Below are 56,307 nucleotides of genomic sequence, written 5' to 3' on the forward strand. Positions count from 1 at the left end.
GACAGTTGCTTGCCGATGCTCATAACGCAGCCAACAACATCCGGGACCCGGAAGTGCTGTCGGATCAGCGCCTCTATATTCATGGCTATATGGAGCTTGAGGAGTACCAAAGCTATCTGTTCAGTAAATATAGCAAGGGGTAGATCTCGCTAAATCAGGCACGCAAGTATTTGATTTGTAAGCGAGGATAAAATGACCCGGGCATCATGCCCTTGCTCTTAGGGTGGCCATTAGCCGTCCCATCGGCTTTCTGCCTCTTCGTCGCGCGTTTGTCTTTGCGGGCTGATTTTTGCCAGGATGACAACAGATCAGCATCTCCCTGGCAGGGCTGAAAATGAGATTGATGTTGTAAGCTCTGTCACAGAGTCGGGATATGCGCCCGGCTAGATTGCCTCCTGTTCAATTTATTTGCAGGAGCCCTATATGAAACTTTTTCCATGGTTCTACAGCGCGGCAGCGGTCATGCTGTTAAGCGCATGCAGCAATGCGAGTGATACCGGTATGTTGTCTCCCGAAGCCGCTGCAGCTGAAAAGGTGGCTGCCATTCAGCAGGCAATGGATCAGGCGATCGGAGCCCAAAAAGCGGCAGAGGTTGCCGACAGCAACAGGCTGCAGGCCGAACAAAAAGCAGAGGTGAAGCGAGCTGCGGTTCAGGAAGCGATTGCACGCGCCGCCAAAGAGTCGGAGATGCTGAAAAAGAACGCCGAATCGAAGGCGCGCTGGGCTGCGATGACGCATGCTCATGAAACCGCAGCCAGAGAGGCGTTGTTGCAGGCGGCACTTGAGCAGGCCAATGCAGAGCGACTGGTTGCCGAAAAAGCGGAGGCGGTGAAGGCTGCCATGATTCAGGTGGAGATCCGTAAGGAGATCGCCAGAAAAGCGATGGAGGAAAATATTGAGGCATCGCGTCAGGCGGCGCATGTGATTGAGGCTGAGCGCCTGGCGTCGGCCTCCATCGGGCTGGCCTATGCTGCGACCTCAGCTGCAGAGGTTGCGGCTCCGTCAACGCCTGCTACTGTACGGGGAGTACCATCTCATGCCGGCTCATCAACAAGTCATGCCTCTGAAAAGAAGACGGTTGTCGCTACGGTGAAGCATGAGCCGGAAAAGCAGCAGATTGCTGCGGCTGAATCCCGCCCTGTCGCCAGGGGTGAGGCTGCCACCAGAAGTGAGGTGGCGGTCTCTTCACAGGCTGCAGCTGCTGCTCATCCGGTTGCGCTGCTTGCACAGGAAAGCAATGCCGAACGTGGTCATGACCTGGCCCGTAAATGTACGCTGTGCCATGCGCTGGATGCCGACAAGAAGTCAAAGTTCGGTCCGGGATTGTATGGGATCGTGGGGCAAAAAGCCGGCCGGACTGAGGGCTATCGCTATAGCGCTGCTTTGACGCAGGCCGATTTTACCTGGGATGCAGCGAAGCTCAGCGAGTGGGTTTGTAACTCCGAAAAAGCGGTGAAATCGCTGACAGGTGACAAGCAGGCGAGGACGAAAATGCCGGCACAGCATGCTTGCGGACAGGACGCTGCCGATATCGTGGCCTATTTATCCAGCCTGAAGCCCCAGTTGACTGTGACGGCGCGGGCTGACTGAAAAAAACACCGGACGGTTGTGATTGTATCACGCGCACGCACACCTTCAGCTATAATGGGCTCATATGATGTTGCAGGAGTCTGTCATGCGTGTGAAAGGGAACATACTGGTAGCAACCGATTTTTCCGAGCCCTCATCCGAAGCCTTGCGCCGGGCGGTAACATTGGCCCGACAATATGGGGCAGACGTGCATCTGTTGCATGTGATGGAGCCGGCGGTTTTCTTTGAGACGGACCTGCTGACGGTTCCGCCTCTGGGGGAGGTGACCGAGGCGATACGGCGCGGGGCGGAATCGCGATTGCATCAACAGGCGAAACTGGTTGATTTTGATGTGACAACCCATCTGCTGGAGTCGATGGGGGCGCCCGCCGGTACGATTTGTTCGTTTGCAGCAACGTTGCCGGCGGCACTGATTGTTGTGGGGCGCCAGGGTGTGCGTGGCGCGATCGAACAGCTGCTTATCGGCTCTACCGCCGAGCGGGTGGTGCGTCATGCGCCGTGTTCGGTCCTGGTGACGATGCCGCACGGCCTTTTTGGTGATGTCGCCTCATGACCCGGATGACCATGATCCGGTTTTGATTACGGCAGGTTGTTGTGAAGTGTCACCGCTATCATGGGCGGCAGGCCAGCCTGCCTGATCCGCAGCTGCCATGGCGCCAATATGCATCGTTATATCTTCGTGTTTTACTCATGCAGGCGGATCATGCGTTTTACCGTCTCTCCATACGCGGCAAAAATCATGCATTACACGACTTCCGGGTGGCCGTGCGGCAGCTGCATACCTGGTTTTCCATGCCCTCGTTTGTGGGCGAGCCGGATGCGAAGCTGCTGAAAAAACTGAAGGGGTGCCTGAAGCATACCAACCGGGCCCGCGATACCGTGGTGCACAATCGATGGTTGAAAAAACATGGTTATCATTATCGATTTCGCCATCATGGTGATATTGCTCCGGCTGGCTGGCCGAAGCTGAGGCGGCGGATCAGGAGTGCCATTGATGCGCTCGGGGCGGGCCATTCGGATGCCGACAGTTCATTCGCTACCTATGCCGCTATTGTCCGGCGATTATGGCTGCACTCATTCATCCTTCGCCTTGCGGCCGTGCACGGCGCTGATGATGCCGCGATTCACCGCTGCAGGATTCTGGCCAAACGTTTGCGCTATCTGCTGGAGCCACTGGCGCGATCGGATCGCCGCCTGGAGCAGCAGGTGTTGGCCCTGAAACGATTTCAGGATCATGCCGGTCAGCTTCATGACCTGGCTCAATTGCGGATGCGCCTGCCTTCATTGCCGGGCGTGGACGATGTGATCGGGCAGGAGACAGCCGCTCTCTTTGAGTCGTTTGAGCTGCGTTATCTGCAGGTGGCCGGGCGCCTGCCGGATGACGTGGCGTGGCTGTGAGTGCCGTGACCGTAGGCGGGGCGGCGGCGGTTATGCAGTATGTCTGTGGCGGCGAATTGCCATCGTCGGGCAGATTTCTATAGTCGGCACGATGATTATCGTGCTGTTTTTACTCTTCTCCATACCGATCGGCCTTTTTTCCGGCTGGTTTGCCTGGAAGGCGTTTCGGGTCGGCAAGCGGCGGGTTGGCTGGGGAATGTGCTGGCTCTCCCTGTTCAGCTTTGCATCTGCTCTGGTCGTGGCGCTGTGGGTTTATGCGGTTTCGGTGAGTTGATCCTGTATGGTGGTGCTGATTGACCGGTGCCATCACGGCGGAGAGATGCTGCTGATTTTCCACTGTGCATTGACCTTGCTGTGATGCGGGACATACTTACACCAAATCAGATGCGGAGGGAGCGGATAAGATGGGGCAGCACATTTGTATCATCGGCGGCAGCGGATTTGTAGGGCGGGCGATCGCCAGACAGGCGATTGCGGCAGGACATCGGGTGACTGTGGGGTGCCGCCATCCGGAGAGGGCGCGTGATATGCTGGTCGACGGAGTTCGGCTGGTGAAGATCGATGTCGTGGATGGACGCGGTATCGATGAGGCCATGAGCGGTTGCGATGCGGTAATCTATCTTGTCGGCCTGCTGTTTGAGCGGGGGCGCTACAGTTTTCAGGCAGCTCACGTGGATGGTGTCGAGCATGCGCTTGCCGCGGCCAAACGGACCGGTGTTGGCCAGTTTCTGCATATGAGTGCACTCGGCGCCGGTGATGTGGCTGATAGCCGTTACGCGACGACCAAGGGTGAGGCTGAAGGCCGCGTGCGCGCATCGGGGTTGAACTGGACGATCTTCCGTCCTTCCATTATTTATGGTGCAGGCGATTCTTTTTTCAATAAATTCAAGGCGATGAGTGCTTCGCTGCCGGTGTTGCCGGTGATCAGCGGAGAGACCCGTTTTCAGCCGGTATGGGTTGAGGATGTGGCGCGTGCTTTTGTCGCGGCGATTGGTAACCGTCATGTTTCAGGTCAGTGCTATGCGCTGGGAGGTCCTGCCACCTACAGTCTGCAGCAGTTGCTGCAGATGATGCTGGCCGAGCTGGGGCGCGAGCGCATGCTGCTGCCACTGCCGGGAGCAGCAGCCGGCTTGCTGGCCACGGTCGGCAGCTTTTTGCCAACACCGCCGCTGACCAGGGATCAGCTGGTGTTGCTGGGACATGATAATGTTGTGGCCGGCGAAGCCTTCCCGGCGTTGTTCGGTCAGGCCGCCCGGCTTGAAGATGTGTTGCCAACCTTCATCGGTGGTAATCAGGCCGATACTCTGCAGCAGCAGATGGATCTCTCCCGTCGTCGTTATCGCAAGGGTGGCATTTGAGTCTCGAATTTATCTGCGCTCTTTGCGCCGCCTATCTGCTTGGTGCCGTTCCCTTTGGTCTTGTGTTAACAAAAGCGCTGGCGAAACGGGATCCCCGTGAACATGGCAGCGGCAATATCGGGGCTACTAATGCCATGCGAACGGGGGGTAAGCTGGTGGGTGCCCTGACGCTGCTGGCTGATATTCTCAAGGGGTCGATTCCGGTGCTGCTGGCGATCTATGCGGGGCTGACGGAAAGCGCAATTGCAGCGATTGCTGCGGTGACGTTTCTGGGCCACATCTTTCCTGTCTATCTGCGCTTCAGGGGTGGCAAGGGTGTGGCCACGATGCTGGGTGTCATGTTGCCATGGCAGCCACTGGTGGCCGGTATCGGCGTGGTGATCTGGTTGCTGGCACTGAAAGTCAGTCGTTATGTCTCGTTGTCATCGATCCTGGCCGCTGTTTCGCTGCCATTGCTGATTGTCTGGAGTGGCGGTTCGATGCCGGCACTCGAAGTCGGCATACTTATTGCGTCACTTGTAACGCTCAAGCATGCCTCGAATATCAAACGATTGCTTAACGGTACCGAGCCTGCCACCGGCTCCGGCCGGCAAGCAAAGCAGTAACAGGCTTGAGCACATACAAAATGGCGGGCAGGGGACTCCCTGTTTTCGTTGCGGAGGTCATTGATGAGATTTAGGTGCCTGTCTCTGCTGTTGGGTTTTGTGGTGCTGTTGTCACTGGCACCTGTCGTGGTTGTACAGGCAGCAACGCCTGATGCAGTCGTGGCGGCCAGAAATGATTTGCCGCAGCCGTATATTGTTAAGAAAGGCGATACCTTGTGGGATATCGCCAATTATTTCTTTCGTGATCCGCATCAGTGGCTGAAAATATGGGAGAAAAACCTCTATATCACCAACCCGGACCTCATTTATCCCGGTAACAAAATCTGGTTCAATCCGCAGGCACGGACAGCCGGTGGTTTGACGACAGTCAGGCCGACACCGCAGGTCATCATCAAACCGGTGGAACGTCTTGAGAAACCTGTAGACTCGACCATGGCAGTGACCATTCTGGAACGTCAGGACTTTATTCTGCCGGGAGAGGAGCAGGGGATGGGGCATATTCTGGCCTCGCCCGATGAGCGGTTGAATTATGGCGTGCATGACCGGGTGTATCTGAAGCTTGATCAGCCGGTCAAGGCGGGAACGATGCTGGATGTGTTCCGTACTACCGATCGCGTGCGGGATCCTGCAAATGGTCAGTCGCTTGGTTTGCTGGTGCAGCATATGGGCCGGGTGGAGGTTCAGTCGGAGGAGAACGGCGTTTACCGTGCTGTGGTCGTCAGGGCCTTTGAAGAGATTTCACGTGGAGATCGCCTTAAGCTCGCGCACACGGTTGATGCGCAGCTGCACCTCATATCGCCTGAGTCGACATTGTCCGGCCGCGTGGTCTATGTGCGCAATGGCGGCCATGAGGCGGCCCAGAATCAGGTGATTGGTATTACCCTCGGTGAAGAGAGCGGTGTGAAAGCGGGTATGCAACTGCAGATTCGACGGGCCGGCCGGGTCATGATCGATCGCACCAGCGGGCAGCCGGTTGAACTGCCATCTGAAAAAATTGGCGATATTCTCGTCCTGTTGCCACAGGCACACGCCTCCATTGCACTGATTACCGCATCCACCGCTCCGATCAATGTCGGGGATACGGTGTTTGGTGAGCCCTCCCGCTAGCAAAACGCTGATTTTCCCGCTGCGACTGTACGGGCTATGGCTGTAATGGTTCAGTCCAGTGGTGCGGCCTTCTCATCGGCCAGAGCTGCCCGATGGTTAGAGCTGGCGCTGGTTCATGGCGTCGGGCCCATGCTCGGACGTCGACTGGTTGCTGCCTTTGGTGGGATTGAGCCTCTGTTGGCGGCTGCTGAGACCGGTTTGCCATCGGTGCCCGGTGTTGGTCCGCAACTGTCAGCAGCATTGGCGCATGGTCATAAAGATGAGGCGCTGGCTCTGTTGGCCCGGTGTGAGGCAGCAGGAATCGGTGTGATTTGTCCGGATGATGATCTGTGGCCGCCATCGTTCGAGCTGCTTGAAGATGCGCCGCTGTTACTTTTTGTTAAAGGCAACCCCTCCGTGCTGGGCGGCGAGCGCATGCTGGCCGTTGTCGGGGCGCGCAAAGCCAGTCGTGAAGGCGTGTTATTGACCCGCCGCTGGAGTCATTATCTGGCCAGCCACGGCGTATCGGTTGTCAGTGGTATGGCCGCAGGGATTGATGCCGCCGCTCACGGTGGTGCACTTGAGGCTGAAGGGATTACGGTGGCGGTGCTGGGTTGCGGATTGCTTGCCCTGAACGGGGAGCAGCCTCGTCAGGTGGAGGCGGTAGCCCGGCAGGGCTGTGTGGTTTCGGAGTTTTTTCCGGCGCAATCGGCCCGTCCTGAATACTTTCCCCGTCGCAACCGGATTATTGCCGGCCTGGCACAGGCAACCCTGGTGATGGAGGCGGATCTCCGTTCGGGGTCGCTGATCACTGCCCGTCTGGCCGCCGAATACGGACGGGAGGTATTTGCCGTGCCCGGCTCAGTGCTCGGCAGTGCCCATGCAGGTTGTCATCAGCTGATTCGTGATGGTGCAGTGCTGGTTGAGCAGGCCGATCAACTGCTGCAGCAGATGGGGTGGCAGGGGGCGGATTTGCCCTCCCGGAACAGAAAAATGGAGTACAATCCGGTCGATGCTCAGGAGGCTGCTGTGCTGGCCGCTCTTGCCGGTGGCGCGTTGCATCTTGATTCGATGGCGGAAACTTGCGGCTTGACCCTGCCGGAGCTTTCCCCCATCTTGCTGCGCCTTGAGTTGCAGGGGGTTGTTGAGCGCCTGCCTGGCAGCCGCTACCTGTTAGCCTCGGAGTTGTGCAAAACATGAGTGCAGTAGTCGTGGTGGAGTCTCCCGCCAAAGCTAAAACCATCGAAAAATACCTGGGTAAAGGCTATAAGGTCCTCGCCTCATACGGGCATGTGCGTGCGTTTCCCAAAAAAGATGGTTCGGTGGATCCCAATCAGGACTTTCTGATCAAATATGAAGTCATCGCGGATAAAAAGAAGCGTCTGGACGCAATAGACAAGGCGCTGGAGAAGGCGGATACGCTGATTCTGGCAAGCGATCTGGATCGCGAGGGTGAGGCGATTGCCTGGCATGTGGCTGAGGTACTGCGTGAGCGGGGCTCGCTGCAAGGCAAAACAATTCAGCGTATTACCTTTAATGAAATCACCAAGAAAGCGATTCAGGAGGCGGTTGCCAATCCCGGCACGATGGATATGCAGCTGGTTGATGCCCAGCAGGCACGCAGTGCGCTGGATTATCTGGTGGGCTTTACTCTGTCGCCGCTGCTGTGGCGCAAGATTCGCAGCGGGCTCTCTGCCGGCCGTGTGCAGTCGGTGGCGCTGAGGCTGATTTGTGAACGGGAACAGCATATTCGCGAGTTCAAGGCAAAAGAGTTCTGGACGATTGATGCAACCTGTCTGACGGCAGCAGGTGCCGTGCCGTTTGATGCGCAGTTGCATGCGGTGGATGGAGAAAAACTCGGCAAATTTGCCATTACCGATGGTGTGTCGGCCAAAACGATGGCCGGCCGGGTTGAACGCGGATCATTCCAGGTTGCATCCGTTGATAAAAAGCAGGTGCGCCAGCAGCCGTCCCCGCCATTTATTACGACCACATTGCAGATGGATGCATCGCGCAAGCTTGGCTTTACCGCCCGCAAAACCATGCAGGTTGCCCAGAAGCTGTATGAAGGAATCGAGGTGGATGGCGAACCGGTCGGTTTGATCACCTATATGCGTACCGACTCTCTCACCCTCTCCGAGGATGCGCTTGTCGAGATGCGCAGCCATATTCAGCAGACTTATGGTGATGCGTATCTGCCGGATAAACCGCGTCGCTTCAAGACCAACAGCAAAAATGCCCAGGAGGCGCATGAGGCGATTCGCCCGACGGCAATTTCCCGCACGCCTGAGGCGCTGAAGTCGGTCCTCGATGCCGATGAGTGGAAGCTTTACAAGCTGATCTGGAAGCGGGCACTTGCATCGCAGATGGAGGCGGCGGTGCTGGATCAGGTGCGGGCGGACCTGGAAAGCGGTGGTCTTTCGTTGCGCGCCAACGGATCGACGCTGGCTTTTCCCGGTTTTCGCACCCTTTATATTGAAGGTACCGACGAGCCGGCCAAGCAGGACGGAGAGCGCTTGCTGCCACCACTGGCAGTCGGCGATCAGATTGAGGTCAAACAGGCGGATGCCAGACAGCACTTTACCGAGCCCAAGCCCCGTTTCTCCGAGGCTACGCTGGTAAAAGAGCTTGAGGCCGATGGCATCGGGCGCCCGTCCACCTATGCCAATATTCTTAATGTACTCAGAGAGCGAAAGTATGTTGAGATGGAGAAAAAGCGTTTTGTACCGACCGATGTCGGCGAATGGGTGAACAAGTTCCTTGTCGGCTCCTTCAGCGACATTGTTGCCCCCAAATTTACCGCAGAAGTGGAAGACCGGCTGGATGCGGTGGCGCGCGGTGAAGAGGGGTGGAAGCCTGTGCTGCGCGAGTTCTGGGCTCCGTTCAAGGAGGCCGTGGACAAGGCGCTTGGTGCCGAGCGCCCGGCAGAAGAGACCGATGAGACCTGTCCTGAGTGCGGTAAGCCGATGGCGATCAAGCTCGGCCGATATGGCAAGTTCCTCGCCTGCACCGGTTATCCGGCCTGCAAGCATGCCCGGCCGATGAATGGCAGCAGTGAGCCGGAAGAGCCCGAGCTTTCTGATAAGCTATGCGACAAGTGTCAGTCGCCGATGGTGATCAAGCACGGACGCTTCGGAAAGTTTCTCGGCTGTTCGGCCTATCCGAAATGTAAAAATATTCAGCCAATGGAAAAACCCGAGGATACCGGTGTGCGTTGCCCGGAGTGCGGAGAAGGTACCTTTCTGGTCAAGAAGTCGCGTCGGGGCAAGGTGTTCTACTCCTGTTCCGCCTATCCGAAATGCAAGAATGCCTTGTGGAACAAGCCGATTGCCCAGCCTTGCCCGGCCTGTGGTGCCTCGTTTGTGACCGAGAAAATATCCAAGCGGAATGGCACAGAGCACCTTTGTGCCAGCGAAGGCTGTGGCTGGAAAGAGCAGGTGGCCGAGGCTGAGTAACAGGCGATCTGCAGCGTGCGATGACGATGCCTTTGTGCTGCGCGCTGGTTCAGCCGGGGATCTGCAGGCCGTTTATGCGCTGAATCGCAGTTGTTTTGAGGAGTACTGGTCCGTCGGATCGCTTGTCTCGGCGCTGGAGAGCGGCTACGACCTGCTGATCTGCGAGCAGGATGGGGAGCTGGCCGGTTACCTGTTAACCCTGACCGTGGTGGATGAGATTCAGGTGATGCAGATTGCAGTGGCTCCCTCGTTCCGGCGCCGGGGAGTGGCGCGCCTGTTGAGTGAGGCTCTGGTCGCCGGGGCCGATGGCATTGCTACGGTGACACTGGAGGTGCGTCTTTCCAATATTCCGGCGCGCAGGCTGTACGCCGCTCTCGGATTTGCCGAAACAGGTTATCGCAAGCAATATTACGCCCCCAATGCTGCCGGAATTTGCGAGGATGCCGTATTGATGGACCTGCAGCTGCCATCCTGATGGCGGGCGCCCGTGCCGGAAAAAGGGGCTGGGCGGGTGTATGCACGATGCCGGGACCGGCTTCATGCCAGTGGTCGGAAGTGTGAGATTTCCTTATTTTACCTAGGTTTTTTCATGCAGTAATCTTGACCCGTCAGGGTTCCGCGGGCAGCCTCGTGCTATCTTTTTGAATGAGAGTATGGATACGACCATGAAAATGTCCGGCGCTGAAATTCTTGTCGAATGTCTGAAACGCGAAGGTGTGGATACCCTGTTCGGGTACCCTGGTGGCGCCGTGCTGCAGATTTACGATGCCATCTTCAAGCAGAGTGACTTCAAACATTACCTGGTCCGCCATGAGCAGGCTGCACTGCATGCCGCCAGCGGCTATGCCCGTGTTTCCGGCAAGTGTGGTGTGGCGCTGGTGACCTCGGGGCCGGGTGCAACCAATGCGGTGACCGGTCTGGCTGATGCATATGCCGATTCCACCCCGATGGTCTGCTTTTCCGGTCAGGTGCCATCGGCTCTGATTGGTAATGATGCCTTTCAGGAAGCGGATGTCGTGGGTATTACCCGCTCTGCAACCAAACATAATTTTCTGGTCAAGCGTGTTGAGGATCTGGCCCTGATTATCCGTCAGGCGTTCCATATCGCCACTACCGGTCGCCCGGGTCCTGTACTTGTTGATATCCCCAAGGATGTCAGTATCAACTGCTGCGAGTTTGTCTGGCCGGAAAGTGTCAGCCTGCGCTCCTATCAGCCGGTGACCCAGGGCCATCCGGGACAGATCAAAAAAGCCGTCAAGGCGATGCTGGCCGCACAACGTCCGGTGATCTATTCCGGTGGCGGTATCATGAATTCGGTGGGCAGTGCAGCCCTGCTCAGAGAGCTGTCGCACGCACTCAATGCGCCGGTCACCAATACCCTGATGGGGCTTGGTGGTATCCCGTATGATGATTCACATTATCTCGGCATGCTTGGCATGCATGGTACCTATGAAGCGAATATGGCGGTTTCCCATTGTGATCTGCTGGTGGCCGTCGGCTCCCGCTTTGATGATCGTGTGACCGGTAAACTCGATGCGTTTGCACCGGATGCAAAGATCATCCACATCGATATTGACCCATCTTCCATTTCAAAAAATATTGTGGCTCACTTGCCGATTGTGGGTGATGTCGGTGTCGTGCTCAAGCAGATTCTGGAAGATATTGCCCGCCGTAACGGCGAGCCTGACCATGCGGCGCTTTCCCTCTGGTGGGAGCAGATTGCCGAATGGCGGGCGGTGGACTCATTGCATTTCGAGCAGGCGCCGGACGGTCCGATCAAGCCGCAGCGCGTGATTCGTGCCGTGCATGAAATCACGCACGGCAATGCCGTGGTGGTGACGGATGTGGGGCAGCATCAGATGTGGGCTGCCCAGCACTATGGCTTCCGCAAGCCGCATCGCTGGGTGACATCCGGTGGCCTTGGCACGATGGGCTATGGTTTGCCGGCCGGTATGGGGGCGCAGATTGCCGCTCCCGATGACCGCGTGGTTGTGTTTACCGGTGATGCCTCGATCCAGATGTGTATCCAGGAACTGGCAACGATGTACCAGTATCGCCTGCCGATCGTGATCGTTATTTTGAATAATGCCTATATGGGCATGGTACGTCAGTGGCAGGAGATGTTTTATGAGTCCCGCTACTCGCACTCCTATTTTGATTCACTGCCTGACTTTGTCATGCTGGCTGAGGCCTATGGTGGAACCGGCCTGAAAGTGGATGCGATTGATCAGCTCGACAAGGTGCTGGAGCAGGCGTTTGCCATTGATGGCGGCCGTTTTGTGCTGGTGGATGTGGCTGTGTCCAAAGAAGAAAATGTATTCCCGATGGTGCCGGCGGGTGCGGCGCTGAATGAGATGGTTCTGTCATGAAGCATACAATCACAATTCTGGTTGAGAACGAGTTCGGTGTTCTGACACGTGTGGCAGGGCTTTTTTCCGCCCGCGGCTATAACATCGAGAGCCTGAATGTGGCACCGATCATGGATGCTACGGTCAGCCGTATGACACTGGTGACACGGGGCGATGAGCGGGCGCTGGAGCAGATCAAAAAGCAGCTGAACAAGCTGATTCCGGTCATCAAGGTGGATGATATCTCTCATGCCATCCATCTGGAGCGGGAGATGCTGCTGGCCAAGGTTGTCGTCTCGGCTGAAAGTTATGATGCCTTGATTGATCTGACCGATCAGGCGGGCGCAATCATTGTTGATGATCATATCGACAGCCATATGATTGTCGAAATGACCGGCCGGGCCGAGCAGCTGGATCTGTTCCTGCAGCAGCTGGAGCCATTCGGTGTGGTTGAGATGACGCGGACCGGCCCTGTCGGCATGCGCCGTGAGGCCAAGGGTTTCAGCGTCACCGACTAAAGGCTGACACGCGGCTTCATTGTGTTTTAATTTTATTGGGCGTACGGTTTCACCCATGTTGACCATCAGAAAAATCCGGCCTGCTCTCTATCGCCTGATGGCGATGCTGTTTGCCATGCAGATGGTGGTCACCGGTTTTTGCGTGCTGGCACCGCAGGCCCATGCCATGCCGATGGTGGCCCATGCCATGATGCAGGCCGATATGGCGGGGGCTTGTGCAGATGTGGCATCCATGCACTCACACCCTGTCAAGCATGGCCATGCCTGTGCCCACTGTGATCAGACCGATACGCTGACACCTGTTCAGCTCGATCAGGATCATACCACGCCGCTTCTGGCTATGGTGGTCGAATATGGCCGCCCGGCTCTTTTCTCTCTCTCCGGCGTCACGGGACTCTCCAGTCTGAGCCGGGGGCCGCCACGCAGCGCCTCCCTTCTTTTTACCACGACACAACGCATCCGTATTTGATTATTGCTTTCTGCTGATACCACGGCTCATCCGGGCTGTGGTGCATGTCTTTGTGGCATGCGCATTTCTGGCAGGAGGCTTTTATGCGTTCTTTCACGCGCCTTTATCTTTACCGATGTGCTGCTTGGCTGCTTCCGGTGCTGGCAGCAGCAATCCAGCCGGCAGTTGCCGCCGAGCCGCTGACGCTTGCTGCGGCCGAGCAGCTGGCCCGCGATCATAATCCTTCACTCGCCGGTGCCGGTGTCGGAGTCAAAGCCATGCAGGCCATTCCCGCCCAGGCCGGTGCACTGCCTGATCCGGTGTTGCGGCTCGGGGCAATGAATTTACCGCTGAACAGTCTCTCGCTGTCGCAGGAGGCGATGACCCAGATGCAGGTCGGCCTGTCCCAGAAAATTCCCTTTCCCGGCAAGCTGGATTTGCAGCAGTCGATGGCTGCATACCGGGCTGATGTGGCCGGTTTTGAGTATGTGGAGGCCGGGCTGAAGCTGGTCCGGGATGTCCGTATGACCTGGTGGAATCTTTGTTATCTGGATCGGGCGCTTGATATTGTCCGCCATAATCAGGTGCTGTTGCGCCAGTTTGTCCGTATTGCCGAGGCCAAATACAAAACCGGCGAAGGATTGCAGCAGGATGTGTTGCTGGCCCAGGTGGAGCTGTCCAAGCTTCTCGATGTTGAAATTACCCTGACCGGAAGCCGTAAAAGTCAGGCGGCCTGGCTTAATGCCCAGTTGGGGCGTCGTGCCGATCATGCGCTGATTTTACCGGCCACGGTGAATGAATCGCTTGCGAAGGCGCCCGATGAGGCATGGCTGCTGCAGAAGGCAAAAGCCGCCCGACCTGCCCTGACGGCGAAGGCACGCGAAGTTAGTGCAGCGGCCGATCAGGTGGCTCTGGCCGAAAAAGATTATTACCCCGACTTTACGCTGGCCGGCGATTATGGTTTTCGTCAGGGCCGTGACCCCAACGGCAGGGTGCGCCCGGATATGGCAAGTATCCAGCTCAGTTTCACCCTGCCTGTCTACAGCAGTCACAAGCAGGCAAAAGAGGTGGATCAGCGCCTGGCCGAGAAGGCGAGGGCCGCCTTTGCCCTGGAGGATGCGACGCGAAGTGTTGAGGCTGAAGCCTTGATGGCACTGGCTGACTATCAGCGCTCTTCAGCTCAGGCGAGTCTGTTTAAGACGGGCATCATTCCGCAGGCATCGCAGACCGTGGCTTCCATGTTGAGCGGCTTTCAGGTGGGCAAGGTCGATTTTTTGAATCTCGTCGGTTCCCAGATCACCCTCTACAACTATGAGACCCAGTACTGGAAGGTGTTGGCAGAAGCCAATCAGGCATATGCCCGGCTGATTGCAGCCGCCGGCGGGGAGTTGCATCATGAATAAGCCAACGGTTGTGATCATGGTTGTGGTGTTGTTATCGGGGCTTGCCGGTGGCTATGGCTTCTCCTCGCTGCAGCAGCGGCAAGAAGTGCAGGCGACGGTGGTTGCACCTGTGCAGAAGAAGCCTGCCTATTATCGGAACCCGATGAATCCTGCGATTACCAGTGCGGTCCCGGCCAAGGATGAGATGGGTATGGATTACATTCCTGTTTATGCCGACGGGGAGGGGGATCGCAGCCAGGTTGCCGGTACGGTCGCCATTGATCCGGTGACGGTACAGAACATCGGTGTGCGTACCGTCCGGGTCACCGAGCAGGTGCTGGCCAAAACACTGCGCACAGTCGGCCGGATCACCTATGATGAGGAGCGCGTGGCCCGGCTGCACCCCAAGGTCGAAGGCTGGGTGGAAAAGATGTTTGTCGATAAAACCGGCGAACATGTGAAGAGCGGCGACATGTTGCTGGCCGTCTATTCTCCGCAACTGGTATCGAGTGCCGAGGAGTATGTGCTGGCACTCAACAGCTACGATACGCTGAAGAACAACCCCTTTCCCGATATCCGGGAGGGGGCAAAGCGACTGATGCAGAGCGCCCGGCAACGGCTGGAGCTGCTGGATCTGCCGGTACATCAGCTGCGGGATATCGAGCGAACCCGCAAGGTGGCGCGGGCGCTGCATATCCATACGCCGGTGGATGGTACGATTATGAATATCGGGGTGCGTGAGGGCAGTCGCATTACGCCGGATACCGAGCTCTATATGGTCGCCGATCTTTCCCGGATCTGGGTGCTGGTGGATATCTACGAGGATGATATTCCATGGGTGCGGGTCGGCGATATGGCCGAGATGAATGTGGCGGCCGTTGCAGGCAGGAGCTATCGCGGCCGGGTGAATTATATCTACCCCTATCTTGATGCCAGAACCCGTACCCTGAAGGTCAGGCTGGAGTTTGATAATGCCGATCTTGCCCTGAAGCCCGATATGTTTGCCAATATCACGTTGTATGCCGATCACAAGGAGCATGCGGTGGTGGTGCCGGCCGAGGCCATTGTCCGTACCGGCACTGGCAGCCAGGTCTTTCTGGTGCGTGCACCGGGCAAGTTTGAGCCGCGTGAGGTGACCACCGGCATCGCCTCCGGTGGCATGGTGCAGATACTCTCGGGACTGGAGCCGGGTGATGAGGTGGTGGCCAGCAGCCAGTTCCTGATTGATTCCGAATCAAAGCTGAAAGAGGCAACGGCCAAGATGCTTGAGCCTGTCGCGCCGGCGCCGGATGCAGGAATGGATATGGGCGATGTACAGCTGGATGATCCGGGCCATAGCGGTATGTCGATGGAGATGCCCGCAGGGCAGGAGCAGGCGCCAGCCTTGAAGCAGCACTCGATGGATAGTGATATGAATATGGATGGCATGCAGATGGGAGGCGGGAAGTGATCCGCAACCTGATCGATAGCTGTATCCGCAACCGTCTGCTGGTATTGATGGCGGCGATCATGGTCACGGCAGCCGGTATTCAGGCCATGCGTGCCATGCCGCTGGATGCAATTCCGGACCTGTCGGATGTGCAGGTGATTATCTTCACCGATTTTGCCGGTCAGGCACCGCAGGTGGTGGAGGATCAGGTCACCTATCCGCTGACGACGGCCATGCTCGCCGTTCCGCAAACCAAGGTCGTGCGCGGCTACTCGATGTTCGGCTTTTCCATGGTCTATGTCATTTTCAAGGATGGTACCGACATTTACTGGGCCCGCAGCCGGGTGCTGGAATATCTCAACTATGCTGCTGATCGTCTGCCGCGCGGCGTGGTGCCGCGCCTGGGGCCGGATGCCACCGGTGTCGGCTGGGTGTATGAGTATGCGCTGATCGACAAGTCCGGCAAGCATGATCTGGCCCAGCTGCGTTCGTTGCAGGACTGGTACCTGCGTTATCCGCTGCAGACGGTGAACGGTGTGGCCGAGGTCGCCTCGATCGGTGGTTTTGTGAAGCAGTATCAGGTTGAGGTCGATCCGGATGCGCTGCTGGCCTATAACATCCCGCTATCGCGTGTGCAGGAGGCGATCCGGCGCAGCAACAACGATGTCGGAGGCAGACTGGTGGAGATGGGCGAGACCGAATATATGGTGCGCGGTCTGGGCTATATCAAAAATTTGCACGATCTGGAGATGGTGCCGATCGGTGTGGGGCCGAATGGTACGCCGATCTACCTCAAACAGGTGGCGGATATTCATCTCGGGCCGGAGTTGCGCCGCGGATTGGCGGAGCTTGATGGCGAAGGGGAAGTGGCCGGTGGTGTGGTGGTGATGCGCTACGGCGAAAATGCACTGACCACGATCAAGGGGGTGCGGGCCAAACTGGCCGAGTTGGCCAAAGGGCTGCCGGAGGGCGTGGAGATTGTGCCTGTATATGATCGCGGCGGCCTGATTGAACGGGCGGTGAGCAATCTGCAGGAAAAGCTGATTGAGGAATCGATCGTGGTATCGCTGATCTGCCTGCTGTTTCTGATGCATGCCCGAAGCGCTCTGGTCGCCGTGATCAGCCTGCCGATTGGTATTCTGATTGCCTTTCTGATTATGTCGCTGCAGGGCATCACGGCCAACATCATGAGTCTTGGCGGCATTGCTATTGCCATCGGTGCGATGGTGGACGGGGCGATTGTGATGATTGAAAACGCCCATAAACACCTTGAGCGCCATGGCGGGAATATGACCCTGCCAGAACGCTGGCAGGCCGTCGCCACCGCCTCCAGGGAGGTGGGGCCGGCCCTCTTTTTCAGCCTGCTGATCATTACCGTCTCTTTTTTGCCGGTGTTTACCCTGGAGGCACAGGAGGGGCGGCTGTTTTCGCCACTGGCATTCACCAAAACATGGGCCATGGCGGCTTCGGCTCTGCTGGCGGTGACGTTGATTCCGGTGCTGATGGGACTGTTTATTCGCGGCCGTATTCCGGCTGAGTCGCGTAACCCGCTCAATGCCTGGCTGAAAAAACTGCATGCCCCGCTGCTGGCAGCGGCCGGACGGCTGCCCCTGCTGACTGTCGCGGTCGCCCTGCTGCTACTGGCGGCAACCGCTTACCCGGTGATGAAACTGGGCTCGGAGTTTATGCCGCCACTGGATGAGGGGGATATTCTTTATATGCCGACCACCTATCCGGGCATCTCGATCACCAAGGCGAAGGAGCTGTTGCAGCAGACGGACCGGATACTGAAACAGTTCCCCGAGGTGAAAAGTGTCTTTGGCAAGGTGGGACGAGCCGAGACCGCCACCGATTCGGCCCCGCTCTCGATGCTTGAAACTACCATCCGCCTCAAGCCGAGGGCGGAGTGGCCGGATCCGGCCAAAACAACGCGTCAGCTGATGGATGCGATGAATGCCGCGATCCGTTTCCCCGGCGTCGCCAACGCCTGGACCTATCCGATCAAGACCCGCATCGACATGTTGTCCACCGGTATCAAAACGCCGGTTGGTATCAAGGTGTCGGGGCCCGATCTGAAGGTGCTCGAACAGGTCGCCGGTGATATCGGCAAGGTGCTGACAACCTTGCCGGATACCCTGTCGGCCTTTGCCGACAAGTCGGCTGGCGGTTACTACCTCGATTTTGATATCAGGCGCGAGGAGGCGGCCCGTTACGGGCTTACGGTCGGCGATGTACAGGATGTCATTGCCACCGCCATCGGCGGCACGAATGTCACCAGTACGATCGAGGGGCTGGAGCGTTATCCGGTGAATGTCCGCTATCCGCGTGCATTGCGTGACAATATGCAGGCCCTCAAACGGGTACTGATTCCGACGCCGACAGGGGCGCAGATTCCCCTTTCGCTGGTGGCTGATCTGCAGCTTCGGCGCGGGCCGCCGGAGATCAAAACGGAGGATGCACGTCCCAATGCATGGGTCTATGTCGATATCAGAAGCGGGGATATCGGTGGTTATGTCGACAAGGCGAAGGCCGCGATTGAGGCACAGGTCAAGGTGCCGGCCGGCTATACGCTGAGCTGGTCAGGGCAGTTTGAGTATATGCAGCGGGCAAAAGCCAGGCTGAAGCTTGTGGTGCCGGCGACGTTGCTGATCATTTTTCTACTGCTTTACCTCAATTTCCGCAACGTGATGACCCCGCTGGTGGTGATGCTCTCCATTCCGTTTGCCCTGATCGGAGGTGTCTGGCTGGTCTGGTGGCTGGGCTACAACCTGTCCGTGGCGGTCGCGGTCGGCTTCATCGCACTGGCCGGCGTGGCGGCTGAGATAGGGGTGCTGGTGCTTACCTTTATCGATCAGGCGGTTGCCGCTGCCCGCAGGGATGGCTGTCAGCGTCTTTCTGCGGCCGTGCTGTGCTCGGCGGTAGAGAGAGGGGTGGCACAACGTGTCCGGCCGATTGCGATGACGGCAACCGCTGTGATTGCAGGCCTGTTGCCGATTATGTGGGGGCACGGCACAGGCTCGGATGTCATGCAGCGAATCGCTGCCCCGATGATAGGCGGTATGGTCACGACGACCATGCTCAGCCTGATTGTTTTGCCGGTGATCTACAGCCTTTTGCTGAACTGGCAGGAGCGCAGAAACAAAGAGCATACTGAAGGAGAAACAGCATGAAAAAACACGGTTTAATGTTGCTGGCGGCGATGCTGGCAAGCGCCAGTGTCTGGGCCCATGAAGGGCATGAGCAGGCTGTCGGGGAAGGCAGTCAGGCGATGGCGATGCCGCAGACGATGCCTGGCGCATTTCTGCAGAAAAAGGAAATTGATGGATATGAGGTCAGCTTTCATGTCATGAAGGCAAAAGAGGGGCATGCCATGGGGGGAGCCTATGATCTTATGATCAAGGTTGAGAAAGATGGCAAGCCAGCCCCGGTTGCAGCGGCCAACTCAAAGGTGATTTCTCCCACTGGCAAGCCGGTATCGAAGATGATGATGCGCATGGGCGACTGGTTTATGGCCGGATATGATCTCGGGCAAAGCGGGCAATATCAGTTGATGGTGCTGTTTAAGAGTGAAGATGGCCAGAAGCACTTTGGTGGCGTCTATTACCCTGCGGCGGCCCCATCCGGCAGTGAGCATGGCTCACATCATTGAGCTGCCTCTTCGTGCGCTGAAGGCCGCTCTGCTGCTGTGTGCAACAGGCTGGTTCGGCTGGGGGATCACGGTGCTCATGTTTGATCCGGCCGCTGAGGTGCAGGCAGCAGAGCAGCAACAGCACGCATCCATGCAGCCGGAGAGGGGCGTGGACGGGCGATGGTATAGTCACGGTCAGGTTGCATTGGGCCATGCTGTGTTCGAGAGTCACTGCGCCCGCTGTCATGGTGAGCGGGCCCAGGGGCTGGTCGCGAACTGGAGGCAGCGGTTGCCCGATGGCTCCTATCCGCCGCCACCGCTTGATGGCAGTGCCCATGCATGGCATCACGCATTGCCAATGTTGTTGCAGATCGTGCAGCAGGGTGGTGCACGCTATGATGGTAAAATGCCGGGTTTTGGCGATCAATTGAGCAAAGAGGAGCAACTGGCAGCGATCGCATGGTTCCAGAGTTTGTGGCCGGATGAGACCTACCGTCAGTGGGCTTCTCCCGCCGCATCATCAGATATGCCGTTTGCCCCCCCTCCGCAGCGGGTGAAGTGATAGCAGAAGAGTTGCACAGAACGAATGAAAGGATGAAAGATGCATACGCACAACCTTGAAAACTGGCGACACGGCCATGAATTTTCCGGCTCCCATCCGGCAGCGGAAAAACGTACCCGACAGGTGCTGGCCCTGACTGCTGTGATGATGGTGATGGAGGTGGTCGGCGGTACGATGCTGGGCTCCATGGCGCTGCTGGCGGATGGCTGGCATATGGGGACGCATGTCGCGGCATTTATGATTGCCCTGTTCGCCTACCGCTATGCGCGCAGGCATGCCAATAGCAGTGTACTTACCTTCGGCGCCGGCAAGGTCAGTGTGCTGGGCGGTTTTGCCAGTGCGGTTGCGCTGGCTGTAGTGGCACTGCTGATGTGTGTGGAGTCCATACAGCGGATGTTTGAGCCGCAAATGATCCATTTTAATGAGGCGATTGCAGTGGCGGTGCTGGGCTTGCTGGTCAACCTGCTCAGCGCCGTGTTGCTGAGTGATGGCCATGACCACCATCACCATGGTCATACCGATGGCGGGCATGATAACCATCCCCATCATGGCCATGCACATGACAGCCATGAAGATCATGAGCATTCACATGATGAGCACCACCACCATCATCACCACCACGACCATAATCTCAGGGCTGCCTATATGCATGTGCTGGCCGATGCACTGACATCGGTACTGGCGATTATCGCGTTGCTGGCCGGTAAATATTTCGGCTGGTACTGGCTCGATCCTGTGATGGGCATCGTGGGGGCCGTCATTATTACGCGCTGGTCCATCGGTCTGCTGCGTGAAACCGGTCCGATCCTGCTTGATACGAGTATTGCCCCTGCATATGCCGATGCGATCAGGGAAGCCATTGAGCGTGATGGTGACAACAGGGTATCCGACTTGCATGTCTGGAAGGTGGGATCCGCTCATTATGCGGCGATTATCGCGGTTGTAACGCATACGCCGAAGCCGGTTGAGCACTATAAATCGCTGTTGCATGAGTTTCACCAGCTGGTGCATATCACCATTGAGGTGAATGGTTGCGATGGTGGCAGCTGCCGGCCGCAACGCCAGCCGGGGAACGATTAGACCGGTCTGTCGATCGGGCATACAATGCCAGCCAGATGCTTTTGCGCTGGATGTACAGAAAGGAGCGTGTCTCATGCAAAGAACAAACAGTAAGCTGATAACGGTCATGGCCGGTGTGTTGATATCGGCTGCGGCGATGTTGTCGCCACTGCAGGCGATGGCGACCGAGGTGGTGATGTATAAGTCTCCCAATTGCGGCTGTTGTACCGACTGGGCGGACAGCTTGCGCAAGGAGGGCTTCACGGTGGTGGAAAACCAGCGTGAAGATATGGACCGGATCAAGGCCAGTTACGGTGTGCCCGAAAAGCTCTCCTCCTGCCATACGGCGACGGTGAATGGTTATGTGATCGAAGGCCATGTCCCTGCTGCGGATGTGAAGCGTCTGCTGGATGAGAAACCGGCGATTGTCGGTCTGACCGCGCCGGGGATGCCGATGAAATCTCCGGGCATGCAGCCGGCCGGTCTGCCACCGAAAAACTATGATGTGCTGGCCTTTGATAAAGATGGCAAAGCGGTTGTATTCAGCCACTACTAGTCGCAGTGCGGGGGCTCCCCGTGGCTGAGCTGCAGACGCACCGGCTTGCGCTGGACGGGTTGCGCTGTGCCGGCTGTGTCAGCCGGGTTGAGGCGGCCCTGAGTGGTGTGGATGGGGTAACGCAGGCCACGGTCAATCTGGTGGATCGCACGGCTACGATTCAGGCGCCTGCATCCGTATCAGCCGGTAGTCTGATCGCGGCTGTTCAGGCGGCCGGTTATGACGCCAGCCCCGTTCAGGGGCTGGAAAATATTGCTGAACAGCAGGCGGGTGAAGAGCGCCATATGCGGACGCTGCTCCGCCGTTTTGTGGTGGCAGCCTGTGCCGGTATACCGCTGCTGCTCAATATGTTTTTTGATTTTCTGCCCGCAGCTCAGGAGCAGGCGGCCATATGGTTGTTGATCGGTCTGCTGACCCTGGCGACCATGCTCTATTCGGGTCGCCACTTTTATATCGGGGCATGGCGTGGACTGCGCCACCATTCGGCAACCATGGATACGCTGATTGCAACGGGAACGGGAGCCGCCTGGCTCTACTCCATGGTCATTCTGCTATGGCCGGCCATCATTCCGGCATCGCTTGCCGGGATGGCAGGCCATACCTGGTTTGATGCGGCACTGGTGATTATTGCCCTGATCAATCTCGGGCAGGCCCTTGAGGTGCGGGCGCGCGGTAAAACCAGTGAGTCGATCAGGCGCCTGATCGGTCTGCAGGCGAGTACGGCACGGGTGCTGCGCGATCAGCAGGAGGTTGATATCCCGATGGCCGAGGTGGTGGTCGGTGACGTGATCCGGGTGCGTCCCGGTGAAAAGGTGCCGGTGGACGGTGAGCTGCTTGAGGGGAGCTCCACGGTGGATGAATCGATGCTGACCGGTGAACCGATGCCGGTGCGCAAGCAGGTCGGTGACCGGGTGGTTGGCAGTACCATCAATATCGCTGGCAGTTTTCTCTATACCGCCCGCCATGTCGGTGCGGATACCGTGCTGGCCCACATTATCGAGATGGTGAAAAACGCCCAGGCCTCCAAGCCGCGGATCGGGCGGATGGTCGACAGGGTCGCCGGTGTGTTTGTGCCGACGGTGCTGATCATTGCGGTGCTGACGGCGCTGATATGGCTGAATTTCGGCCCTGAGCCGAGGATCAGTTTTGCACTGGTGGCGGCGATGAGTGTGCTGATGATTGCCTGCCCGTGTGCGCTGGGGCTGGCCACACCGATTTCACTGGTTGTGGCTGTGGGCAAGGCGGCGGAGTTCGGGATTCTGATCCGTAAGGGTGAGGCACTGGAGCGGGCCTCAAAACTGACTACGGTTGTGCTGGATAAAACCGGTACCATCACAACAGGTAAACCGGTGGTCACCGATATTCTGGCGGACGACCCGGATCAACTGCTGCGCATGGCGGCAGCACTCGAATCGGGCAGTGAGCATCCGCTGGCTGCTGCCATCCTGGCCAGAGCGGGGGATCCTGCCCCGCTTGCCTGTGAATCATTTCAGGCCATCGCCGGGCAGGGGATTGGCGGTATTGTGGCCGGGCAGTCGCTGCTGCTGGGCAATATGGCGCTGATGATGGCGCATGGCATTGGCATGGATGATGGCTGGCGTGATCGCATGCAGGCACTGGCGGCCGAGGCGAAGACACCGATGCTGCTGGCCTGCGATGGCCGGATCATGGGCATCATTGCTGTGGCCGATCCGATCCGCGAGGGGGCGCAAGAGGCGATTGCCGGTTTGCAGGCACAGGGGCTGAAGGTCGTGATGCTGACCGGCGATATGCGCAAAACGGCTGAGGCGGTTGCCGCCCGGGTCGGTATTCGGGAGCTGTTTGCCGAGGTGATGCCGGAAGATAAGGATGCAACCATCGCATCCCTGCAGGCTGCCGGTGAGGTCGTGGGCATGGTCGGTGACGGCATCAATGATGCCCCGGCCCTCTCAAGGGCCGATGTCGGCTTTGCCATGGGAGCCGGTACCGATGTGGCGATTGCCTCTGCCGATATCACCCTGATGCGCCCATCCCTTGATGGCATTGTGGTGGCCATTGCACTGTCCCGGGCCACGCTGCGCAATATCAAGCAGAACCTGTTCGGTGCATTTATCTATAACAGTCTCGGTATTCCGGTGGCAGCCGGGTTGTTGTACCCGATTGCCGGTGTGATGCTCAATCCGATGCTTGCCGGTGCGGCGATGGCAATGTCATCGGTGACGGTGGTCTCCAATGCCAATCGCCTGCGCCTGTTCAGGCCGGAGGGGTGAAATGTTAGTGGTAAACCTGATCGGTATCGGGCTGATTGCACTGATTATCTGGTGGTTCTGGCTCTATCGGCCGGGTAACGGTGTGGCGGCGGCTCCCGGTCAGGTTATTGAGGTTCGGGTGCGCGATGGCGTCTATGAGCCATCCCTGATCGATGCGATAGCCGGCAAAGGCATCTCACTGAAGTTTACCCGTGAAGATGAAACAGCCTGTGCCGGGCAGGTGATTTTTCCCGAGCTCGGTATTCAGAAGGAGCTGCCGATCGGCCGCCCGGTGGTGATCCGGCTGGTACCGCCAGAGCCGGGCGAGTATGCATTTCACTGCCAGATGGGCATGTATCGGGGCATTCTGCGCGCGCATTCGGGCTGAGGGAGAAGGGCTGTGCAGCTGATTGACAGCCATTGTCATCTGGATGATCCCCGTTTCGATGCCGACCGTGCGGCCGTCATGGCGCGTGCGGCAGCTGTCGGTGTATCGCATCTGGTTGTGCCCGCGGTGGCCTTTGACGGCTGGCAGAAACTTCGTGCATTGGCGGCAGCGGATGGCCGCATCTCTCCCGCTTACGGGCTGCATCCCTGGTTCTGTGCGCAGCATGATCAGGCACACCTGGATGCTCTCCCTGCATTTCTCGCCGAGGCTGTTGCGGTGGGTGAGTGCGGTCTCGATGGCGGACGGGACTTGCAGGCAGAACAGCTGTACTGGTTTGCAGCCCAGCTGGATGTGGCCGTGGCGATGGATTTGCCGGTGATTGTGCATGCGCACAAGGCGCTGGATGAGGTCTGTCGTGAGATACGCAGACGCCCGGCGTTGCGCGGCGTGATCCATGGCTTTGCCGGTAGCCGCCAGCAGGCCGATCATCTGTTGGCACAGGGCTTTTATCTTGGCATCGGCAGTGCCGTAACCCGTCCGCAAAACCGGTGTTTGCATCAGATTGTGGCGGCCATACCGGCTGAGCGGCTGCTCATTGAAACCGATGCACCGGATCAGCCGCCAGCCGCCCATCGGGGCGCGCGCAATGAACCGGCATTTCTGCTCGAAATAGTTGAACAGATAGCTACGCTTCGCGGCGTTGATACGGCCGTGTTTGCCGATCGCTGCAATCGCAATGCCAGGGAGTTATTCAAGCTGTGAGCCATGCCCAGGAACGGACCCGAATTCTTGCCGGAGATAACGGCCTAAAACATCTGGCCTCCCGCCATGTGCTGGTGGTGGGGCTTGGCGGTGTTGGCGGCGCAGCCGCCGAAGCGGTTGGGCGGGCCGGTATTGGCGAGATGACTATTGTCGATCACGACAAGGTCGGTATCTCGAATATCAACCGGCAGCTGGTCAGTACACATAGTGCTGTGGGGCGGGACAAGGCCACCGTGATGGGGGAGCGGTTGCTGGATATCAACCCTGAGCTGAAGCTGCATGCCCATGTCGGCTTTCTTGATCCTGCCAATATGGAAGCCTTTCTGCTGGCCGGCAAGTTCGATTACGTCATTGATTGCATCGATTCGGTGGCCTGCAAGGCAGTGCTGGTCGCCACCTGTCAGCGCCTTGCGATCCCTGTTGCCTCAAGCCTGGGGGCCGGTGGCCGCCTTGATGTCACCAAAGCCGAGATCACCACGCTGGATAAAACCTATAACTGCGGGCTGGCGGTGAATCTGCGCCGCAAGTTGCGCCGCGCCGGTGCATCGCTCGATTATCCGGTGGTCTTTTCCGGCGAGTTTCCGATCAAGCCGCTACCACAGGCGCCGGTCAGCGATAATCCCGATCATCTGCCTCGCGCCGTTAACGGGACCATTTCCTATATGCCGAACCTCTTCGGTTTTATGCTGGCGGGGTTTGTGATCAAACAACTGCTCGACGCAGTGATGGAGGTTCAATCATGAGTTTCTGGAAGCGGAAGCGGGCTACTGCCAGTGCCCGTCATATTCTGGTCGCCGATCTGGCGACATGTGAAGCATTAAAGGCCGATATTGAGGCCGGTGCCGATTTTGCCGAGCTGGCAAAAGCGCATTCAACCTGCCCGTCCGGTAAAAAAGGGGGCGATCTGGGCGTCTTCCGGGAACGCCAGATGGTCAAGGAGTTCAACGATGTGGTCTTTAGCGGTGAGCTGCACAAGGTGCACGGGCCGGTGAAAACCCAGTTCGGCTATCACCTGATCGAAATCACCGACAGAAGTACAGCAAAATGAGCCGGCCTTCATCGCCCATGGCACGGATGCAGCGATGGCGCTGATCTGGTGCACCCGGCGTGGTGTCGGGCGCGGCTTTTCTAACGAGCTGGCGGCCTGTGTCGCCTGTGAATGCCGCCGGCGCAAACAGTGTGCGCCCTATGCTGCCCTGACGCTGGATCAGATTGCCGCCGCCAATAGTGAGGCGAAATCCAATGGTCATGCGGTGTATGAATCGATGCCGCTGTTTGAAGCGGCCTTTACAAGGCTGCAAGTAGCGCAGAGAGATGAATCATTGCGCCATGGGCCGGATGGAGAATAGCTGACTGCAGCTGCTCCGGCATCGGTAACAGCCAGAAGCCTGCCGCGACAGCGGTATAAAGCAGCAGATATGAGCGCCAGGCTGCGGGTGAAAACAGCGTCAGTGCCGTGCCGAATGACTGTTTAAGTTCGCTGTTGGCAAGGTTGACGCTGAACAGCTCATCCAGCAACAGATGTAACAGGTAACCGCCACTGATAAAGCCGCCGGCCAGCCAGCAAAATGGCAGCGACCATGCCAGCAGCTTTTGCCCCAGCGCCACCGTGATCAGGCCGGTCAGCAAGACGGCAGGCAGTGAATGGAAGAGGCCCCGGTGGACGGTGATGCGGGTAAACAGCGTCAGCACGACATAGCGCATCAGCACGGCCGTAGCTGCAGCCCATGCCAGCAACGACCATAACGGCATCGTCCCCTGCAGTGTGATCACCACCATGAGTGTGGTGGCCAGGGTCAGCAGTCGAAACAGCCAGTGTGCTGCAACCGAGTGATCGGAATCGATATCGGGAAACATGCCGCCGATCATGCCCAGACTGCACAATATGACCGCCTCGGGCGTGGTGGCCATGCCCGCTGTTGTGGCTGCGTTGGCTGCCGCCAGTGAGGCGATGCCGGCAACACCGATGTGAGTTCTGAAGTTGGCCATTGTCCGCGCTCCTTTTTGTTGTATGGATGCACTGGATCACGATTGCTGGGTGTGATTCGGCGTGTTATTCCCCCGGTGGATTCCGGCAGGTCATTTCATCATTTTGACAGTCATATGATCGTACAGGCCATCGGTACGATGGCAGTTCATGGGCGGGTGATGGTTCGATGTGCGATTTGAGTGATGCGTTTGCCGGATGTATAGCCCGGGCGAGATTACGTTGCCGTGATACGCCTCACCTTAAACCTCAACCCCTTCATTTTCCGGTTTTTGCAGCAGCGGTTTAATCAGCTCTTTCAGCCACTGATCCAGTTTTTCGAGCCCCTGATGCAGATCATCGAAATCTTTTGCCGAGAGGACGCCATCATGATTACGGTCGAGTGCATCAAAGCTTTTTCTGATGCCGGGTTCGAGATGCTTCATCACCTCTTCAAAGCTGACTTCGCCATCACCGTTGCTGTCAAAAGCCTCCAGTCCGTCAGCCCGGGCAGGCGGGGTATGGCAGCACAGTGTCAGTGCGAGCAGCGGTGCGGCAAGATAGCGGAGAGGTGTTGTATGCATGGTGCTAAATTTTGCGCACAAGTGTTAATCCATCCGCCATGGGCAGCATGGCGATGTCGACACGAGGATCTTCGTGGAGCAGCTGATTCAGTGCTCTGATGGCGCAGGTGGAGGGCTCCTGATTAGCCGGGTCAATCACATCGCCTCCCCACAGCGTGTTATCGACCACAATCAGTCCACCGGCTTTTACCAGCTGCAGGCTGCGCTCATAGTAGGCCGTGTAATTGACCTTGTCGGCATCGATAAAAACGACATCGAACGATCCGGCGGCATCCTCGCCCAGCAATGCATCGAGTGTCGCCAGTGCAGGTGCAAGCTTAAGGTTAATGCGCTCACTGACGCCGGCCTTTTCCCAGAATTGCTGCGCCACATCGGTCCAGGTGGTCGATATATCACAGGTGGTGATCAGTCCGTCTTCCGGCAGCGCCTGTGCCATCCACAGGGTGGCATAGCCGGTGTAGGTGCCGATCTCGAGAATACGCCGGGCTCCGCTTAACCGGATCAGCAGCGCCATCAACTGCCCCTGTTCTGCGGTGGAGCGCATGACCGATAACTCCTGCTGCGCGGTGGCCTCACGCAGCTGTTGGAGAATCAATGGCTCTCTGACGCCCACCTGTTGCAGGTACTGGTTGAGCGGCTCATCCAGACCCAGTGAGTGATTAGCCAACACGCCCCTCCAGTTCATCCAGACGCTGTGCTGCTTCCTGCAGCTGATATTCACTGAAGACAGAAATGCCGTGGCGGGTGAGCAGGGCTGCGGTGATGCCCTGGCCGGCAATCTTGTTGCCGGTAAACATGCCGTCGTTGATGCAGGTGACACCGCATGAAGGGCTGCCCTCCTTGAGGACGGCAATCTTGATTCTGTGGCGCCAGCATTCACGCAGAGCGATTTCCGCGCCTTCGATAAAGGCGGCGGTGACATCCTCACCATCCTTGCGCCGTACGGCGGCCTTGCCCCGCATGGCTGCGGCTGTATCGCCACCTTCGATCTCGGCAGGCAGGCGCGGCGTCGGCAGACCGGCAATGGTTTCAGGGCAGAGCGGGACAATGCGTCCCTGTTTTTGCCACAGATCGAGCACGCCATGGCGCAGGCAGTCGCCACCATCGTAGCGCACCTTCTCTCCAACCAGACATGAACTTACCAGTACCTTTTGCATGCCCTAATGCTTCACCGCTATGGCGTTTCAGTAAAGACGCGAATTTTACGGGTTCCCGTCAGTTAAAGGTGCATGTCTGATGATCGGGAGAGGCATGTTTAATGCAGTATTTGAAACAGACTCATGGGATGAGTCCGTTGTTCTTTCTTTGTCTGGCCAAAGAAAAGCCACCGGATTATTTTGATTTGAATCCTATCGCGCGGCTAATGGCCGCTTTGCTCCCTGCGGGTACCCGTCATGACGCTCTGCGCATGGTCGCAACTCCGTTGCTCTTTGCCATGCGCATTCAGGTCATTCCGGCAGACCTGCAAGGGGGGGAAGCATCATTCAGCTACGTTGGGAGCAGAATGGAGGGTGTAAGAATTTTTGTGTAAACGGCGTTGGAGGTGTTTTTTTGTATGGTAATCATCATGGTTTTCTCCCCTCAATGGCGGGGAGGCGAGTATAGAGGAGGGGGGGCTTGTGCAGCAAATTGAGTGGGGATTTGGTGGCGGGTAAACAAAAAAGGGGGCTGCGTTTGATCGCAGCCCCCTTTTTCTAACAGGCGTAAGGCCGTTGGATTTTATGCGCCGGGTTTGATGCGGGCGATAATGTTATGGCCCATGCGCTGGTGGATAATGACAGCCAGGATATGAGCGCCGATCAGTGCTTCAAGGCCGCCGACAACCAGTTCGTGGGTTTCAGCGATGAACTCGATGAATTCGGTTTGCGGGGTGGTCTGGCTCCAGCCGAAAAACAGGATCGAGCCGGTGATGGCCATGGCAATGGATGCCAGCAGAATCAGACCATGAACCATGCGGGCAACGGTTTCACCCTCTTCAGGCGGAGCCAGCTTTGCCTGCTTCCAGCCGGCCATCTGTGCCTTGATCTCCTCGCCGAGCTTTTTGCGGCCATCGGCGAACAGCCATGGCAGCAGGTCGCGGAAACCTGCGCCGGGAACGGAGGTCAGCGCCAGAATGATGCGGGCCAGCAGCAGGCCGCCAATGAACAGGCCGAGGAACTCATGCACTTCAAAACCGAGTGTTTCAACGACCGGGCCGGCAGCCGCGGCATGGTGCTCACCCTCATGGGCAATAGCCGGCATGATCCAGTTCATGGCCGCCTCATGTTCATCTTCAACCTCGGGAACATCCATCAGCTCGCCGACAGCCAGCTGTGTCAGCATGCTCAGCGCCAGCAGTGAATGTAAAATACGGATCGGTGTACCATAGCCCATCAGTTATCTCCTCTTTTCCATCGTGTTTCCGGAATCACGCGCAAACTAGCGGAAAATATTGCCATTTAGCCAGTGACAGGAAAAAGGCCCCGGTGAAGGGGCCTTTGACATCAAATTAGCGGCCGGCCAGTGCAGCCATGCGCAGACGCAGTGCATTAAGCTTGATGAAGCCGCCTGCATCTTTCTGATCGTAGGCGCCCTTGTCATCTTCGAAGGTGCACAGGCGCTCATCAAACAGCGACTGCTCGGAGCGACGGCCGACAACCAGTACATTGCCCTTGAACAGCTTCAGGCGAACATCACCGTTGACGGTGGCCTGACTGTAATCGATGGCCTGCTGCAGCATCACACGCTCAGGTGCGAACCAGTAGCCGTTATAGATCAGCTTGGCATAACGTGGCATCAGCTCATCTTTCAGGTGGGCGGCTTCGCGATCGACGGTGATCGACTCAATCGCACGGTGTGCCTTCAGCATGATGGTGCCGCCGGGGGTTTCATAGCAGCCGCGTGACTTCATACCGACAAAACGGTTCTCAACAATGTCGATACGACCGATGCCGTGCTTGCCGCCGATGCGGTTGAGTTCGGCCAGTACCTGCGCCGGGGTCATGGCAACGCCGTTGATGGCGACGATATCGCCACCTTTATAGCTCAGCTCGATATATTCAGGTTCATCCGGTGCTTTTTCAGGGGAGACGGACCAGCGCCACATGGACTCGGATGGCTCGCACCATGGATCTTCCAGATCATAGCCTTCATAGGAGATATGCAGCATGTTGGCATCCATGGAGTAGGGCGACTTGGTGCCTTCGCGTTTGCGCTCGATGGCGATGCCATGTTTGGCTGCATAGTTGAGCATATCTTCACGGGAGACGAGGTCCCACTGGCGCCATGGCGCAATGACCTTCACATCCGGTTTCAGTGCATAAAAGCCGAGCTCAAAGCGTACCTGGTCGTTGCCCTTGCCGGTGGCACCATGTGATACCGCATCCGCGCCTTCCAGGTTGGCGATTTCGATCATGCGCTTGGCAATCAGCGGGCGCGCAATGGAGGTGCCCAGCAGGTATTCACCTTCGTAAATGGCATTGGCGCGGAACATCGGGAATACGTAGTCACGTACGAACTCTTCGCGCATGTCCTCGATATAGATCGATTTGACGCCGCCGGCTTTCGCCTTGGCGCGGGCATCCTCAACCTCGTCGCCCTGACCGAGATCAGCGGTAAAGGTGACCACCTCACAGCCATAGGTTTCCTGCAGCCAGCGCAGAATGATGGAGGTGTCCAGTCCGCCGGAATAGGCAAGGACCGCTTTTTTGATTTCAGGATGCGACATAAGTTGTGTTCCTCATGCAATGAATTGGGAGCCCGTAGCAGAGCGATGCGCAAGGCTACACATCAGCTCCCGGGGTTTCCATGCTCATCATGTGGCAATGTCACCGCCTGCCTCGTGCAGCGCCGGTGGCTGTTGTTATTCCGGTACCAGCCAGTTGAAAGTGGCAAGGCCGTTGCCGGCGATGAGGTTTTGGTGGAGCCAGTCGAGCGATCTCTTCATGCTCTGTTCGGCATGCCAGGGCGGATTCACAATCAGTAGCCCCGAGCCGTACATCTGCATCTCCGGGAAGCTCTCCTTGCCATCGAGCTCCACCCGCAGAATTTTACGAATGCCGGAGCGTTTCAGGGCATTGAACAGGTCAAGGTGGCGGCCTGCCGGTAGCAGCGGGTACCAGATCACATAGACGCCGGCGCGGAAGCGGGTGCAGGCATCGGAAATGGTGCGGGCAACCTTCTTGTACTCCTCCTTGTTTTCATAAGAGGGGTCGAGAAAGATCAGGCCTCGCTTTTCCACGGGCGGCAAAAGTGCCGGCACAGCCTCGAAGGCATCCCGTTTGTGCAGGGCAATCCTGCGACTGTTTTTGAATCCTTCGCGCAGGGCATCGAACTCCTGCGGATGCAGATCGCAGGCTGCCAGCCTGTCTGTATCGCGCAGCATGGCGGCCAGCAGGGCGGTGGAGCCGGGTAAGCGAGTGAAACTGCCATCGCTGTTTTCGCCTTCGATGATGTTGAACCAGCGGGAGACGCCTTCCGGCAGATGGCCATGGCGTAGCGGCCACAATTTTCCGATGCCGCTATCAAACTCCCTGTTTTTGAGCGCTTCGGCCGAATCGAGGTTGTAGATGCCCCGGCTGGCGAAGGCATCGAAGAGAAACAGTGGAGCCTCTTTCAGCATCATCGCGGCAACAAGGTCACCGAGAACGATATGCTTTAGTGCATCGGCATGGCAACCGGCATGGTAGGAGTGTTGATAGCTGAGCATGGAATGAATACTGAACCTACCCTGATCGGAATGAAATACTCGGTGGATGGACTATTTGTTGAGCTTACGGTCAATTGTGGCTAGAAAGCTATACAATTCTGACATAGGTTCCTACTTATGGGTTTTGACTTGTTTGCTGTTATGTAGGATTAGTGTGGTTCGATGTTAACTAGATCATTTAGGCATTTGGATGGTATCGGAGAAAAGAAAGAGCGCGAGCTCTGGAATGCGGGTGTTTATTCATGGGCTGAATTTTGTGAAGGCAACAGGCAACTGTCATTTTTTCCAGAAGATGATGGTAGGTCTAAGTTAATTGAAGCTTCCCAGCGAGCTTTTTTGGAAGGTGATGCGGACTATTTTGCTGAGCATTTACCAAGCAGTGAACATTATCGAATAGCTCTTACTTATCCTGAAAAAACAATGTTCCTGGATATTGAGACAACCGGTCTTAGCAAATATTATGATCAAATCACATTAATTGGCTGGAGCATGGGAAAAGATTTCCAAGTTTATGTTCAAGGTCAAGATATCGGAGTCTTTCAAAGGGCATTAAATGATGCCAAGGCGATAGTAACCTTTAATGGTGCAATTTTTGATATTCCGTTTATTAAAAGTGCTTTTCAAGATATTCACTTTCCTAAGGCCCACATCGATTTGCGATTCTTTGGTAAACAGTTTGGTTTATCCGGTGGTCAGAAAGAAATAGAGGTTGAGCTGGGGATTAAGCGTACGGCTGAATTAAAGGGCATCCAAGGTGAGGCGGCTCCTATTTTGTGGCACAAATATCGGAGAGGAGATCTGCATGCATTAAAGCTCTTAATTAAATATAACCAAGCTGATATCGAAGGCATGAAAACGATCTTCGATGTTGCGATAACACGGTTGATTGCAAAACGATCATTGCCAGTTGCTGTTTGTAAGCCTATTCATTTTGCACGGATGAAAAGTAAAGTTAGGTGGAAAGGGGATGCGAAAATTCAAGTATCTCTATATGATGGTGAAATCGGTCCGAAGATTCGTTACTCGGATCTTAATGTGCCATCGGGTTTTAAGGTTGCAGGAATAGATTTAACTGGTTCTGAAGATAAGGCCACAGGCTGGTGCCTGTTAGAAGGCAACCGTGCCACTACGAAACGTATTTTGACGGATGCTGAACTCGTTGCAGAAACAATTAAAGCTAATCCTGATGTTATTTCCATAGATTCACCGCTATCAATTCCGAAAGGGCGAATTCGGGTCACGGACGATGATCCGGGTCGAGACGAATTCGGCATTATGAGAGGGTGCGAGCGGACACTGAAAAAACGAGGGGTGAACGTATACCCCAGCCTTATTCCAAGTATGCAGCAATTGACCGCCAGAGGTATGAGGCTGGCCGACCGATTCAGGAAACTCGGATTTCCGGTGATCGAAAGTTATCCGGGCGCGGCTCAGGATATTATGGGTATCCCGAGAAAAGGGGCCGGCGTCGAGTTTTTGTTGGAAGGGTTGGTTGAGTTTGGGGTTGAAGGCGCATTCCAAACGGAACCAGTTAGTCATGACGAGTTGGATGCAATCACATCCTCGATTGTCGGCCTGTTTTTTTGGGTTGGGAAGTTCGAAGCACTTGGGAATGAAGATGAGGAATACCTCATTATTCCGGATCTGGATGTAGATACGGACTCATGGCTGAATCGAAGGGTGGTCGGTTTTAGTGGTCCGGTTGCAGCAGGGAAAACGACCGCTGCCAGATTTCTCGAAGAATTGGGATACTCGTACGCAAGATTCAGCAATGTTCTGGAAGCTCAGCTGGTGGCGAAAGGGGAGCCTGTTTCCCGCGAGCGTTTACAGGTCTACGGGCAAGAGGTGCATGAGGAATTTGGCCAGCGATGGCTGTGTGGCAAGCTGGTTCAGATGCTTCCCGATAATGGCAACTGCGTGATCGATGGCTTACGTTTTCCAGAGGACTACGCTTTTATGGTGGAATCATTCGGTCCTGCGTTCCGACACTATTATATCGAGGCATCGACGGATTTAAGGGCGCAGCGGTATGGGCAAAGAAATTCATCCAACGGATTCAGTACGGCTGATGCGCATGCAGTCGAGCAATCCATTGAACATCTGAAAGGTATGGCACTGGAAACGATTGAGAATCAGGCGGGGCTTGATGTGTTCGAGAGGATGATCAAACATTTGGCGCTGTAAAACGGGAGGGAGTTCATGCCGGTAACAGTTGTGATTGGCGGTCAGTTCGGGTCGGAAGGAAAAGGGAAGGTTTCGCACTTCTTTGCCCGTGAACAGAATGCCACCATTGCCATCCGTGTCGGTGGGACCAATTCCGGCCACACAGTAATCGATGAAAACGGGCGTCCGGTTATTCTGCGTCAGCTGCCTACAGCGTCGCTTCTTCCAGATGTTGTCGCTGTTCTTCCTGCCGGGGCATATATCGATCCGGTAATCCTGAAGGATGAGATGGAACTGCTGGGTATTTCCCCGGACAGGGTGGTTATCGATCCGAACGCGATGGTCATTTCTTCGGAAGATATCGACTCCGAAAAATGCGGTGATTTGAGATCGACAATCGGGTCAACTGCCAGTGGTACAGGTGCGGCTGTTCAGCGTCGGATATCCAGAAACAAAGATGTTATATTGGCCAAAGATCATCCTGAGTTGATGCAGCTCACTAAGCCAACCGTTCCACTTTTGCGCAGTGCATTGGATAAAGGCGAGCGCGTAATCATTGAAGGAACACAAGGTTATGGGCTATCCCTCATTCATTCACCGTTCTATCCGTTTGTGACTAGCCGGGATACTTCTGCGGCTGCGTTTATTGCCGAGGCGGGTATCAGTCCGTTCGATGTCGACGATGTTATTCTTGTTCTCCGTTCATTCCCTATTCGTGTAGCAGGGAATTCCGGGCCGTTGAATCGTGAGGTGGATTGGCAAGAGGTTTCCAGAAGCGCAGGAACAGATGTTCTTGAACTGAGTTCAGTGACTCGAATGAAAAGGCGTGTCGCTGAATTCGATTCTGAGATCGTGAAACAGGCAATTGCCGCCAATCGGCCGACCAAGATTGTGCTGAATCACATAGATTATATCGACAATGGAAAAGCCAGTCAGTTGGCCTTGGGTTTTGTTGAAGGCGTTGAGAAGGAAATCGGATGCCTCATTGATTTTCTGGGGTTTGGCCAAGATTCACTTATAAGTCATTCGGCTATTAGTAACGATTTTGTATCTGAACAGAGATGCTGCTGACATGAGTCTTGTTTATGCCAAGGACGACACGGAAGCCGAAAAAAGGTTTTCTCAGTATAAAGAGATTGATCCGTTTCCGAGTATCCCTCCTTCGTTATTGAATGGCGCCGATATTGCCGACTACGTGGCTGCGACGGGAATGGTTCACCCATTTTACCCGGAGAAACTGAAATCAGGGTCATACGAAGCCAGAATACATGGTACGTGTTATTGCTGGGATGAAGATGGAAAGCCGTATGAAGAACGTTTGGAAAAAGATTCTGATCGGTTTGAATTAAAACCGAACTCGTTGGTGTATGTGCAGGTTGAGCCCACATTTAGGCTTCCTGATTACATGGCACTTCGTTTTAACCTCAAGATTTCTCATGTTCACAGAGGTATTCTGTTAGGAACTGGGCCATTGATTGATCCGGGGTTTGAAGGGAAACTGTTAATCCCTCTTCATAACTTTTCGAACAACTCATATATGCTCAAGGGTTTGGAGGCCCTGATCTGGATAGAGTTTACAAAACTCAGTCCAATTGTTCGCTATGAAGGAGATGAAGTTGTTAGGGGGGCACCAACGAGCGATGCCCTACCCCGACGTGGGGAGTACAAACCTTTTCCTGACGATAAAAAAGGTCAGTTGCCAGACTATTACTTCGCTAAAGCAGCCGAGGATAGCTTGAAGGCGAAACCTGTATTTTTTAGCTCTGTTAGGGAGATATATCGAGATACAGCCAATAAGATCAAAGGATTTAACGAAACGATCTCTCGATATAAAAAAATCGGGTGGGGAGCCCTTGCTGCAATTTCAGTAACCATTGCGGCGGCACTTTATAGCATGCTTACTCCAACGTGGTCGCTTATCAATGATGTATATAACGCCCAGGATCAGAAATGGAATAAGCTCGTAGAAGAGACCAGGTTTCAAGAAGCGCAGTCAAATGCATTGAAGGCGCAATTAGAGCATCAGCAAGAAGAAATTAAGGCGTTGAAGGAAAAAATTGAGTTATTATCTGCTCAACAAAGCGTTCATCCCATCAAGAGCAATCAGTCAAAAACAAATGCACCTTCTCCTAAGCCCAAGCAAACCAAATAGTGTTTGGCGGTAAACGTATTGAGGTTTGTGGAGGCATAGCCTCAGGGAAAACAACCTTGGCTGGCTTGTTCTCCGACGATGTTTATCTGCCTGTATACGAGAACTTCCAAGCCAATCCATTCTGGCAGGCGTTTTACCAGAATCCGGACAAGTTCGCTTTCGAAACAGAGATCACTTTTCTTCTACAGCATTATCACCAGATCACTGCCGCTCAATCCGACAACAAAGTGATTGTGACCGATTATTCATTTGTGCTCGACAGGGCATATGTCGATGTGACTTTGAACGAGGGTGCCAAAGATGCTTTTCTCTCAGTGTATGGCGAGGTGATGAGACGCCTGGGGCCGCCTGCTTTGTTGGTCTATTTGAATTGTTCTCCGGAAATAGAGTTGGGAAGGGTTCGTGATCGTGGGCGTGGAGTTGAAAGCGGGATAACAGTTGAGTATCTCGTCGCCATGAATCGGGCCATTTCCGACCATATGGAAAGAGCTTCTTCCGAGGTTAGGGTTTTGATTATAGATAGTGAATACCGCGACTTTGCGCACGACAAATTAGTTCAGCAATCAGTATTAGCCGAAATCAATCAAGCTCTGCATGGCGCATAAATCAAAGCAGGCTGCGGAGCTCTACAGTTTAAATAGGTGTAATATGCAATAGTTGTATATTGCAACTTAAGTGATTACGATGTGCCGCACAGGAGAGAAGCATGAGTGAATTGCCAACGGACTTTCAGCTCGAGCAGGCCATCGGTATGCAGGTCAATCGTACGGCATTTCTGATGACCGAAGAGATTGCCCGTCGCTTTGCCGACTATGGCTACCCGTTGTCCGCTCAGGATTTCGGCATTCTGTTTCGCCTGTTAAAGAAAGGGGCGGTGACGCAGGTGGAGATTGCCGCCCTGATGATGCGGGATAAAACGACCATCACCCGCCGTATCGACGGGCTGGTGAAAAAAGGGTTGGTGGAGCGCAATCCCTGTCCGCAAGACCGGCGCTGCTTTCGCATCGGGCTGACGGAGGCGGGCCGGCAGGCGCTGTCGGTGATGATTCCGCTGGTACGGGATTTTCAGCAGGAGGTGCTCTGTGATGTTCCTGATGAAGAGAAGGCCGCGACGATGAAAACGCTGAAGCACATTGCAGAGAAGCTGCTCAGCAGCAGATAAGGAGATCATATGAAAACAACCACACCGCACTGGATTGCCATTGGCGTGCTGTCCGCGCTTTTGGTGGGAGGCGCACTGAAGGTCATTGTGCTGGGCAGCACTGAAAAGGTGGCGGATGAGCGTACCGTTGTGTTGCTGGAGCCGGCGGAGCGTCAGGCGGTACTCGGCGAGATGCGAGTGCTGCTGGAAACAACGCAGGTCATTGTCGAGGCGCTGGCCAGGGAAGATCTGGCTGCAGTCGAGGCTGCGGCCAGGCCGATCGGAAGCGCTGCAATTGCGACGGTGGATTTCAGGCTGCGTGCCAAACTGCCGCTGGAGTTCAAGCAGCTGGGGTTCGGCACCCATTACGCCTTTGACGATATTGCCAATATGGCCAAAGAGGGGGCACAGGCCAGGGAAATTCAGAAAAAACTGGCTGAAACGATGCAGAATTGCGTCGCCTGCCATGCCAGTTTCCAGCTGCCTGCCGTCACGGTACAATCACTTAAAACTACAGGAGAATAAAATATGACCACAGAACGCGTTATCAGAATCATTGCCGGATTTTTTATCATGCTCTCGGTTTTTCTGAGCTCGCTTTATAACGGAACCCAGCTGAATGAGCCGACATGGCTCTGGTTCACCCTTTTTGTCGGAGCGAATCTGTTCCAGTCCGGCTTTACCCGCTGGTGTCTGATGGAGAAGATTCTGATCAAACTGGGTGTGAAGCCAGGCGGGGCCTGCGGCACCTGTCACTGAAGCAGACTGAATTCAGTACGGAGCCTCCTGTTGATTCAGAGGCTCCGTCGTCTGACGGTAATGTTTACTGCTCTTCCATCCAGTTCTGCAGGCTTTCCACGATCAGTTTGGCCTGTTTGGTGTTGGTGATGTTGAACTTGGAGCGCTGGGCATATTCACCATTGCGCTTCTGATAGCGGCGGATGGTGAATTTGTCCTCACCATAGGACTGTTCTGCCTCATTCCACTCCTGATAGCGGAACATGATGGTGGTCCATGCACCCTTGCTCAGAATCACCTTGTCCAGCTGTTTGGTGGTCAGGATACCACCCTCTTCAAAGTCGATGGTCAGGTCGTCAGGGGTCATAGTTCTCTCTTTTAAGGATGATCTGAATCCCTACGTTGCTGTAGCGATTCAGCACGAAAGGAAAAAATACGACTTTCCTTTTCGGTGGGTGATCGGCGGGGAGCCTATCGCCTGGCGTCTGTTTTGCACGGCCTTCACGCGCAGTTGCAGCGCTTCCGCTGCTTTAGCCCCAGTAGTGACTCTCTTTTCGGAAGTCATCGATGATGATTTGTTGTTGATATTGTCCGATCGCTGTTTGCATCGGATTGCGTCCATATGAGGTGGCCGAAGTGACGGCGATGGGCTGGCCCGCCGGTTGTGCCTGTGAGGGGGGGATGTCCGCCATTTGCACCGGTACCACAGAGGGGGCAGCCGGGTGCTGATTGACGGCCTGGCTTGCCGATGGCGGATTTGCCGCCACGGCTGTCGGGGCAACTCTGGCTGTGGTCGGGCTGATGGTCGACTGCGCATATTCCATCATATGCTCGCCGATATCCTTGCCTGTGCCACTGGTGGAAAATGCATTGACCATGGCCGATGCCAGCCCTGAAACCCAGCTGCCCATCAGGCCGCCGAAGATGGCCCCGCCGATCATGCGCGGCGCGGCGCCGATCTCGTCACCGGTCAGTTTGCGGTAGATGGTGGATATGACTGGCAAGTGCTGCAGGGGATTGACCATGTCGATCACGTCGCCAAAGCTGAATGAGCCTGATTCCCATAGTCCGCCGGCTTTGCTGACCGTTTTGGGCGCCGAAAGCTGTTGCGTGGCCACGCTTGCCGGCGCTTTTGCAGGCGCCTTGACGGTCGTGACAGCAGTCGCCGACGGGAAGGTGATATTCGACACAACTTGCATATGCAAGCTATGGCAAGATAGATGCCAGATTCAATGTGCTTATATTTCATGTGGTTAGGGTGAATCTGCTGATTTGTGCCGGCAATAAATGCCGCTGTATCGGCAAGCTTTTCAGCGGATGTGCGTGATTGCGACGAAGGTTTTGCCTGGATTTGGCGGTGCGGGGTCGCATGAGCGCGCATGCGTGGCTAGATTCAACGCATTAAGCTCACTGAAGGGAGAGACGATGCTGCACCAGCGTATTGAGAGCATGTGGTGGAACCGCAGCAAAAAGCCGAATGTTCTGCTGTCAGCATTTTCCTGTGTGTATGCGTGGGTCTCAAGACTGGATCAGCAACAGCGCCTGAAGCAGGCGGTACAGCCGCCGGTGCCGATGATTTCTGTGGGTAATATTACGGTGGGCGGCAGCGGCAAAACGCCGTTTGTTGTATGGCTGGCTGCCCGGTTGCGGGATCGCGGCTTTAACCCTGTCCTGTTGTCGCGCGGCGATGGCGCCAACAACCAGACGCCGCATCTGGTGTCACAATATTCCCTGGCCCATGAGGTGGGCGATGAGGCGGCATTGCTTTTCCGTCTCAGTGGCTGTCCGGTGATTGCCGGCCGGGACCGGATTGCCGGTGCCAGGCTCGCTGCAGAGTGCGGCGATGTGATCATTCTCGATGATGGGTTTCAGTACCGTCAGCTTGGCCGGGTATGTGATGTTGTGCTGGTGCCGGCTGAAGGGGTGGGGAATGGCGGTCTGCTTCCGGCCGGTCCGTTGCGGGAGCCGGTATCGGCCCTGGCGCGAGCCGATGTGATTGTGCGCTCGGGGGGCGAGGAGGCTGAGCCGCTTACCTCCGGCAAAGAGTGGCGCTGGTCGGCCTCAGCCGCACTGGTTCGTGACTGGAACAGTCGCGATGGTGTGTTGCTGGCCCCCTCCCGACCGATTCATCTGGTGACAGGCATTGCCCGCCCGGGGCGGGTGCGCAACGACCTGAAGCGGCTCGGTTTTGAGATTGCCGGGCACAGCGCGTTTGCCGATCACCATGCCTACTCCAGGGAAGAGATTGAGGCGTTGCTGAATAGTGATGCGCCGGTTGTGACCACAGCCAAGGACGCGGTGAAGCTTGTGCGTTTCTGGCCCGGCTGCAGGCCCCTGTGGGTGCTGGAGCAGCAGTCTGAAGGAGAGGATGGGCTGGTGGATGCTGTCGTGGCGATGGTGCAGGCGCCTCGTCTGAGGCTTGTCTGACTTCTGAGGCGGTTACCAGCCCTCGTTGTAAAGTACAAAGGCGGACCGAGGGTCCGCCTTTGTATGTAAATCTCCGGAGTGATATTTGCCCGGATGGCAATCAATCAGTATCTCCCTGAACAGTCAGTTTTTTCTCAGCCGCACTTGGAGTCGCCGCACTCAAGGCAGCAGTTGCAGTTATCCAGTCTGACCACAGCCATGGCACCGCATTTGTCACACTGATTGCCTTTGGCAACCGCATCCTTGCCCAGTTTGACCTCGGCTTCATGGCGCTTGGCCTTCAGCTCGGCATTGTTGAGCTGTCCCTCCATCATGCCGATAGAGATCAGGTGCTGCTGGATAACATCGCCGATTTCAGCGACGATGGATGGCATATATTTTCCACCGCGTTTGTAGTAGCCGCCGCGCGGATCGAAGACGGCTTTCAGCTCCTCAACGAGGAAGGTGATATCTCCACCCTTGCGGAAGATGGCGGAGGTCACGCGGGTCAGGGCGACGATCCACATGAAGTGCTCCATATTCTTTGAGTTGATGAAGATCTCAAAGGGGCGGCGGTGCTCATCCGGTGTGCCTGGATTGACCACCACATCATTGATGGTGATGTACATGGCGTGGTCGGAGTTTGGTGTTTTGATCTTGTAGGTATTGCCTTCAAGAATGTCATCGCGCTCCAGTAGCGGTGCGATGGCGGTCACCTTGGCAGCCTCTTTGGCGGCATCTTCCGGTTTCTTTACTTCGTAACCGACAATCTTTTTCTCAATTTTGATGCTCATTCTTTGCCTCCATGCATGGCCAGTATGCTCTGCATCTGCTCATGCCCGAAATCGTGCAGTGTGTTTGCATGGCGGGGTGCCGTGCCCGGGCTCTGCTGCCGGCCGTTGCTGTGATATCCCTGTCGAACCGGAGCATGAGCCGCAACGGCCGCGATGCTCCACAGGTTAACGGGCGGAAACTGCATTTCCGCCCATTCGACGGGCTTCATTCTGCCCTGTTGCTCAGAACTTGCCGTAGTATCCCTCTTTGAGTGCATCAAACAGGTTGGCGGCACTGTGCATTTCGCCATCATATTCGATCATCTCGTTGCCCTTGGCCTCAATGACAGAGCCGTCATCCAGGGTAAACTTGTAGGTGGTGTTGGCCAGGTCCTGTTCCTTGACCAGTACGCCCTGGAATGCCTCCGGGTTGAAGCGGAAGGTGGTGCAGCCCTTGAGGCCCTGCTCGTAGGCGTAGAGGTAGATGTCCTTGAAGTCCTCGTAAGGGAAATCAGTCGGTACATTGGCGGTTTTGGAGATGCTTGAGTCGACCCAGCGCTGTGCTGCTGCCTGGATGTCCACATGCTGCTTCGGCGTTACCTCGTCGGCACTGATGAAGTAGTCCGGCAGCTTGTTTGCCTCGTCGTCGGAAAACGGCATGGCATCCGGATTGATATGGGTGCGGTAGGCCAGCAGTTCATAGGAGAATACATCCACCTTCTCCTTGGTTTTGCGACCCTCACGGATGATGTTGCGGGCATAATGGTGAGCAAAGCTTGGCTCGATACCGTTGGAGGCATTGTTGGCCAGCGACAGGGAAATGGTGCCGGTCGGTGCGATGGATGAGTGATGGGTAAAACGACAGCCCTGCTCAATCATCGCCTCGATCATGGCCTTGTCCTCGGCATTGCCGGTTTGCAGGAACTTCTGCATGTAGCGCGAATACTTCGCCCACAGCACGCGGCCGGGGATCTTGTCGCCAATGCTGATACCATCGTCGGCCATTTCAGGCCGCTTGGTCATCATTTCCGGAGTGACTTCATACTCATCGGCAAGTGCCGGTGCGATGCCTTTTTCAGCCGCCAGCTCCAGGCCGGTGCGGAAGCCGGTTTTCGCCATTTCATAGGCGATCTGTTCGGTGAACTCGAGTGATTCGGGGGAGCCGTAAGGGGTGCGCAGCATGGTCAGTGCCGAGCCGAGACCGAGGAAGCCCATGCCGTGCCGGCGTTTGCGCATGATTTCGGCGCGCTGCTGTGGCAGTGGCAGGCCGTTGATTTCAACGACGTTATCCAGCATGCGGGTGAAAACAGCCACCACCTCACGATAGGTATCCCAGTCAAAGCGGGCCTTGTCGGTAAACGGATCGCGTACAAAGCGGGTCAGGTTAATGCTGCCCAGCAGGCAGGCGCCATAAGGGGGCAGCGGCTGCTCGCCGCACGGATTGGTGGCGCGGACATCTTCGCAGAACCAGTTGTTGTTCATCTCGTTCACTTCATCGATCAGAATGAAGCCTGGCTCGGCATAGTCGTAGGTCGAGGCCATGATCACATCCCACAGGCGGCGGGCCTTCATGGTCTTGTAAACCTTGCAGGCAACATGGCCGCGATCATCCCTGACCGCACCCTTTGGCGGGTTGGCTACGGCCTTGAAGACAATGCGGGTGCTGGCATCGTCGATTTCGATCTGGCTGGCCGGGAACACCAGGTCCCAGTCGCTGTCCTGTTTGACCGCCTCCATGAAATCACGGGTGATCAGGCATGAGAGGTTGAACTGGCGCAGGCGCCCGTCCTCGCGCTTGGCGCGGATAAACTCGATAATATCGGGGTGCGAGATGTCAAACGTGCCCATCTGTGCGCCGCGACGGCCGCCGGCGGATGAGACGGTGAAGCACATTTTGTCATAGATATCCATGAATGACATCGGGCCGGATGTATAGGCGCCGGCGCCGGAGACATAGGCCCCTTTCGGACGCAGGGTGGAGAATTCGTAGCCGATGCCACAGCCGGCCTTCAGCGTCAGTCCCGCTTCATGGACCATGGAGAGAATGCCATCCATGGAGTCGGGGATGGTGCCGGAGACGGTGCAGTTGATGGTGCTGGTGGCCGGTTTGTGTGCTTCGGCACCGGCATTGGACATGATGCGTCCGGCCGGAATGGCACCGTTGGCGAGGGCCCATACAAAGCGATTGTGCCAGAAGGCGCGGGATGCCTCATCCTCTACGGCGGCAAGAGCGGTGGCAACGCGGTCATAGGTTGCCTGAATGTCGGCATCAACAGCCTGGCCGAGCTTGTCTTTCAGACGATATTTTTTATCCCAGATGTCCTCTGACGCCGGTTGGAAGCTGACGTCGGTGGTCGTGTCGTCCATATCCTTCTGGATCGATGCAATATTCAACGCGCTGGACTTAACCTTCATTAATAGTTCTCCCTGCCTGATTGGGCACCGGTGCCTGGATGCGGCTTGCACAGTGTCTTCCCGGAATTGTGAGGGGGAGAGTATCTACACTATATCTAGCGCGTCAATCGTTCTTTGAGCACTATGTGTAGTGTTTGCTGCTGCACAATTCACTCACCGTTTATCCACAGGATTTTCACATGTCGTGGTGGCGCAGATGGTGAATATTCCTTTAGTTTGGACAGTGGCGCATCGCCTGTTACGATACGCAACCCATGAATACAACAGACAATAACGATATCGATACATCTGCAGCAGCAGGCGCAAACAGTACCCATTTCGGTTACGAAACGGTCACTGGCAGCGAAAAGGTCAAGCGGGTGATGGGCGTGTTTTCATCCGTGGCCAGCCAGTACGATCTGATGAATGATCTGATGAGTGGTGGTATGCACCGGTTGTGGAAGCAGCGCATGTTTTCGGTTGCGGCGATCGGCGCCGGAAGCCGGGTGCTGGATGTGGCAGCCGGCTCGGGTGACGTGGCCATCGGGCTGGCTCGCAAAATGGGACCCTCCGGACGCGTGGTATTGACCGATCTTAATGGTCCGATGCTGGCCGAGGGGGCGCGCCGGGTGATTGATGCCGGTTTGTTGCCGGGGCGGGCGGATTGTATTCAGTCGGACGGGACGCGTCTGAGTTTTGCCGACAACAGTTTCGATTGCGTGACGATTGCGTTCGGTATTCGCAACTTTCTTGATGTCGATGCCGGCTTGCGCGAATTCTACCGGGTGCTGAAGCCGGGCGGGCAGTTCCTGTGTCTTGAGTTCTCAAGGCCTGTGTTGCCACTGCTTGATGTCATCTATGATGCCTATTCATTTAATATCATTCCGTTACTGGGGGAGAAGGTCACCGGCGATCGTGCCTCCTATCAGTATCTTGTCGAATCGATTCGCCGTTTCCCTGATCAGGGCCGCTTTGAAAAGATGATTCGCGGTGCCGGCTTTGATCTGGTCAAACATGAGAATATGACGGGTGGCGTGGTCGCATTGCACCGGGGTTACAAGATATGAGTGTGATGTTTTTACCGCTGCGACTGATTCCCGTTCCGGTTCAGTGTGTGGTCATGACGACCGTGCTCGACCTTGTTTTTGCCCGCAGTGAGGCGCTCAAGCCTTTGCTGGCTGATCTGGACGGGCGCACCTTCCGCATTCACGTCACCGATACCGGTGCGGTTATGTTTCTCGGCTTCCGGCGTCGGCAGGTCTGGGTGCACCCCTCGCATGATGGCGATGTGGATGTGCGGCTGGCTGCCAGTACGGCCGGTTTTGCCCGTATGTGTTTCGGACATGAAGATCCCGATGCACTGGTGTTTCAGCAGGTATTGAAGCTCTCCGGCGATTCCGACGCGATGCTGCGTTTCAAGCGTCTGTTTGCGGCAGCTGATCTTGACTGGGAGCGCGAGTTGCGGGCCAATTTCGGCGACTTCTTCGGCTCCCGTGTCGCACGGGCCGCGCATGGGCTGGTGGCGGCAGAAAAGAAACTGGGCGAGTTGTCGCGCGAGGCTGTCAGTGATCGCTTGCGTTCGATGGATCTGCCGAATGATGAGCGCCTGCAGCAATGGCAGGCTGATGTGGAGCATCTGTCGCATCAGGTGTCCCGCGTCAAAGGGCGCATCACCCGTCTGCAGCACAGGCTTGAGCACCACCTGAACGATCAGGGCGACTGACCCGGTGCGTTTGCCCGTCAGTTTTCGACGCAACCTGCGCCTGTTGCGCATTGCCCATATCCTGGCCACCCATGGTATGGCGGCACTTGCTGTACGCATGCGGCTGTTTTATCCCTATGTCTGGCTGTTGCAGCTGCTGCGCGGCGATGAGCTGCCCAAGGATCTCGGGGCCCAGATTCGTCTGGCGCTGGAGAAATTAGGGCCGACGTTTATCAAGTTCGGACAGATGTTATCGACCCGTGTTGACCTGTTGCCGATGGATGTGGCGCTTGAGCTTAAGAAGCTGCAGGACGATGTGCCGCCAGAGCCGTTTGTCCGGGTGCGCCGGGTCATTGAAGAGAGTTTTAAGCGCCCGCTCACCGGTGAAGACGGTTTGTTTGCGGCGTTTGAAGAGGTGCCGGTTGCTGCGGCGTCGATTGCCCAGGTTCACTTTGCCGAGTTGAAGGACGGGCGGCGCGTGGCGGTCAAGGTGCGCCGCGACCATATCAGCCGGACCATTGAATCGGATCTGGCAATTCTCGAGTTGCTGGCAGCTCTGTTTGACCGTTATTTTCCCGAGTATCGCCGTCTGAAGGCGCCGCAGGTGATCGAAGAGTTCTCGGTGACTATTCGTGGCGAGCTGAATCTGCGGGCGGAGGCGGCACACGCCAGTCGTTTTGCCGGTAATTTTGCCAGTGTTGAAGGGGTCAGGGTGCCCGAGGTGTTGTGGGACTATACCCACACCGAGGTGCTGACAACCGAGCGGATTTCCGGCATTCCCATTGATGAGAAGGCGAGGCTGGAAGCGGCCGGCCATGATTGCCTGAAGCTGTGTGAGCGGGCAGCCACGCTCTTCTTCCACATGGTTTTCATCGATGGCTATTTCCATGCCGACATGCATCCTGGCAATATTTTCGTTGATGAGGCCGGGGAGATTGTTCTGATCGACTTCGGCATTGTCGGTCGTCTGGATATGAAAACGCGCCGCTATCTGGCCGATATGCTGCTGGCGTTTCTGAAAGAGGATTACCATCGCTCGGCCGAGGTGCATCTGGAGGCCGGGTTTGTGCCGCCGGATACCGATATCTCCGCATTTGAGGATGCCTTGCGCGAGATTGCCGTGCCGATTTTTAATCGTTCGCTCGGCGATATTTCGATTGCTGAGCTGTTGCTCTCGATGTTCGCGGTGACTGAACGCTTTAAAATGGAGACCCAGCCGCAGCTGTTGCTGCTGCAGAAAACCATGGTGGTGATTGAGGGTGTGGCCCGTGAGCTGGCGGATCAGGCCAATATCTGGGTGCTGGCCCGTCCGCTGATCAGTGAATGGGTGACCCGTCATATGGGGCCGCTGGGCAAGACGGAGGCGCTGGCCTCGGAGTTGCGCAGTCAGCTGCTTGGCTGGATGCAGTTGCCGGCCAGGATTGATCGCACCATTGCCCGGCTTGAGGCGGAGGGTGGTCCGCTGGCGCCTGAGACCTCGCGTACAACACTGATAGCCGGCTTGTTGCTGATGAGTGGCGGCAGTGCCTGGCTGGCCTGGCTGGCTGCTGCCGGTACGGCTGGAGGCTTGATGCTGGTGGCTGGCATGGTGATGGCCGGCGGCTTTGCACTGGCGCTGGCGGGCGCCTGAGGTTGGTAGTTTGCGGCTTTTCAGCTAACATTCGGTTTTTTTAAGCCAGTATCACTGATGCGACACGATTCGCAGCAGCCTGATTATGAGGGAATTATGAGTCGAGATTTTGTATTTACATCCGAATCTGTTTCGGAAGGACATCCGGACAAGGTTGCCGATCGCATTTCAGACGGCGTGCTTGATGCCTTGCTTGCACAGGATAAATACTCACGTGTGGCGTGCGAAACGCTGGTGACAACCGGTATGGCACTGATCGCAGGTGAGATCACCACATCCGCTGTGGTGGATTACCAGGATATCGTGCGCAGTGCGATTCGCGAGATCGGCTATAACTCATCGGCGATGGGCTTTGACTGGGAATCATGCGCGGTGCTGGTCACCCTCGACAAGCAGTCTCCCGATATTGCCATGGGTGTGAACGAAGGTCAGGGCCTGGATCTGGATCAGGGTGCCGGCGACCAGGGTCTGATGTTCGGTTATGCCTCCAATGAAACCGAAGTGCTGATGCCGACCCCGATTTATCTGTCGCACCAGCTGGTTGAGAAACAGGCCGCTGTACGCAAGACCGGTGTGCTTGAGTTCCTGCGTCCGGATGCCAAGTCACAGGTCACCGTCCGTTATGAAAACAGCCGTCCGGTTGCTATTGATGCGGTCGTGCTTTCCACTCAGCACAATCCCGAAGTATCACACAAAGAGCTCAGCGATGCGGTGATGGATGAGATCATCCGCCCGATTCTCGAGCCGACCGGTCTGCTGCATGCCGGTACCGAATACCATATCAACCCGACCGGTCGTTTCGTGATCGGTGGCCCTGTGGGTGACTGTGGTGTGACCGGCCGCAAGATTATCGTTGATACCTACGGTGGTTTCGGTCATCACGGTGGCGGCGCCTTCTCCGGTAAGGATCCGACGAAGGTGGATCGTTCCGCCTGCTACATGATGCGTTATGTTGCCAAGAACATCGTTGCAGCCGGTCTTGCTGATCGCTGTGAGGTGCAGGTGGCTTATGCAATCGGCGTTGCGCGCCCGCTCTCTGTCATGGTTAACACCTTTGGCACCGGCAAGGTGAGCGAGTCAAAGCTTGCGGCGGCTGTTCGTGAAGTGTTCGATCTGCGTCCGAAGGGCATCGTGCAGCAGCTCGATCTTCTGCGTCCGATCTACTCAAAGACCTCAGCTTACGGCCACTTCGGTCGCGAGCTGCCTGAGTTTACCTGGGAGCGTACCGATCGGGTGGATGCACTGAAGGCGGCGGTCGGCGTTAACTGACCGGTATGAAGCAGATCAGCCTGTTGTTTCGGCAGGTTTGCTAAGGAGATGCTGATTGCTTGCCATCCTGGCATAACATCATCATCTCCCTAACAAGGCATGAAAGCCGGTCACTTGTGGCCGGCTTTCTCCTGACCGAGGAGCACTGCAGCAGGCTTGTACTGCCAGGCTCGGTCTAAAAAAAGCTCAACGGTGCTCATATTTTTATATGTATAGGAGTATGAGAGTGTCTGAATTTACTGATTACATTGTCGCCGATATGTCCGAAAAGACTGTGGCATGGGGCCGCAAGGAACTGACGATCGCGGAAACCGAAATGCCGGGCCTGATGGCGATCCGCAAAAAATATGCTGCCGAGCAGCCGCTCAAGGGCGCCCGTATTGCCGGCTCCCTGCATATGACCATCCAGACCGGTGTACTGATCGAAACCCTGACCTCACTGGGTGCTGAAGTTCGCTGGGCATCATGCAATATTTATTCTACCCAGGATCATGCAGCATCTGCCATTGCTGCTGCCGGTGTGCCTGTGTTTGCCTATAAGGGCGAGACCCTCGATGACTACTGGGATTACACCCATCGCATTATGGAATGGCATGATGGCGGTACGCCGAACATGATCCTCGATGATGGCGGCGATGCGACCCTGCTGGTCATTCTTGGTTCCAAGGCAGAAAAAGATATCTCTGTGCTGGATAAGCCGGGCAGTGAGGAAGAAGTTGCGCTGTTCAAGGCGATCAAGGCCAAGCTTGCGACCCATCCGACCTGGTACTCTGACCGCAAGGCTGCGATCAGGGGCGTGACCGAAGAGACCACCACCGGTGTTCATCGTCTTTACCAGATGCAGGAGCGCGGTGATCTGCCGTTCCCGGCCATCAACGTCAATGACTCGGTTACCAAGTCCAAATTCGATAACCTCTACGGCTGCCGTGAGTCGCTGATCGATGGTATCAAGCGTGCAACAGATGTGATGATTGCCGGCAAGATCGCTGTTGTGCTTGGCTATGGCGATGTGGGCAAGGGTTGCGCACAGGCATTCCGTGGTATGGGTGCAACCGTATGGGTCACCGAAATCGATCCGATCTGCGCACTGCAGGCTGCGATGGAAGGCTACCGTGTGGTTCGTATGGACGATGCATGCAGCCAGGGCGATATCTTCGTCACCACCACCGGCAACTACCATGTGATTACACATGACCATATGGCAGCGATGAAGGATCAGTCGATCGTCTGCAATATCGGCCACTTCGACAACGAGATCGATGTTGCTTCGCTGAAGAAGTATGAGTGGGACAACGTGAAGCCACAGGTTGATCAGGTGATCTTCCCAGATGGCAAGCGCATTACCCTGCTGGCTGAAGGACGCCTGGTGAACCTTGGTTGCGCAACCGGTCATCCAAGCTTTGTGATGTCTGCCTCCTTCTCCAACCAGACCATGGCGCAGATTGAGCTGTTCAACCAGACCGGACAGTATGAGAACAAGGTTTACACCCTGCCCAAGCAGCTGGACGAAGAGGTTGCCCGTTTGCACCTGGACAAGATCGGTTTGAAGCTGACCGCGCTTTCTCAGGAGCAGGCAAATTATATCGGCGTGCCGGTCGAAGGACCGTACAAGCCAAACCACTACCGCTACTAAGCAGGTGTGGATGACAGGCAGGAGGAGGTGGTGATGCGTTTGATTTTCGTGCTCACACTCCTCCTGCTTTCATTTTCAGCGCATGCAGCAGGTGGATTGTCTGTTGATGCATCTTTCGATTTGACCGGTGACGGCATTGTTGATGCTGCCGACTGGGCAAAGATGAGCGAGGATGCGCGCCGGCGCTATGCTGATCAGACGATCAGTGCGCTTGGAGAGGATCCGGATGCGATGCTGGATGATCATGTCACTCGTGGTCAGCGCTATCTGCAAGGCCTCAGGTCTGTCTACGAGTAAAAGTCTTGATAAATAATACTTGCTGAAGATAGTTGTTTTTTTTATGCTGGATCTTCAAAGCGGTTCGGGAGGGCATGTGTGATGTTGAAAACAGGAATTGCAGCTGCTGTTTTATTGCTGATCTCCGGCTGTACGACCCTGATGGGTCCTCCTGAAGCGCCACCGGCCCCATCCAATGCCGAGCTTGAGGAAAATGCCCGTCTGAAAGCGGAGGCTGATGCGCTCCGTCAGGCGCTGGATCAGAAAAAAGCAGAGCTGGAAACACTGAAGGCTGCAACACAGCAGTAACAGGAGTTACAGGATACGGCCATGAGGCAGTTGACAAAGGTATTGTTTCTCAGTCTGGTAATCATCTTACCGGGCTGTACTACTATTGACGCATTTTTGTTTAATGCCAATCCGGATGGTACTCCGATCGGAGCTCCTGCCGGTACGTCGGCACCGGTCACAGATCAGCCCCGGCTGGTGGCTGCGGATCTGCCTGCTCCTGGTCCTGCTGCCGAAGGCGCTGGTCCGGTGGCTCAGAGCAATGCCCGCTTACGATCTGAAATTGCAGCGATGGAAGGCGAGTTGAAGGCGGTCGAGGATGAAATTGCCCGCCTGCGTGCAACCGCACCGGCTGAAGCGGTGTTGCCTTCGCCGATTCCCGCCGCGGCGACGCCCAGTGTGGTGCTCTGGGTGCGACTGTTTTTCAAATCCGGCCAGACTGTGCTGGACAAGGATAGTCAGAAAGCGCTGACGGATATCTCCGGAAAATTTCTGGCCAATCCGGGCAAGCGCCATATCGAAGTGCGCGGTTATTGTGACGACACGCCTGTCGGTAGCGGCAAGAAAGAAAAGAAAACCAGGCATGGTCTGAGCTCTCTGGAAGCCGTATCGCAGGCTCGTGCCGATTCGGCTGCAGCGGTGATGATCAAGGCGGGAATCTCTGCCTCTCTCATTCAGGCAAGAGGTATGGGGGCGACAGGCTTTCTGGCCGATAATGATACCCCGGAAGGGCGTGATCAGAACCGCAGGGTGGACATTTATCTGATCGATGATGCCGAGCCGGAAGAGTAGTCCGCGTCCATAGGACGCGCTGATGTGTCGGCGCTTCCGGGCGAGCCATGGACGGATGCCACATTCGCAGGATAGCCGGATTGGACGGCTTTGCCGCCGCCAGGTGAGCGGCAGGATGCAGCGAATCAAATCAAACGCGTAAGTGTCTTGTTTGTAAGCAAAGACAAAATGACTGTGACTCATGTCCTCGCCCTGCGGGCGGCCATTGTCCGTCCAGTCGGCTTCCGGCCTCTTTGTCGCGCGTTTCTCTTTGCCGACTGATTTTTGCCAGGGTGGCAATAAATCAGCAGCGCCTCAGGTTTACTTCCCCGACTTTTCCATGCACTGCTGTAAATGCGTGATCCGGATCGGAGCCGGTGGATGCGAGTCATGCCAGGCCGAATAGAGCGGATCCGGTGTCAGGGTGCTTGCATTATCCTCATACATTTTTACCAGTGACGAGATCAGTGCCCGACCATTGCTGTTGGCGACGGCATAGGCATCAGCCTCAAATTCATTGCGTCTGGAGAAGAGGTTCATCACGGGTGTCAGCACAAAGGTAAATACCGGCATGATCAGCAGAAACAGCGTCAGGGCAGCATGGTTGGATGGCTCCGATATGCCGAGGCCGCTGTAGAACCAGGGTTGGGTGGCCAGCCACCCCAGCAGGGCAAAGCCTGCGAGTGAGAGCACCAGGGTGATCATGAGCTGCTTTTTTACATGGCCATGATGAAAGTGGCCGAGCTCGTGAGCCAGAACGGCTTCCGTTTCCTCGCCATCAAGTTGCTTGAGCAGTGTGTCGAAAAAGACAATCCGCTTGGCCTTGCCAAGGCCGGTAAAGTAGGCATTGCCGTGTCTTGAGCGGCGGGAGCCGTCCATCACGTACAGGCCATTGCTGTGAAAGCCGCAGCGGCGCAGCAATGCTTCAATACGGCTCTTCACCGGGCCCTCCTCGAGCGGTTCAAAGCGGTTAAAAAGTGGTGCGATAAAGGTCGGGTAGGCCCAGATCATCAGCAGCATAAATCCGCTCCAGAGCATCCAGCCATACAGCCACCACAGGGTGCCGGCACTTTGCATCAGGGCAAGCAGGGCCCACAACAGGGGGCTGGCAATCAGGGCCATCAGAAGCAGCTGTTTAACCATGTCGCCCAGATAGAGTTTGCCGGTCATCTGATTAAAGCCGAAGCGCGCCTCGATTGAAAAGGTGCGATAAACATCGACAGGCAGTTCGAGCAGGTGTGAGATCATGAAAAAAGCCAGCATGAACAGTACGCCGCCGGCCTGTCCCGGTAGTCCGGCCGACGAGGTGATGCCATCAAGCCATTGCAGGCCGCCACCCACGGTCCAGAGCAGCAACAGCGCCAGTCCCCAAAGTTGTGAGATATTATCAAGCTGCAGGCGACTGGCGGTATAATCAGCGGCCTTCTGATGGGCTGGCAGGTTGATGCTGTCGGCAAATGTGGTCGGGACCGCATTGCGGCGGGACAGTACGTGGCGCCGCTGCCGATATGAAAGATAGAGGTGGCTTGCTGTCGCTATCAGGGCAAACAGCAGGACGGTGGTAGTCCATGAGGTCATGCATCAATCCTTTGTCACAGTCTGGCGGGGGGCTTTAAGGCCCCCTTGTCCCGGGGATACTCTGAATAAGTCAGATTATCCCTGGTTTGTTGCGATGGCAGTCGCCTGACGAAAGGCAATGGCCGCTTTCAGAAGGGGGAGCAGCATGATTGCTGCATGCCCATGGTCGGCGCCGGTGCGCAGCTCCACCAGAGGCTCAAGTCCAAGTGATTCCAGCGCTTCACGGTGGCCTGCTTCATCCGACAGGTGGCTGGCCAGCATCCAGCCGGCAATGCGGACATCCCAGGCGATGGCTGCAAGCGCAGCTGCAGCGGAGGCGCGCCCGTCGAGTAGTACAGGAACTCCTTTGCTTGCCGCCGCACGGTAAAAGCCGGCCATGGCCGCAATCTCCAGTCCGCCGATTTCGCGTAGAAGATCATGTGATGGCGTACCCTGAGCGCGCGCTATCGCCTGTTCTACGGCGATCAGCTCTCTTGTGTAGGTTTCCGGGGCAGCGGTTGAATAAAGTGCCTCATCAGCACTCAGGCCGGTCAGCTCGGCAATAATGGCCGCAACTGCGACATGGTCACCGCATGCAATTGAGCCAGCAATCAGCAGGTTGGCGCCATTGGCGATGGCCCGGTTGGCCATCTCTTCGCCGATGCCAACGCACTCCCAGTAATCCATCTGATCCATGGCCGGGGCGCTGGTGATATCGGCACTGCCGTTTGAGCGGACCTTGGCATGGTCGATATCGGCATCGATCAGGTTGCCTGCTACACCGAGGTCGACCATGTGGAGCTGAGCATCTGCCAGCTGACAGAGCTGACGTATGGGGGAGTCCACCGCTGCATGCATTTGCAGCTGGTCGATCGTTTTTGCATTGCTATCCATGCTTTCGGCGACGCCATGATCGGCAGCAAACAGAACGACTTCCACTTTCAGCTGTTCGGGAACAGGACGATTCTGACGGGCGGAAAACCATGCCGCGATCTCATCCAGTCGCTCAATGCAGCGGCCGGATCTGAACAGAGGGTTATGGCGCCCCTGTTCGGGGTGAATGGAAGGGATATCCATTATGTCGCTCCTGTTGTCAGGGTGGAGATGGCCCCCTGAACGGGTTCATGTGCTGCGGCTGTTCTCATGTATGTACGGGCTCAGCTGGTCGCTGATATGACTGAATCAGCTGCTCAATGGCATCAGCCGGAATGTCATCGGCGATAAATGCATTGCCGATCTCATGCAGGAGAATATAGCGGATACGAGAGCCGATGTTTTTCTTGTCATGCCCCATGGCATCAAGCCACATCGCAGCATCGAATGCGGGTATCGCCAGCGGCAGGCCTGCCTGCCTGAAACAGTCGGTCACTGCCGTTTCAGTGCCTTGCGGTGCGAAGCCTGCCTGTTCAGACAGCCGGGCAGCCAGCAGGGTGCCCAGCGCAACAGCTTCCCCGTGCAGGTATTCGGTATAGTGGGTCATGGCCTCAATGGCATGGCCGAAGGTGTGGCCAAGATTGAGCAGGGCGCGCGCTCCCTGTTCTGTTTCATCGCCCATGACGACCTCGGCCTTGTGGCGGCAGCAGGTATGGATCATGGTCGAGATGACGGCCGGATCAAGGGCAAGCGCTGCCTGCATGTTCTCCTGCATCCAGGTGAAGAAGGCTGCATCGCGAATCAGGCCGTATTTGATCGCTTCGGCAATGCCGGCCCGTACCTCGCGGCAGTCCAGGGTACGCAGTACCTCAGGATCAATCCAGACCAGCTTGGGTTGATAAAAGGCGCCAATCATATTTTTGCCATGCGGATGGTTGATGGCCGTTTTGCCGCCGACACTGGAATCAACCTGTGCCAGTACGGTTGTCGGCACCTGAACAAACGGGATACCACGCCGGTAGCAGGATGCGGCAAAGCCGGTCATATCGCCGACGACACCACCGCCGAGTGCAATGACGGGCTCATTACGGGAGAGGCGGGCCTGCATCAGGGCGTCCATAATCTGTCCGAAGGAATCCAGATTTTTATAACGCTCACCGTCCGCAAGAATGCATTCGCTGACCTGCCAGCCAGCCTGCTCAAGTGAGCTGCGCACGGTCGCCATATACAGGGGGGCAACCGTGACATTACTGATGATCATACAGCGGGCAGGCTTGCCGAGCAGTTGATTCAGCGCCGGCCCGAGCCCTTTCAGGCAGCCGGGCTCAATGTGGATGTCATATGAGCGGTTTCCGAGGTCAACGCGGTAGATGTGTGAGGTTTTCAATGAATCAGCCATCAGCCAACTCTGACAGCTTCCGGCTTGTCAGAGCAAGTGAAAAGTGTTTTCAAATCAGTCATTTGTCCATTCCTGTCGACCGCCTCAGGCGGGTGTGTGCGGTATGAACTTCAGCGCGACACCGTTATTGCACCAGCGCTGTCCGGTCGGGGCCGGGCCATCATCAAATACATGGCCCTGGTGGCCGCCACAGCGGCTGCAGTGGTATTCGGTTCGCGGCAGGATCAGTTTGAAATCACGGCTGGTTTCAACATGCCCGCTGATCGGCATGGTGAAACTTGGCCAGCCGGTACCGCTGTCGAACTTGCTGGCCGAATCAAACAGCGGCAACTGGCAGCCGGCACAGACATAAATGCCCTTGCCATACTCCTTGTTCAGCGGGCTGCTGAATGCCCGTTCGGTTCCGGCCTCGCGTAATACCTGGAATTGTTGCGGAGAAAGGATGCGGCGCCACTCATCTTCACTTTTTCTGATCGGTGCAATCGTTGTCCCTTCTGCGGCTGCAAAAGGGGAGCGAGGCAGTGCCATCATGGCCAGTGCCGCCAGTGTGGTTCGGATAAACATTCTGCGATTCATGGCTGTTTCCCCCATAGTTGCTGCAGGCGCTGATCCCGGCCGCAGTTGTAGCGGTAAAATTTGTAGCGCAATGGATTTTTCAGGTAAAAATCCTGGTGATATGCCTCGGCCGGCCAGAATGGGCCTGCAGCGGTGATTTCGGTGACGATGGCGGCAGGGAATGGTTTATGCTGCTGCAGCTCCTGTTTCGATGCCTCGGCCAGCTTCCGTTGCTGTTCACCATGATAAAAAATGGCAGGTCTGTATTGTGTGCCGATATCACAGAATTGCCGGTTGGGCGTGGTTGGGTCGGAGTTGCGCCAGTAGACCTCCAGCAGTTTCTGGTAGCTGATGATGGCGGGATCAAACAGTACATCGACCGATTCGGCATGGCCGCTACCTCCGGCGGATACCTCTTCATATGTCGGGTGCTCGCTATGCCCGCCGATATACCCGGAGGTGGTGGAGATGACGCCGGGCAGCTCATCAAACGGGTGTTCCATACACCAGAAGCAGCCGGCGGCAAACGTGGCATGTTCGCGCTCTGCCG

General features: G+C 56.4%; 60 protein-coding genes and 1 riboswitch (2 of these 61 cut by a window edge). Of the genes, 44 read left to right on the forward strand and 16 right to left on the reverse strand.

Translation table 11 applies throughout. The annotated features are described in order from the left end of the window. The 27 genes from FEF65_RS08630 to FEF65_RS08765 form a co-directional block, all read left to right on the forward strand. Positions 1 to 143 carry the 3' portion of a hypothetical protein gene (locus FEF65_RS08630; protein ID WP_138239396.1) on the forward strand. 97 nt of this gene lie to the left of the window's left edge, so 143 of the gene's 240 nt are visible here — the last part of the coding sequence; its start codon lies off the left edge, out of view; it ends in the stop codon at positions 141 to 143. Between the two features lie 280 nt (positions 144 to 423). Next, the gene (locus tag FEF65_RS08635) at positions 424 to 1,590 is read left to right on the forward strand and encodes a c-type cytochrome (RefSeq protein WP_138239397.1); all 1,167 of its coding nucleotides are present in this window, start codon (positions 424 to 426) and stop codon (positions 1,588 to 1,590) included. An 85-nt stretch (positions 1,591 to 1,675) separates the two neighbouring features. Beyond that, on the forward strand, positions 1,676 to 2,143 hold the full coding sequence (locus tag FEF65_RS08640; RefSeq protein WP_138239398.1) for a universal stress protein: 468 nt from the start codon (positions 1,676 to 1,678) through the stop codon (positions 2,141 to 2,143). Positions 2,144 to 2,184: 41 nt separating this feature from the next. Continuing rightward, entirely contained in the window at positions 2,185 to 2,988 is an 804-nt protein-coding gene (locus FEF65_RS08645) for a CHAD domain-containing protein (RefSeq protein WP_138239399.1), read from the forward strand. Positions 2,989 to 3,079: 91 nt separating this feature from the next. Further along, complete coding sequence (locus FEF65_RS08650; protein ID WP_138239400.1) at positions 3,080 to 3,262, forward strand: hypothetical protein; 183 nt, start codon at positions 3,080 to 3,082, stop codon at positions 3,260 to 3,262. Positions 3,263 to 3,392: 130 nt separating this feature from the next. Continuing rightward, a complete protein-coding gene (locus tag FEF65_RS08655) occupies positions 3,393 to 4,346 on the forward strand; it encodes a complex I NDUFA9 subunit family protein (protein WP_138239401.1) in 954 nt (317 codons plus the stop codon). Then, positions 4,343 to 4,951 (forward strand): glycerol-3-phosphate 1-O-acyltransferase PlsY, encoded by a 609-nt coding sequence (plsY, locus tag FEF65_RS08660; RefSeq protein WP_138239402.1) that lies wholly within the window; start codon positions 4,343 to 4,345, stop codon positions 4,949 to 4,951. The genes FEF65_RS08655 and plsY overlap by 4 nt, the downstream gene beginning before the upstream one ends. Before the next feature lie 63 nt (positions 4,952 to 5,014). Next, on the forward strand, positions 5,015 to 6,058 hold the full coding sequence (locus FEF65_RS08665; RefSeq protein WP_138239403.1) for a LysM peptidoglycan-binding domain-containing protein: 1,044 nt from the start codon (positions 5,015 to 5,017) through the stop codon (positions 6,056 to 6,058). Positions 6,059 to 6,094: 36 nt separating this feature from the next. Continuing rightward, positions 6,095 to 7,237, forward strand: a complete 1,143-nt coding sequence (gene dprA / locus FEF65_RS08670) for a DNA-processing protein DprA (protein WP_238701290.1) — start codon at positions 6,095 to 6,097, stop codon at positions 7,235 to 7,237. Then, positions 7,234 to 9,492, forward strand: coding sequence for a type I DNA topoisomerase (topA, locus tag FEF65_RS08675; protein ID WP_138239404.1), 2,259 nt, complete (start codon positions 7,234 to 7,236; stop codon positions 9,490 to 9,492). Before dprA ends, topA begins: the two co-directional genes overlap by 4 nt. A 34-nt stretch (positions 9,493 to 9,526) precedes the next feature. Continuing rightward, positions 9,527 to 9,967 (forward strand): ribosomal protein S18-alanine N-acetyltransferase, encoded by a 441-nt coding sequence (gene rimI / locus FEF65_RS08680; RefSeq protein ID WP_238701291.1) that lies wholly within the window; start codon positions 9,527 to 9,529, stop codon positions 9,965 to 9,967. 166 nt (positions 9,968 to 10,133) lie between these two features. After that, positions 10,134 to 11,861, forward strand: coding sequence for a biosynthetic-type acetolactate synthase large subunit (ilvB, locus tag FEF65_RS08685; protein WP_170304434.1), 1,728 nt, complete (start codon positions 10,134 to 10,136; stop codon positions 11,859 to 11,861). Next, positions 11,858 to 12,358, forward strand: a complete 501-nt coding sequence (gene ilvN, locus FEF65_RS08690; protein WP_138239406.1) for an acetolactate synthase small subunit — start codon at positions 11,858 to 11,860, stop codon at positions 12,356 to 12,358. Before ilvB ends, ilvN begins: the two co-directional genes overlap by 4 nt. 55 nt (positions 12,359 to 12,413) lie before the next feature. Further along, entirely contained in the window at positions 12,414 to 12,827 is a 414-nt protein-coding gene (locus FEF65_RS13400) for a hypothetical protein (RefSeq protein WP_161595215.1), read from the forward strand. Between the two features lie 83 nt (positions 12,828 to 12,910). Further along, positions 12,911 to 14,209 (forward strand): TolC family protein, encoded by a 1,299-nt coding sequence (locus FEF65_RS08705; protein ID WP_138239409.1) that lies wholly within the window; start codon positions 12,911 to 12,913, stop codon positions 14,207 to 14,209. Further along, complete coding sequence (locus FEF65_RS08710) at positions 14,202 to 15,638, forward strand: efflux RND transporter periplasmic adaptor subunit (RefSeq protein ID WP_138239410.1); 1,437 nt, start codon at positions 14,202 to 14,204, stop codon at positions 15,636 to 15,638. The genes FEF65_RS08705 and FEF65_RS08710 overlap by 8 nt, the downstream gene beginning before the upstream one ends. Beyond that, on the forward strand, positions 15,635 to 18,787 hold the full coding sequence (locus FEF65_RS08715) for an efflux RND transporter permease subunit (RefSeq protein WP_138239411.1): 3,153 nt from the start codon (positions 15,635 to 15,637) through the stop codon (positions 18,785 to 18,787). Before FEF65_RS08710 ends, FEF65_RS08715 begins: the two co-directional genes overlap by 4 nt. After that, positions 18,784 to 19,266 (forward strand): hypothetical protein, encoded by a 483-nt coding sequence (locus FEF65_RS08720; protein WP_138239412.1) that lies wholly within the window; start codon positions 18,784 to 18,786, stop codon positions 19,264 to 19,266. The genes FEF65_RS08715 and FEF65_RS08720 overlap by 4 nt, the downstream gene beginning before the upstream one ends. Further along, positions 19,250 to 19,807, forward strand: a complete 558-nt coding sequence (locus tag FEF65_RS08725; RefSeq protein ID WP_238701294.1) for a c-type cytochrome — start codon at positions 19,250 to 19,252, stop codon at positions 19,805 to 19,807. Before FEF65_RS08720 ends, FEF65_RS08725 begins: the two co-directional genes overlap by 17 nt. 39 nt (positions 19,808 to 19,846) lie before the next feature. Then, a complete protein-coding gene (gene dmeF, locus FEF65_RS08730; RefSeq protein ID WP_138239413.1) occupies positions 19,847 to 20,887 on the forward strand; it encodes a CDF family Co(II)/Ni(II) efflux transporter DmeF in 1,041 nt (346 codons plus the stop codon). Positions 20,888 to 20,960: 73 nt separating this feature from the next. Next, positions 20,961 to 21,422 (forward strand): DUF411 domain-containing protein, encoded by a 462-nt coding sequence (locus tag FEF65_RS08735; protein WP_138239414.1) that lies wholly within the window; start codon positions 20,961 to 20,963, stop codon positions 21,420 to 21,422. Positions 21,423 to 21,451: 29 nt separating this feature from the next. Continuing rightward, entirely contained in the window at positions 21,452 to 23,671 is a 2,220-nt protein-coding gene (locus FEF65_RS08740) for a heavy metal translocating P-type ATPase (RefSeq protein WP_138239477.1), read from the forward strand. 1 nt (position 23,672) lies between these two features. Further along, positions 23,673 to 24,038, forward strand: coding sequence for a cupredoxin domain-containing protein (locus FEF65_RS08745; protein WP_138239415.1), 366 nt, complete (start codon positions 23,673 to 23,675; stop codon positions 24,036 to 24,038). A gap of 12 nt (positions 24,039 to 24,050) precedes the next feature. Next, a complete protein-coding gene (locus FEF65_RS08750; RefSeq protein WP_138239416.1) occupies positions 24,051 to 24,800 on the forward strand; it encodes a TatD family hydrolase in 750 nt (249 codons plus the stop codon). Next, complete coding sequence (locus FEF65_RS08755) at positions 24,797 to 25,543, forward strand: tRNA threonylcarbamoyladenosine dehydratase (protein ID WP_138239417.1); 747 nt, start codon at positions 24,797 to 24,799, stop codon at positions 25,541 to 25,543. Before FEF65_RS08750 ends, FEF65_RS08755 begins: the two co-directional genes overlap by 4 nt. Further along, on the forward strand, positions 25,540 to 25,848 hold the full coding sequence (locus tag FEF65_RS08760) for a peptidylprolyl isomerase (protein ID WP_138239418.1): 309 nt from the start codon (positions 25,540 to 25,542) through the stop codon (positions 25,846 to 25,848). Before FEF65_RS08755 ends, FEF65_RS08760 begins: the two co-directional genes overlap by 4 nt. A 34-nt stretch (positions 25,849 to 25,882) precedes the next feature. Continuing rightward, the gene (locus FEF65_RS08765) at positions 25,883 to 26,149 is read left to right on the forward strand and encodes a hypothetical protein (RefSeq protein ID WP_138239419.1); all 267 of its coding nucleotides are present in this window, start codon (positions 25,883 to 25,885) and stop codon (positions 26,147 to 26,149) included. Here the strand turns inward: FEF65_RS08765 and FEF65_RS08770 are convergent. From FEF65_RS08770 to FEF65_RS08785, 4 genes are all read right to left on the reverse strand, one after another. Beyond that, positions 26,088 to 26,789 (reverse strand): metal-dependent hydrolase, encoded by a 702-nt coding sequence (locus tag FEF65_RS08770; RefSeq protein WP_138239420.1) that lies wholly within the window; start codon positions 26,787 to 26,789, stop codon positions 26,088 to 26,090. The two genes, FEF65_RS08765 and FEF65_RS08770, sit on opposite strands and share 62 nt — an antisense overlap. Positions 26,790 to 27,029: 240 nt before the next feature. Then, positions 27,030 to 27,350: an EF-hand domain-containing protein gene (locus FEF65_RS08775; RefSeq protein WP_138239421.1), complete on the reverse strand. Its 321-nt coding sequence runs from the start codon at positions 27,348 to 27,350 to the stop codon at positions 27,030 to 27,032. A 4-nt stretch (positions 27,351 to 27,354) separates the two neighbouring features. Continuing rightward, on the reverse strand, positions 27,355 to 28,017 hold the full coding sequence (locus FEF65_RS08780; protein ID WP_138239422.1) for a class I SAM-dependent methyltransferase: 663 nt from the start codon (positions 28,015 to 28,017) through the stop codon (positions 27,355 to 27,357). Next, positions 28,010 to 28,507, reverse strand: coding sequence for a 2-thiouracil desulfurase family protein (locus FEF65_RS08785; RefSeq protein ID WP_138239423.1), 498 nt, complete (start codon positions 28,505 to 28,507; stop codon positions 28,010 to 28,012). The genes FEF65_RS08780 and FEF65_RS08785 overlap by 8 nt, the downstream gene beginning before the upstream one ends. A 101-nt stretch (positions 28,508 to 28,608) precedes the next feature. On the opposite strand from FEF65_RS08785, the gene FEF65_RS08790 reads away from it, so the two are divergent. Further along, positions 28,609 to 28,881, forward strand: coding sequence for a hypothetical protein (locus FEF65_RS08790; protein ID WP_138239424.1), 273 nt, complete (start codon positions 28,609 to 28,611; stop codon positions 28,879 to 28,881). Between the two features lie 188 nt (positions 28,882 to 29,069). Here the strand turns inward: FEF65_RS08790 and FEF65_RS08795 are convergent, their stop codons facing one another. The 3 genes from FEF65_RS08795 to FEF65_RS08805 form a co-directional block, all read right to left on the reverse strand. Further along, positions 29,070 to 29,723 (reverse strand): cytochrome b/b6 domain-containing protein, encoded by a 654-nt coding sequence (locus FEF65_RS08795; protein WP_138239425.1) that lies wholly within the window; start codon positions 29,721 to 29,723, stop codon positions 29,070 to 29,072. A 115-nt stretch (positions 29,724 to 29,838) separates the two neighbouring features. After that, positions 29,839 to 31,056: an argininosuccinate synthase gene (locus tag FEF65_RS08800; RefSeq protein ID WP_138239426.1), complete on the reverse strand. Its 1,218-nt coding sequence runs from the start codon at positions 31,054 to 31,056 to the stop codon at positions 29,839 to 29,841. Between the two features lie 135 nt (positions 31,057 to 31,191). Then, entirely contained in the window at positions 31,192 to 32,037 is an 846-nt protein-coding gene (locus tag FEF65_RS08805; protein ID WP_138239427.1) for a 23S rRNA (adenine(2030)-N(6))-methyltransferase RlmJ, read from the reverse strand. 162 nt (positions 32,038 to 32,199) lie between these two features. Between FEF65_RS08805 and FEF65_RS08810 the strand changes: the two genes are divergently transcribed. From FEF65_RS08810 to FEF65_RS08840, 7 genes are all read left to right on the forward strand, one after another. Beyond that, positions 32,200 to 34,221 carry a ribonuclease H-like domain-containing protein gene (locus FEF65_RS08810; protein WP_138239428.1) on the forward strand — a complete coding sequence of 674 codons (2,022 nt, stop codon included), beginning with the start codon at positions 32,200 to 32,202 and terminating at the stop codon, positions 34,219 to 34,221. Between the two features lie 15 nt (positions 34,222 to 34,236). Beyond that, a complete protein-coding gene (locus FEF65_RS08815; protein ID WP_138239429.1) occupies positions 34,237 to 35,271 on the forward strand; it encodes an adenylosuccinate synthetase in 1,035 nt (344 codons plus the stop codon). A 1-nt stretch (position 35,272) separates the two neighbouring features. Further along, positions 35,273 to 36,352, forward strand: coding sequence for a dCTP deaminase domain-containing protein (locus FEF65_RS08820; RefSeq protein WP_138239430.1), 1,080 nt, complete (start codon positions 35,273 to 35,275; stop codon positions 36,350 to 36,352). Beyond that, complete coding sequence (locus FEF65_RS08825) at positions 36,352 to 36,957, forward strand: deoxynucleoside kinase (protein WP_161595216.1); 606 nt, start codon at positions 36,352 to 36,354, stop codon at positions 36,955 to 36,957. Before FEF65_RS08820 ends, FEF65_RS08825 begins: the two co-directional genes overlap by 1 nt. 101 nt (positions 36,958 to 37,058) lie before the next feature. Beyond that, complete coding sequence (locus FEF65_RS08830) at positions 37,059 to 37,514, forward strand: MarR family winged helix-turn-helix transcriptional regulator (protein WP_138239432.1); 456 nt, start codon at positions 37,059 to 37,061, stop codon at positions 37,512 to 37,514. Between the two features lie 9 nt (positions 37,515 to 37,523). Beyond that, complete coding sequence (locus tag FEF65_RS08835; protein WP_138239433.1) at positions 37,524 to 38,018, forward strand: hypothetical protein; 495 nt, start codon at positions 37,524 to 37,526, stop codon at positions 38,016 to 38,018. A gap of 3 nt (positions 38,019 to 38,021) precedes the next feature. Next, a complete protein-coding gene (locus FEF65_RS08840; protein ID WP_138239434.1) occupies positions 38,022 to 38,252 on the forward strand; it encodes a YgaP family membrane protein in 231 nt (76 codons plus the stop codon). Positions 38,253 to 38,316: 64 nt separating this feature from the next. Here the strand turns inward: FEF65_RS08840 and FEF65_RS08845 are convergent, their stop codons facing one another. Together FEF65_RS08845 and FEF65_RS08850 are read right to left on the reverse strand one after the other, a co-directional pair. Then, on the reverse strand, positions 38,317 to 38,598 hold the full coding sequence (locus tag FEF65_RS08845) for a hypothetical protein (RefSeq protein WP_138239435.1): 282 nt from the start codon (positions 38,596 to 38,598) through the stop codon (positions 38,317 to 38,319). Between the two features lie 163 nt (positions 38,599 to 38,761). After that, positions 38,762 to 39,430, reverse strand: coding sequence for a RodZ family helix-turn-helix domain-containing protein (locus tag FEF65_RS08850; RefSeq protein WP_138239436.1), 669 nt, complete (start codon positions 39,428 to 39,430; stop codon positions 38,762 to 38,764). 184 nt (positions 39,431 to 39,614) lie between these two features. Here FEF65_RS08850 and lpxK point away from each other — a divergent pair, with 184 nt between their 5' ends. Further along, positions 39,615 to 40,658: a tetraacyldisaccharide 4'-kinase gene (gene lpxK / locus FEF65_RS08855; RefSeq protein ID WP_238701297.1), complete on the forward strand. Its 1,044-nt coding sequence runs from the start codon at positions 39,615 to 39,617 to the stop codon at positions 40,656 to 40,658. A gap of 134 nt (positions 40,659 to 40,792) precedes the next feature. Here the strand turns inward: lpxK and FEF65_RS08860 are convergent, their stop codons facing one another. Together FEF65_RS08860 and FEF65_RS08865 are read right to left on the reverse strand one after the other, a co-directional pair. Continuing rightward, the gene (locus FEF65_RS08860; RefSeq protein WP_138239437.1) at positions 40,793 to 41,431 is read right to left on the reverse strand and encodes a TSCPD domain-containing protein; all 639 of its coding nucleotides are present in this window, start codon (positions 41,429 to 41,431) and stop codon (positions 40,793 to 40,795) included. Between the two features lie 222 nt (positions 41,432 to 41,653). Beyond that, the gene (locus tag FEF65_RS08865) at positions 41,654 to 43,777 is read right to left on the reverse strand and encodes an adenosylcobalamin-dependent ribonucleoside-diphosphate reductase (protein ID WP_420813976.1); all 2,124 of its coding nucleotides are present in this window, start codon (positions 43,775 to 43,777) and stop codon (positions 41,654 to 41,656) included. A 302-nt stretch (positions 43,778 to 44,079) separates the two neighbouring features. On the opposite strand from FEF65_RS08865, the gene FEF65_RS08870 reads away from it, so the two are divergent. From FEF65_RS08870 to FEF65_RS08905, 8 genes are all read left to right on the forward strand, one after another. After that, positions 44,080 to 44,871, forward strand: coding sequence for a class I SAM-dependent methyltransferase (locus tag FEF65_RS08870; protein ID WP_138239439.1), 792 nt, complete (start codon positions 44,080 to 44,082; stop codon positions 44,869 to 44,871). Then, positions 44,868 to 45,527: a ubiquinone anaerobic biosynthesis accessory factor UbiT gene (gene ubiT / locus FEF65_RS08875; RefSeq protein WP_138239440.1), complete on the forward strand. Its 660-nt coding sequence runs from the start codon at positions 44,868 to 44,870 to the stop codon at positions 45,525 to 45,527. The genes FEF65_RS08870 and ubiT overlap by 4 nt, the downstream gene beginning before the upstream one ends. A 4-nt stretch (positions 45,528 to 45,531) precedes the next feature. Then, complete coding sequence (gene ubiB / locus FEF65_RS08880; RefSeq protein ID WP_138239441.1) at positions 45,532 to 47,136, forward strand: 2-polyprenylphenol 6-hydroxylase; 1,605 nt, start codon at positions 45,532 to 45,534, stop codon at positions 47,134 to 47,136. A 96-nt stretch (positions 47,137 to 47,232) separates the two neighbouring features. Continuing rightward, positions 47,233 to 48,405, forward strand: coding sequence for a methionine adenosyltransferase (gene metK, locus FEF65_RS08885; protein ID WP_138239442.1), 1,173 nt, complete (start codon positions 47,233 to 47,235; stop codon positions 48,403 to 48,405). Positions 48,406 to 48,536: 131 nt separating this feature from the next. After that, positions 48,537 to 48,610, forward strand: a riboswitch (S-adenosyl-L-homocysteine riboswitch). 15 nt (positions 48,611 to 48,625) lie between these two features. Then, entirely contained in the window at positions 48,626 to 50,038 is a 1,413-nt protein-coding gene (ahcY, locus tag FEF65_RS08890; RefSeq protein WP_238701299.1) for an adenosylhomocysteinase, read from the forward strand. A 33-nt stretch (positions 50,039 to 50,071) separates the two neighbouring features. Further along, positions 50,072 to 50,335: a hypothetical protein gene (locus tag FEF65_RS08895; RefSeq protein ID WP_138239444.1), complete on the forward strand. Its 264-nt coding sequence runs from the start codon at positions 50,072 to 50,074 to the stop codon at positions 50,333 to 50,335. A gap of 81 nt (positions 50,336 to 50,416) precedes the next feature. Further along, positions 50,417 to 50,623: a hypothetical protein gene (locus tag FEF65_RS08900; RefSeq protein ID WP_238701301.1), complete on the forward strand. Its 207-nt coding sequence runs from the start codon at positions 50,417 to 50,419 to the stop codon at positions 50,621 to 50,623. Between the two features lie 21 nt (positions 50,624 to 50,644). Further along, positions 50,645 to 51,394: an OmpA family protein gene (locus tag FEF65_RS08905; RefSeq protein ID WP_238701303.1), complete on the forward strand. Its 750-nt coding sequence runs from the start codon at positions 50,645 to 50,647 to the stop codon at positions 51,392 to 51,394. 300 nt (positions 51,395 to 51,694) lie between these two features. Here FEF65_RS08905 and FEF65_RS08910 read toward each other — a convergent pair whose 3' ends face one another. The 5 genes from FEF65_RS08910 to msrA all read right to left on the reverse strand — a co-directional run. Further along, positions 51,695 to 52,951 carry a M48 family metallopeptidase gene (locus FEF65_RS08910; protein WP_138239445.1) on the reverse strand — a complete coding sequence of 419 codons (1,257 nt, stop codon included), beginning with the start codon at positions 52,949 to 52,951 and terminating at the stop codon, positions 51,695 to 51,697. 75 nt (positions 52,952 to 53,026) lie between these two features. Continuing rightward, positions 53,027 to 54,007: a nicotinate-nucleotide--dimethylbenzimidazole phosphoribosyltransferase gene (locus tag FEF65_RS08915; protein WP_138239446.1), complete on the reverse strand. Its 981-nt coding sequence runs from the start codon at positions 54,005 to 54,007 to the stop codon at positions 53,027 to 53,029. 64 nt (positions 54,008 to 54,071) lie between these two features. Then, positions 54,072 to 55,202, reverse strand: coding sequence for a 3-dehydroquinate synthase (gene aroB, locus FEF65_RS08920; protein ID WP_138239447.1), 1,131 nt, complete (start codon positions 55,200 to 55,202; stop codon positions 54,072 to 54,074). Positions 55,203 to 55,286: 84 nt separating this feature from the next. Beyond that, entirely contained in the window at positions 55,287 to 55,778 is a 492-nt protein-coding gene (gene msrB / locus FEF65_RS08925) for a peptide-methionine (R)-S-oxide reductase MsrB (protein ID WP_138239448.1), read from the reverse strand. Continuing rightward, a protein-coding gene (gene msrA, locus FEF65_RS08930; RefSeq protein WP_138239449.1) for a peptide-methionine (S)-S-oxide reductase MsrA crosses the window boundary here: on the reverse strand, positions 55,775 to 56,307 show its 3' portion. It continues 61 nt past the right edge of the window; only the last 533 of its 594 coding nucleotides appear in the window; the start codon falls outside the window, past its right edge; its stop codon occupies positions 55,775 to 55,777. The genes msrB and msrA overlap by 4 nt, the downstream gene beginning before the upstream one ends.

The sequence above is a fragment of the Mariprofundus erugo genome, from assembly GCF_005818865.1.
Classification (GTDB): domain Bacteria; phylum Pseudomonadota; class Zetaproteobacteria; order Mariprofundales; family Mariprofundaceae; genus Mariprofundus; species Mariprofundus erugo.

Bases quoted from the DNA above. Each gene is read 5' to 3' on its own strand.
- FEF65_RS08635 (WP_138239397.1), top strand. From the start codon at position 424: ATGAAACTTTTTCCATGGTTCTACAGCGCGGCAGCGGTCATGCTGTTA.
- FEF65_RS08640 (WP_138239398.1), top strand. From the start codon at position 1,676: ATGCGTGTGAAAGGGAACATACTGGTAGCAACCGATTTTTCCGAGCCC.
- FEF65_RS08650 (WP_138239400.1), top strand. From the start codon at position 3,080: ATGATTATCGTGCTGTTTTTACTCTTCTCCATACCGATCGGCCTTTTT.
- FEF65_RS08655 (WP_138239401.1), top strand. From the start codon at position 3,393: ATGGGGCAGCACATTTGTATCATCGGCGGCAGCGGATTTGTAGGGCGG.
- FEF65_RS08665 (WP_138239403.1), top strand. From the start codon at position 5,015: ATGAGATTTAGGTGCCTGTCTCTGCTGTTGGGTTTTGTGGTGCTGTTG.
- dprA (WP_238701290.1), top strand. From the start codon at position 6,095: ATGGCTGTAATGGTTCAGTCCAGTGGTGCGGCCTTCTCATCGGCCAGA.
- topA (WP_138239404.1), top strand. From the start codon at position 7,234: ATGAGTGCAGTAGTCGTGGTGGAGTCTCCCGCCAAAGCTAAAACCATC.
- ilvN (WP_138239406.1), top strand. From the start codon at position 11,858: ATGAAGCATACAATCACAATTCTGGTTGAGAACGAGTTCGGTGTTCTG.
- FEF65_RS13400 (WP_161595215.1), top strand. From the start codon at position 12,414: ATGTTGACCATCAGAAAAATCCGGCCTGCTCTCTATCGCCTGATGGCG.
- FEF65_RS08705 (WP_138239409.1), top strand. From the start codon at position 12,911: ATGCGTTCTTTCACGCGCCTTTATCTTTACCGATGTGCTGCTTGGCTG.
- FEF65_RS08710 (WP_138239410.1), top strand. From the start codon at position 14,202: ATGAATAAGCCAACGGTTGTGATCATGGTTGTGGTGTTGTTATCGGGG.
- FEF65_RS08720 (WP_138239412.1), top strand. From the start codon at position 18,784: ATGAAAAAACACGGTTTAATGTTGCTGGCGGCGATGCTGGCAAGCGCC.
- FEF65_RS08725 (WP_238701294.1), top strand. From the start codon at position 19,250: ATGGCTCACATCATTGAGCTGCCTCTTCGTGCGCTGAAGGCCGCTCTG.
- dmeF (WP_138239413.1), top strand. From the start codon at position 19,847: ATGCATACGCACAACCTTGAAAACTGGCGACACGGCCATGAATTTTCC.
- FEF65_RS08735 (WP_138239414.1), top strand. From the start codon at position 20,961: ATGCAAAGAACAAACAGTAAGCTGATAACGGTCATGGCCGGTGTGTTG.
- FEF65_RS08745 (WP_138239415.1), top strand. From the start codon at position 23,673: ATGTTAGTGGTAAACCTGATCGGTATCGGGCTGATTGCACTGATTATC.
- FEF65_RS08760 (WP_138239418.1), top strand. From the start codon at position 25,540: ATGAGTTTCTGGAAGCGGAAGCGGGCTACTGCCAGTGCCCGTCATATT.
- FEF65_RS08765 (WP_138239419.1), top strand. From the start codon at position 25,883: ATGGCGCTGATCTGGTGCACCCGGCGTGGTGTCGGGCGCGGCTTTTCT.
- FEF65_RS08770 (WP_138239420.1), bottom strand. From the start codon at position 26,789: ATGGCCAACTTCAGAACTCACATCGGTGTTGCCGGCATCGCCTCACTG.
- FEF65_RS08775 (WP_138239421.1), bottom strand. From the start codon at position 27,350: ATGCATACAACACCTCTCCGCTATCTTGCCGCACCGCTGCTCGCACTG.
- FEF65_RS08785 (WP_138239423.1), bottom strand. From the start codon at position 28,507: ATGCAAAAGGTACTGGTAAGTTCATGTCTGGTTGGAGAGAAGGTGCGC.
- FEF65_RS08790 (WP_138239424.1), top strand. From the start codon at position 28,609: ATGCAGTATTTGAAACAGACTCATGGGATGAGTCCGTTGTTCTTTCTT.
- FEF65_RS08795 (WP_138239425.1), bottom strand. From the start codon at position 29,723: ATGGGCTATGGTACACCGATCCGTATTTTACATTCACTGCTGGCGCTG.
- FEF65_RS08800 (WP_138239426.1), bottom strand. From the start codon at position 31,056: ATGTCGCATCCTGAAATCAAAAAAGCGGTCCTTGCCTATTCCGGCGGA.
- FEF65_RS08805 (WP_138239427.1), bottom strand. From the start codon at position 32,037: ATGCTCAGCTATCAACACTCCTACCATGCCGGTTGCCATGCCGATGCA.
- FEF65_RS08810 (WP_138239428.1), top strand. From the start codon at position 32,200: ATGTTAACTAGATCATTTAGGCATTTGGATGGTATCGGAGAAAAGAAA.
- FEF65_RS08815 (WP_138239429.1), top strand. From the start codon at position 34,237: ATGCCGGTAACAGTTGTGATTGGCGGTCAGTTCGGGTCGGAAGGAAAA.
- FEF65_RS08820 (WP_138239430.1), top strand. From the start codon at position 35,273: ATGAGTCTTGTTTATGCCAAGGACGACACGGAAGCCGAAAAAAGGTTT.
- FEF65_RS08830 (WP_138239432.1), top strand. From the start codon at position 37,059: ATGAGTGAATTGCCAACGGACTTTCAGCTCGAGCAGGCCATCGGTATG.
- FEF65_RS08835 (WP_138239433.1), top strand. From the start codon at position 37,524: ATGAAAACAACCACACCGCACTGGATTGCCATTGGCGTGCTGTCCGCG.
- FEF65_RS08840 (WP_138239434.1), top strand. From the start codon at position 38,022: ATGACCACAGAACGCGTTATCAGAATCATTGCCGGATTTTTTATCATG.
- FEF65_RS08845 (WP_138239435.1), bottom strand. From the start codon at position 38,598: ATGACCCCTGACGACCTGACCATCGACTTTGAAGAGGGTGGTATCCTG.
- FEF65_RS08850 (WP_138239436.1), bottom strand. From the start codon at position 39,430: ATGCAAGTTGTGTCGAATATCACCTTCCCGTCGGCGACTGCTGTCACG.
- FEF65_RS08860 (WP_138239437.1), bottom strand. From the start codon at position 41,431: ATGAGCATCAAAATTGAGAAAAAGATTGTCGGTTACGAAGTAAAGAAA.
- FEF65_RS08865 (WP_420813976.1), bottom strand. From the start codon at position 43,777: ATGGACGACACGACCACCGACGTCAGCTTCCAACCGGCGTCAGAGGAC.
- FEF65_RS08870 (WP_138239439.1), top strand. From the start codon at position 44,080: ATGAATACAACAGACAATAACGATATCGATACATCTGCAGCAGCAGGC.
- ubiT (WP_138239440.1), top strand. From the start codon at position 44,868: ATGAGTGTGATGTTTTTACCGCTGCGACTGATTCCCGTTCCGGTTCAG.
- metK (WP_138239442.1), top strand. From the start codon at position 47,233: ATGAGTCGAGATTTTGTATTTACATCCGAATCTGTTTCGGAAGGACAT.
- ahcY (WP_238701299.1), top strand. From the start codon at position 48,626: ATGAGAGTGTCTGAATTTACTGATTACATTGTCGCCGATATGTCCGAA.
- FEF65_RS08895 (WP_138239444.1), top strand. From the start codon at position 50,072: ATGCGTTTGATTTTCGTGCTCACACTCCTCCTGCTTTCATTTTCAGCG.
- FEF65_RS08900 (WP_238701301.1), top strand. From the start codon at position 50,417: ATGTTGAAAACAGGAATTGCAGCTGCTGTTTTATTGCTGATCTCCGGC.
- FEF65_RS08905 (WP_238701303.1), top strand. From the start codon at position 50,645: ATGAGGCAGTTGACAAAGGTATTGTTTCTCAGTCTGGTAATCATCTTA.
- FEF65_RS08910 (WP_138239445.1), bottom strand. From the start codon at position 52,951: ATGACCTCATGGACTACCACCGTCCTGCTGTTTGCCCTGATAGCGACA.
- FEF65_RS08915 (WP_138239446.1), bottom strand. From the start codon at position 54,007: ATGGATATCCCTTCCATTCACCCCGAACAGGGGCGCCATAACCCTCTG.
- aroB (WP_138239447.1), bottom strand. From the start codon at position 55,202: ATGGCTGATTCATTGAAAACCTCACACATCTACCGCGTTGACCTCGGA.
- msrB (WP_138239448.1), bottom strand. From the start codon at position 55,778: ATGAATCGCAGAATGTTTATCCGAACCACACTGGCGGCACTGGCCATG.